Annotated in this window: 45 protein-coding genes, 7 pseudogenes and 7 riboswitches (2 of these 59 cut by a window edge); of the genes and pseudogenes, 25 read left to right on the forward strand and 27 right to left on the reverse strand. The window is 56.5% G+C overall.

Annotated elements, in window-relative coordinates:
• A pseudogene (locus NJLHNGOC_RS09615) lies at positions 1-855 on the forward strand (IS1182 family transposase); it begins 499 nt to the left of the window's first position.
• A gap of 67 nt (positions 856-922) precedes the next feature.
• Here the strand turns inward: NJLHNGOC_RS09615 and NJLHNGOC_RS09620 are convergent.
• Complete coding sequence (locus NJLHNGOC_RS09620; RefSeq protein WP_113596188.1) at positions 923-1414, reverse strand: SMI1/KNR4 family protein; 492 nt, start codon at positions 1412-1414, stop codon at positions 923-925.
• A gap of 487 nt (positions 1415-1901) precedes the next feature.
• Between NJLHNGOC_RS09620 and NJLHNGOC_RS09625 the strand changes: the two are divergent.
• Positions 1902-2254: pseudogene (locus NJLHNGOC_RS09625) on the forward strand (transposase); the annotation flags it as partial.
• A 208-nt stretch (positions 2255-2462) separates the two neighbouring features.
• Here NJLHNGOC_RS09625 and metE read toward each other — a convergent pair.
• Positions 2463-4757 carry a 5-methyltetrahydropteroyltriglutamate--homocysteine S-methyltransferase gene (gene metE, locus NJLHNGOC_RS09630; protein WP_113596189.1) on the reverse strand — a complete coding sequence of 765 codons (2295 nt, stop codon included), beginning with the start codon at positions 4755-4757 and terminating at the stop codon, positions 2463-2465.
• Between the two features lie 113 nt (positions 4758-4870).
• On the opposite strand from metE, the gene NJLHNGOC_RS09635 reads away from it, so the two are divergent.
• The 5 genes from NJLHNGOC_RS09635 to NJLHNGOC_RS09660 all read left to right on the forward strand — a co-directional run bounded on the left by NJLHNGOC_RS09635 (position 4871) and on the right by NJLHNGOC_RS09660 (position 9604).
• On the forward strand, positions 4871-5761 hold the full coding sequence (locus tag NJLHNGOC_RS09635) for a LysR family transcriptional regulator (RefSeq protein ID WP_026018853.1): 891 nt from the start codon (positions 4871-4873) through the stop codon (positions 5759-5761).
• A gap of 726 nt (positions 5762-6487) precedes the next feature.
• A riboswitch (cobalamin riboswitch) is annotated at positions 6488-6728 on the reverse strand.
• 126 nt (positions 6729-6854) lie between these two features.
• A riboswitch (cobalamin riboswitch) is annotated at positions 6855-7099 on the forward strand.
• Between the two features lie 235 nt (positions 7100-7334).
• Positions 7335-7850 carry a hypothetical protein gene (locus NJLHNGOC_RS09645; RefSeq protein ID WP_193713745.1) on the forward strand — a complete coding sequence of 172 codons (516 nt, stop codon included), beginning with the start codon at positions 7335-7337 and terminating at the stop codon, positions 7848-7850.
• Positions 7831-8316 (forward strand): hypothetical protein, encoded by a 486-nt coding sequence (locus NJLHNGOC_RS09650; protein ID WP_014106877.1) that lies wholly within the window; start codon positions 7831-7833, stop codon positions 8314-8316. The genes NJLHNGOC_RS09645 and NJLHNGOC_RS09650 overlap by 20 nt, the downstream gene beginning before the upstream one ends.
• 193 nt (positions 8317-8509) lie before the next feature.
• Positions 8510-8744, forward strand: a riboswitch (cobalamin riboswitch).
• A complete protein-coding gene (locus NJLHNGOC_RS09655; RefSeq protein WP_227000946.1) occupies positions 8709-9077 on the forward strand; it encodes a hypothetical protein in 369 nt (122 codons plus the stop codon). Its footprint overlaps the riboswitch before it by 36 nt.
• 53 nt (positions 9078-9130) lie before the next feature.
• Positions 9131-9604: a DUF2147 domain-containing protein gene (locus tag NJLHNGOC_RS09660; protein WP_237701063.1), complete on the forward strand. Its 474-nt coding sequence runs from the start codon at positions 9131-9133 to the stop codon at positions 9602-9604.
• 70 nt (positions 9605-9674) lie between these two features.
• Here NJLHNGOC_RS09660 and NJLHNGOC_RS09665 read toward each other — a convergent pair whose 3' ends face one another.
• The 6 genes from NJLHNGOC_RS09665 to NJLHNGOC_RS09690 form a co-directional block, all read right to left on the reverse strand.
• Positions 9675-10763, reverse strand: coding sequence for an aromatic ring-hydroxylating oxygenase subunit alpha (locus NJLHNGOC_RS09665; RefSeq protein WP_102325944.1), 1089 nt, complete (start codon positions 10761-10763; stop codon positions 9675-9677).
• Between the two features lie 7 nt (positions 10764-10770).
• The gene (locus NJLHNGOC_RS09670; protein WP_039998451.1) at positions 10771-11853 is read right to left on the reverse strand and encodes a uroporphyrinogen decarboxylase/cobalamine-independent methonine synthase family protein; all 1083 of its coding nucleotides are present in this window, start codon (positions 11851-11853) and stop codon (positions 10771-10773) included.
• Positions 11854-11889: 36 nt separating this feature from the next.
• Positions 11890-12127, reverse strand: a riboswitch (cobalamin riboswitch).
• Between the two features lie 68 nt (positions 12128-12195).
• A complete protein-coding gene (locus NJLHNGOC_RS09675) occupies positions 12196-12954 on the reverse strand; it encodes an ABC transporter ATP-binding protein (RefSeq protein ID WP_007396782.1) in 759 nt (252 codons plus the stop codon).
• Entirely contained in the window at positions 12951-13937 is a 987-nt protein-coding gene (locus NJLHNGOC_RS09680) for a FecCD family ABC transporter permease (RefSeq protein WP_372380121.1), read from the reverse strand. Before NJLHNGOC_RS09680 ends, NJLHNGOC_RS09675 begins: the two co-directional genes overlap by 4 nt.
• 17 nt (positions 13938-13954) lie before the next feature.
• Positions 13955-14794: an ABC transporter substrate-binding protein gene (locus NJLHNGOC_RS09685; RefSeq protein ID WP_113596191.1), complete on the reverse strand. Its 840-nt coding sequence runs from the start codon at positions 14792-14794 to the stop codon at positions 13955-13957.
• Between the two features lies 1 nt (position 14795).
• The gene (locus NJLHNGOC_RS09690; RefSeq protein ID WP_010516556.1) at positions 14796-16895 is read right to left on the reverse strand and encodes a TonB-dependent receptor plug domain-containing protein; all 2100 of its coding nucleotides are present in this window, start codon (positions 16893-16895) and stop codon (positions 14796-14798) included.
• Between the two features lie 119 nt (positions 16896-17014).
• Positions 17015-17233: riboswitch (cobalamin riboswitch) on the reverse strand.
• 97 nt (positions 17234-17330) lie between these two features.
• On the opposite strand from NJLHNGOC_RS09690, the gene NJLHNGOC_RS16360 reads away from it, so the two are divergent.
• Together NJLHNGOC_RS16360 and NJLHNGOC_RS09710 are read left to right on the forward strand one after the other, a co-directional pair.
• Positions 17331-18302, forward strand: coding sequence for a DUF6925 family protein (locus tag NJLHNGOC_RS16360; RefSeq protein WP_239021452.1), 972 nt, complete (start codon positions 17331-17333; stop codon positions 18300-18302).
• Between the two features lie 4 nt (positions 18303-18306).
• Positions 18307-19761 carry a cobyric acid synthase gene (locus NJLHNGOC_RS09710; RefSeq protein WP_113596192.1) on the forward strand — a complete coding sequence of 485 codons (1455 nt, stop codon included), beginning with the start codon at positions 18307-18309 and terminating at the stop codon, positions 19759-19761.
• 202 nt (positions 19762-19963) lie between these two features.
• Here the strand turns inward: NJLHNGOC_RS09710 and NJLHNGOC_RS09720 are convergent, their stop codons facing one another.
• From NJLHNGOC_RS09720 to NJLHNGOC_RS09735, 4 genes and pseudogenes are all read right to left on the reverse strand, one after another.
• Positions 19964-20740: an aspartyl/asparaginyl beta-hydroxylase domain-containing protein gene (locus tag NJLHNGOC_RS09720; RefSeq protein ID WP_113596194.1), complete on the reverse strand. Its 777-nt coding sequence runs from the start codon at positions 20738-20740 to the stop codon at positions 19964-19966.
• A 5-nt stretch (positions 20741-20745) separates the two neighbouring features.
• The gene (locus NJLHNGOC_RS09725) at positions 20746-21735 is read right to left on the reverse strand and encodes a Rieske (2Fe-2S) protein (RefSeq protein WP_239021453.1); all 990 of its coding nucleotides are present in this window, start codon (positions 21733-21735) and stop codon (positions 20746-20748) included.
• A gap of 21 nt (positions 21736-21756) precedes the next feature.
• A complete protein-coding gene (locus NJLHNGOC_RS09730; RefSeq protein ID WP_239021454.1) occupies positions 21757-22485 on the reverse strand; it encodes a uroporphyrinogen decarboxylase/cobalamine-independent methonine synthase family protein in 729 nt (242 codons plus the stop codon).
• Between the two features lie 311 nt (positions 22486-22796).
• Positions 22797-23030: riboswitch (cobalamin riboswitch) on the reverse strand.
• A gap of 148 nt (positions 23031-23178) precedes the next feature.
• Positions 23179-24817, reverse strand: a pseudogene (locus NJLHNGOC_RS09735) (carbohydrate porin).
• 156 nt (positions 24818-24973) lie between these two features.
• A riboswitch (cobalamin riboswitch) is annotated at positions 24974-25205 on the reverse strand.
• 329 nt (positions 25206-25534) lie between these two features.
• Between NJLHNGOC_RS09735 and NJLHNGOC_RS09740 the strand changes: the two are divergent.
• Both NJLHNGOC_RS09740 and NJLHNGOC_RS09745 read left to right on the forward strand, forming a co-directional pair.
• Positions 25535-25747 carry a CbtB domain-containing protein gene (locus NJLHNGOC_RS09740; RefSeq protein ID WP_010518378.1) on the forward strand — a complete coding sequence of 71 codons (213 nt, stop codon included), beginning with the start codon at positions 25535-25537 and terminating at the stop codon, positions 25745-25747.
• A 13-nt stretch (positions 25748-25760) separates the two neighbouring features.
• Complete coding sequence (locus tag NJLHNGOC_RS09745; protein WP_113596218.1) at positions 25761-26543, forward strand: CbtA family protein; 783 nt, start codon at positions 25761-25763, stop codon at positions 26541-26543.
• Positions 26544-27057: 514 nt separating this feature from the next.
• Here the strand turns inward: NJLHNGOC_RS09745 and NJLHNGOC_RS09750 are convergent.
• On the reverse strand, positions 27058-27726 hold the full coding sequence (locus tag NJLHNGOC_RS09750; RefSeq protein WP_239021455.1) for a DUF1826 domain-containing protein: 669 nt from the start codon (positions 27724-27726) through the stop codon (positions 27058-27060).
• Between NJLHNGOC_RS09750 and NJLHNGOC_RS09755 the strand changes: the two genes are divergently transcribed.
• Together NJLHNGOC_RS09755 and NJLHNGOC_RS09760 are read left to right on the forward strand one after the other, a co-directional pair.
• Positions 27713-28945, forward strand: a complete 1233-nt coding sequence (locus NJLHNGOC_RS09755; RefSeq protein ID WP_113596196.1) for a GTP-binding protein — start codon at positions 27713-27715, stop codon at positions 28943-28945. The two genes, NJLHNGOC_RS09750 and NJLHNGOC_RS09755, sit on opposite strands and share 14 nt — an antisense overlap.
• On the forward strand, positions 28938-29270 hold the full coding sequence (locus NJLHNGOC_RS09760) for a DUF6525 family protein (protein ID WP_113596197.1): 333 nt from the start codon (positions 28938-28940) through the stop codon (positions 29268-29270). The genes NJLHNGOC_RS09755 and NJLHNGOC_RS09760 overlap by 8 nt, the downstream gene beginning before the upstream one ends.
• 114 nt (positions 29271-29384) lie before the next feature.
• Here NJLHNGOC_RS09760 and NJLHNGOC_RS09765 read toward each other — a convergent pair whose 3' ends face one another.
• The 3 genes from NJLHNGOC_RS09765 to NJLHNGOC_RS09775 are packed head-to-tail and all read right to left on the reverse strand — an operon-like array spanning position 29385 to position 34763.
• The gene (locus NJLHNGOC_RS09765; RefSeq protein ID WP_113596198.1) at positions 29385-32552 is read right to left on the reverse strand and encodes an error-prone DNA polymerase; all 3168 of its coding nucleotides are present in this window, start codon (positions 32550-32552) and stop codon (positions 29385-29387) included.
• On the reverse strand, positions 32549-34087 hold the full coding sequence (locus NJLHNGOC_RS09770; RefSeq protein ID WP_275399420.1) for a Y-family DNA polymerase: 1539 nt from the start codon (positions 34085-34087) through the stop codon (positions 32549-32551). The genes NJLHNGOC_RS09765 and NJLHNGOC_RS09770 overlap by 4 nt, the downstream gene beginning before the upstream one ends.
• Positions 33987-34763 (reverse strand): ImuA family protein, encoded by a 777-nt coding sequence (locus NJLHNGOC_RS09775; RefSeq protein WP_113596199.1) that lies wholly within the window; start codon positions 34761-34763, stop codon positions 33987-33989. The genes NJLHNGOC_RS09770 and NJLHNGOC_RS09775 overlap by 101 nt, the downstream gene beginning before the upstream one ends.
• Positions 34764-35026: 263 nt before the next feature.
• Here NJLHNGOC_RS09775 and NJLHNGOC_RS09780 point away from each other — a divergent pair, with 263 nt between their 5' ends.
• The 4 genes from NJLHNGOC_RS09780 to NJLHNGOC_RS09795 all read left to right on the forward strand — a co-directional run bounded on the left by NJLHNGOC_RS09780 (position 35027) and on the right by NJLHNGOC_RS09795 (position 39870).
• Positions 35027-35677, forward strand: a complete 651-nt coding sequence (locus NJLHNGOC_RS09780) for an SOS response-associated peptidase (RefSeq protein ID WP_113596200.1) — start codon at positions 35027-35029, stop codon at positions 35675-35677.
• 77 nt (positions 35678-35754) lie between these two features.
• Positions 35755-36318, forward strand: coding sequence for a hypothetical protein (locus NJLHNGOC_RS09785; RefSeq protein WP_113596201.1), 564 nt, complete (start codon positions 35755-35757; stop codon positions 36316-36318).
• A 340-nt stretch (positions 36319-36658) separates the two neighbouring features.
• Entirely contained in the window at positions 36659-38974 is a 2316-nt protein-coding gene (locus NJLHNGOC_RS09790) for an AAA family ATPase (protein ID WP_113596202.1), read from the forward strand.
• Positions 38975-39042: 68 nt separating this feature from the next.
• Positions 39043-39870: a hypothetical protein gene (locus tag NJLHNGOC_RS09795; protein WP_113596203.1), complete on the forward strand. Its 828-nt coding sequence runs from the start codon at positions 39043-39045 to the stop codon at positions 39868-39870.
• Positions 39871-40384: 514 nt separating this feature from the next.
• Here NJLHNGOC_RS09795 and NJLHNGOC_RS09800 read toward each other — a convergent pair.
• The 3 genes from NJLHNGOC_RS09800 to NJLHNGOC_RS09810 form a co-directional block, all read right to left on the reverse strand.
• Positions 40385-40651 carry a hypothetical protein gene (locus NJLHNGOC_RS09800; protein WP_133258723.1) on the reverse strand — a complete coding sequence of 89 codons (267 nt, stop codon included), beginning with the start codon at positions 40649-40651 and terminating at the stop codon, positions 40385-40387.
• 29 nt (positions 40652-40680) lie between these two features.
• Positions 40681-41487 (reverse strand): IS5 family transposase, encoded by an 807-nt coding sequence (locus tag NJLHNGOC_RS09805; protein WP_113596220.1) that lies wholly within the window; start codon positions 41485-41487, stop codon positions 40681-40683.
• A gap of 103 nt (positions 41488-41590) precedes the next feature.
• Positions 41591-42934 (reverse strand): IS1182 family transposase, encoded by a 1344-nt coding sequence (locus NJLHNGOC_RS09810; protein ID WP_113596205.1) that lies wholly within the window; start codon positions 42932-42934, stop codon positions 41591-41593.
• Positions 42935-43209: 275 nt separating this feature from the next.
• Here NJLHNGOC_RS09810 and NJLHNGOC_RS09815 point away from each other — a divergent pair, with 275 nt between their 5' ends.
• The 3 genes and pseudogenes from NJLHNGOC_RS09815 (at position 43210) to NJLHNGOC_RS09825 (ending at position 45347) form a co-directional block, all read left to right on the forward strand.
• Positions 43210-43413, forward strand: a complete 204-nt coding sequence (locus NJLHNGOC_RS09815; protein ID WP_113596206.1) for a CopG family transcriptional regulator — start codon at positions 43210-43212, stop codon at positions 43411-43413.
• Positions 43400-44557 (forward strand): DNA cytosine methyltransferase, encoded by a 1158-nt coding sequence (locus NJLHNGOC_RS09820; protein WP_113596207.1) that lies wholly within the window; start codon positions 43400-43402, stop codon positions 44555-44557. Before NJLHNGOC_RS09815 ends, NJLHNGOC_RS09820 begins: the two co-directional genes overlap by 14 nt.
• 112 nt (positions 44558-44669) lie before the next feature.
• A pseudogene (locus tag NJLHNGOC_RS09825) lies at positions 44670-45347 on the forward strand (transposase).
• A 75-nt stretch (positions 45348-45422) separates the two neighbouring features.
• Here the strand turns inward: NJLHNGOC_RS09825 and NJLHNGOC_RS09830 are convergent.
• Together NJLHNGOC_RS09830 and NJLHNGOC_RS09835 are read right to left on the reverse strand one after the other, a co-directional pair.
• Positions 45423-46049: an Eco29kI family restriction endonuclease gene (locus tag NJLHNGOC_RS09830; RefSeq protein WP_165837910.1), complete on the reverse strand. Its 627-nt coding sequence runs from the start codon at positions 46047-46049 to the stop codon at positions 45423-45425.
• A 48-nt stretch (positions 46050-46097) separates the two neighbouring features.
• Positions 46098-46529: a very short patch repair endonuclease gene (locus NJLHNGOC_RS09835; protein WP_010512073.1), complete on the reverse strand. Its 432-nt coding sequence runs from the start codon at positions 46527-46529 to the stop codon at positions 46098-46100.
• 228 nt (positions 46530-46757) lie between these two features.
• On the opposite strand from NJLHNGOC_RS09835, the gene istA reads away from it, so the two are divergent.
• Both istA and istB read left to right on the forward strand, forming a co-directional pair.
• Entirely contained in the window at positions 46758-48278 is a 1521-nt protein-coding gene (gene istA / locus NJLHNGOC_RS09840) for an IS21 family transposase (RefSeq protein WP_239021456.1), read from the forward strand.
• Positions 48193-48750, forward strand: coding sequence for an IS21-like element helper ATPase IstB (istB, locus tag NJLHNGOC_RS09845; RefSeq protein WP_239021458.1), 558 nt, complete (start codon positions 48193-48195; stop codon positions 48748-48750). Before istA ends, istB begins: the two co-directional genes overlap by 86 nt.
• A gap of 86 nt (positions 48751-48836) precedes the next feature.
• Here the strand turns inward: istB and NJLHNGOC_RS09850 are convergent.
• Positions 48837-49646 (reverse strand): annotated as a pseudogene (locus NJLHNGOC_RS09850) (IS256 family transposase); the annotation flags it as partial.
• A 244-nt stretch (positions 49647-49890) separates the two neighbouring features.
• Here NJLHNGOC_RS09850 and NJLHNGOC_RS09860 point away from each other — a divergent pair.
• Positions 49891-50733 carry a sulfotransferase gene (locus tag NJLHNGOC_RS09860; RefSeq protein ID WP_113596210.1) on the forward strand — a complete coding sequence of 281 codons (843 nt, stop codon included), beginning with the start codon at positions 49891-49893 and terminating at the stop codon, positions 50731-50733.
• Here NJLHNGOC_RS09860 and NJLHNGOC_RS09865 read toward each other — a convergent pair.
• The 4 genes and pseudogenes from NJLHNGOC_RS09865 to NJLHNGOC_RS09880 all read right to left on the reverse strand — a co-directional run bounded on the left by NJLHNGOC_RS09865 (position 50717) and on the right by NJLHNGOC_RS09880 (position 54766).
• Positions 50717-51670 (reverse strand): helix-turn-helix transcriptional regulator, encoded by a 954-nt coding sequence (locus tag NJLHNGOC_RS09865; RefSeq protein WP_133258724.1) that lies wholly within the window; start codon positions 51668-51670, stop codon positions 50717-50719. The genes NJLHNGOC_RS09860 and NJLHNGOC_RS09865 overlap by 17 nt on opposite strands.
• Before the next feature lie 158 nt (positions 51671-51828).
• A pseudogene (locus NJLHNGOC_RS09870) lies at positions 51829-52324 on the reverse strand (hypothetical protein); the annotation flags it as partial.
• Between the two features lie 338 nt (positions 52325-52662).
• Complete coding sequence (locus NJLHNGOC_RS09875) at positions 52663-53439, reverse strand: segregation and condensation protein A (protein ID WP_113596212.1); 777 nt, start codon at positions 53437-53439, stop codon at positions 52663-52665.
• Entirely contained in the window at positions 53429-54766 is a 1338-nt protein-coding gene (locus tag NJLHNGOC_RS09880; RefSeq protein WP_206059761.1) for a site-specific integrase, read from the reverse strand. Before NJLHNGOC_RS09880 ends, NJLHNGOC_RS09875 begins: the two co-directional genes overlap by 11 nt.
• A gap of 433 nt (positions 54767-55199) precedes the next feature.
• Here NJLHNGOC_RS09880 and NJLHNGOC_RS09885 point away from each other — a divergent pair.
• Positions 55200-56658, forward strand: a pseudogene (locus NJLHNGOC_RS09885) (tyrosine-type recombinase/integrase).
• A gap of 327 nt (positions 56659-56985) precedes the next feature.
• Here NJLHNGOC_RS09885 and NJLHNGOC_RS09890 read toward each other — a convergent pair.
• A complete protein-coding gene (locus NJLHNGOC_RS09890) occupies positions 56986-57384 on the reverse strand; it encodes a MerR family transcriptional regulator (RefSeq protein WP_014106908.1) in 399 nt (132 codons plus the stop codon).
• Positions 57385-57457: 73 nt separating this feature from the next.
• On the opposite strand from NJLHNGOC_RS09890, the gene NJLHNGOC_RS09895 reads away from it, so the two are divergent.
• Positions 57458-57469: the start of a cation transporter gene (locus tag NJLHNGOC_RS09895; RefSeq protein ID WP_014106909.1), read on the forward strand. The gene runs 639 nt beyond the window's last position; the window shows 12 of its 651 coding nt (coding positions 1-12); the start codon lies at positions 57458-57460; its stop codon lies beyond the right edge, outside the window.

Genomic DNA, 57469 nt, shown 5'->3' on the forward strand with positions numbered 1-57469 from the left:
GCTGACGGTGGATATCGCGAAACTGATGGACCAGGCGGAGCACGCGGATGCCACAGACAGCGATCCGCAGGCATTGCCGGAAGAGCTTGCCCGACGGGAAACACNTGAAAGCGAAGCTGGACGAAGCCTGCGCCCGGCTGGAAGCTGATGCCAGGAAGCAGGCTGAAACGGCGCGTCCGGCCTACGAGAAGAAGAAAGCCGCTTATGATGCGAAAACAGGGCGTCGTGGCCGGGCGCCGAAANTCGCCTGATGAGGAACCGCCATCCGACCGGCAGATCAGCCTGACTGATCCCGACAGCCGCCTCATGCGGCGCTTGGACGCCCATGAATTCCGGCAGGCTTACAATGCTCAGGCCGTAGTCTGCGCCGAAGGCAGCCAGTTGATCGTGACAACCGGCGTTGTCGCCACGTCAGCGGACGCGCCCTCCTTTGCGGACACGGTGCTGTCGATGGAAGACACAATCGGCCTCCCGGAGAAGGTGCTTGCCGATACCGGTTACGCCAGCGGACAGGCGGTCCGGAAACTGCGGGAAAAAGGCATTGATCCGCTGGTCGCCATTGGGCGGCCTCGTGCCCGCAGGGCTTACGACTTCCGACCCCGGCCCGCAGAAAGGGAGCCACGCCGGATAACCGAACCCTGGCGGCTTGCCATGAAGGCCAGGCTGGAAACTACAGAAGCCGGAGATCTTTACAGACGACGCAAGCAGACCGTGGAGCCGGTCTTTGGAATTATCAAAAGTATCATGGGCTTCAGAAGGTTCAGTCTGCGTGGTCTTGCAAAAGTCACGACCGAATGGACCCTCGTTGCGCTCGCATACAACTGCAAGAGAATGGCACGACTTCAAACAGCATAAGCCAGGTTACCCTCGGCGTTATCAGCCGCAAAATGCCCAACCCGACGGGCTGCTAGAACGTACACGACTATTCTTCTTCGAATTTCGGCACAAATGTCGGATCCGACCATATGCGCTTTACTTGCCCTGGTTTCAATACCACATCTAAAGTAGAACGTTTCCGTAACATATTTAAAAAAATATCGAAGGAGGAAGCTACATGGATTAAAGCTTCCTTTCCCATAAATTCATGATCATAAAAATATACATCTGGCTCACCATTCTTTTTCATCATAAAATAATTAGATGACTCTCCATCTGCAAATGGAAAAAAATCATTAGACACTTCTCTGTCTTGTAAAGTTTCTATACTCTTCTGAATGTTGTCTATATCTATAAATCTATCTACACCACAAGAACAATTATTTGACACCTTGCATATATTATATTCTGGGCGCGATCCGTTATGATTTTCTATAAAATATTTATATTCAGGTGTAAATTTTGCACCTATATTTTTTTCCACCTCTAATATATCTTCATTTTTTATTTCCCTTGATGCGTTACCTAAATCAATCATGTTAGCTCCTAGTTTCTATACCTAAAAATAGATGATCCCCCCGGTATGGCGGACTGCTTGATGTATGTCCGTTGGGTTTCATCGTCTTCAACATGATGCCACGTGTATCCAAAAGGGGTTCTAATATAGCCTAAATTTTTATTAGTCGGACTAGCATCATGACTATAATCGCCATTCATACCATCGATAGTTATCGACTTCCTAGCATGCGGCGAGAAATTTGAACATCCATTTTTATTAAATTTAACATTCTCTGGATACTTCTTCTGTAACTCAGTGGGTAGTTTCTCGAGCGGATATACTGTTCCTGCATGTCGACTGTTTATTGGAAGTGGTCAATTTACTTTTTTAATGATAACAGTGCTTGTATTGCCAGTTCCAGCACCATCACTTAAATATTTTAAAAACTCCTGACCACCAGCGTGCCCGTGGACAGCTGGTTGAGCGCGGCCGCTGCCGCTGCCGTGCTTTCGATCCCCCCGTTCAGGGGCGTCGTGCCGCCGCCATTCAGGATGCGACGGACGAGAGCGTTGAACTGGCCTATGTCGATCAGGGATATACCGGCGAGAAACCTACCGGGACAGTACGGGCCCAGGGGATATCCCTTGAGGTCGTCAGGTTGCTCGAATCCACACGTGGCTTTGTCCTGCTGCCGCGCCGATGGTTGTCGAGCGATCTTTCGCATGGGCAACACGTTGTCGTAGGCTCGTTAAAGATTACGAGCGTTACGCTTCAACAACCGCAAGTCTTCCTGTCATCGCATTTGCATGTTTCATGTTCAGAAATAAAGCTATGCTCGTCAATGTGCATAATACCCCTTGGACACAATATGCCTCATAAGTTTTGTTATGCCAACAATGGCTTTGTACCGATAAGTACGAATGGACGAAAGCTATGCCGGGCGTCTTCCCGGTCCCTGATAGCGAGAGCCGGTCAGACGCATTGCTTTCCGGTGACGTGCGACCAGTCTCTCATGTTATCGTCAGGGAATGGTCACAGCTTTGATACAATCACCCGACTGCAGCGTCCGCCACGTGTAGTCTGCGGTTCAGGCCGACTTCTCCCGCAGCGTGCGGGCCGCGCGTACCATATTGACGAGTGCCGGGATGACCTCGTTCCACTGGCGCGTCTTGAGCCCGCAATCCGGATTCACCCACAGACGTTGTGCTGGAATGCGCTCATTCGCTTTCTCGATCAAAGTAACCATCTGCGCTTCGGTGGGGATGTTGGGTGAGTGGATGTCGTAGACCCCCGGTCCAATCTGGTTCGGGTAGTTGAACGTCTCGAAGACATCAAGCAACTCCATGTCGGAGCGCGAGGTTTCAATGGTGATAACGTCTGCGTCCATGGCAGCAATGGCGGCGATAATGTCGTTGAACTCTGAATAACACATATGTGTGTGGATCTGGGTTTCATCAGCGACACCATTGGCTGCAATGCAGAAGGCCTCCACCGCCCACGTCAGATAGTCCCGCCATTGCGATTTGCGCAGCGGCAGGCCCTCACGCAAGGCAGCCTCGTCGATCTGGATGATGCGAATGCCAGCCTTTTCCAGATCCAGGACCTCATCCCGGATGGCGAGCGCAAGCTGAAAGCATGAGGCCGAGCGGGGCTGGTCATCTCGGACAAAGGACCAGTTAAGAATCGTGACGGGCCCAGTCAGCATGCCTTTCATTGGTTTATCGGTAAGGGATGCTGCGTAGCTGATCCACTCTACCGTCATTGCCTTGGGGCGGCTGATATCTCCGAACAGGATCGGCGGTTTCACACAGCGCGAACCGTAGGACTGAACCCATCCATTCTGGCTGAACACATACCCCTCAAGCTGCTCACCGAAATATTCGACCATGTCGTTGCGTTCCGCCTCGCCGTGGACCAGCACGTCCAGACCCAGCTTTTCCTGCTCGCGCACCGCATGTTCGATTTCACGACGCATGGTTGCCTTATATGTTCCTTCGTCAATTTTTCCGGATTTGAACTGACTGCGCGCGAGACGGATTTCTCTGGTTTGGGGAAAAGAGCCGATGGTGGTGGTCGGGTAAAGCGGCAGTTGCAGCAGTGCGGCCTGTTTTGCTGCGCGAGCCCCAAATTCACTCATCCGACGGCCAAGCGATTCAGTGATGGCCGCAATGGCTTTTTTTACATTCGGATTGTTTACGCGGGGCGAACTGTGGCGTGAGTCCAGCGCAGCCCGATTGGTAACCAGTTCTGACGTCACAGCAGAACGCCCCCGGTCAAGAGCAAGGGCCAGCACGCGGATTTCGTCCAGCTTCTGCACGGCAAAAGCCAGCCACGAGCTGATCTCGGCGTCCATCTTCTCTTCGGCCGCCAGATCCACAGGCACGTGCAGCAGGGAACAGGACGGCGCGATCCAGAGCCGGTCTCCCAGCAGCTTTGCCACAGGTTCCAGCCAGTCCAGCGTCGCTTCCAGGTCCGTCTTCCAGATATTTCGGCCATTGACGATCCCGAGGGAAATTATCCGATCTGGCGGGCTCGTCTTGACCAGTTCAGCGACCTCCTCCCGCGCATTAATGGTATCGAGATGCACGCCCTGCACGGGGAGCCTGCTCACCAGGGCCAGATTTTCGCGCAGCTGACCGAAGTACGTGGCCAGCAGCAGTTTGACCCGGCGGGTATCAAGCGCCTGATAGGTCTGCACGAAAGCGTTCTGCCACGATGCATCCAGTTCCGTTACCAGAACCGGCTCATCGATCTGCACCCATCCGGCACCCGCCTGAGCAAGCGCATCGAGCAGTCTGGCATATACGGGCAACAGTCGCGGCAGCAGATCCAGCTTGTCCGAACCATCTTTGGCCTTACCGAGTGCAAGATAGGTTATCGGGCCGATAATGACCGGCTTCGTCCGGATACCCTGCTTCCGCGCTTCGTCCAACTGGCTCAGCAACCGCGAAGCATCAAGGGTAAACGTCGTCTCGGCATCAAATTCCGGAACGATATAATGATAGTTTGTATCGAACCATTTAGTCATTTCACCGGCGGCGACACCGCCGCAGCATCCGGGCTTTTCTTCAACAACCGTTGCCGAGCGACCGCGGGCAACCCGGAAATAATTATCGAGTTGGTCACCATGGAAGTCACGCACACGGGTGGGCAGGTTTCCAAGCATGAAGCTCGTGTCCAGCACCTGATCGTAAAAGGAAAAATCACCGACCGGTGCGAAATCCAGACCAGCCTGATCCCGCCAGTGGCGTGAGCGTAGTTCCGTGCCAACCTGCTCCAGCATGGCGAGGGAAGACTGGCCTTTCCAGTAAGCTTCAAGGGCGAACTTGAGTTCACGTTTGAAGCCGATGCGAGGGAAGCCGAGATTATGGGTCGTAACCATGAAGATTTATCCAGATGATGTATGGCTTCTGGAAGATAGGGTTTCGGATATATGAAGAAAAATGATATGTTTTCATAGATGTATAAACGGCAATCATATATGGTGCGTAGAACATGAGTATTCTTGAGCGCAGCCATTTGGCGATCATTCAGGAAGTTGCGCGCGAAGGCTCATTGACGGCTGCAGGAGCGCGCCTCAATCTGACCCAGCCTGCGCTTAGTCATTCCATCCGCAAGCTGGAAAGCCAGCTTGGCGTGAAGATATGGCAACGTGAAGGACGCTCTCTCGTGCTCACTCAGGCGGGAGAGTGGCTCCTGTCTCTTGCCAACCGTCTCCTTCCACAATTCACGCTGGCAGAAGATCGGCTTGAACAGTTCGCCCTTGGCGAGCGCGGAACGCTTCGCATCGGGATGGAGTGTCATCCCTGCTATCAATGGCTTTTGAAAGTAGTGTCGCCCTATCTGGAAAGATGGCCCAAGGTAGATGTAGATGTGCGCCAGAAATTTCAGTTTGGCGGAATAGGTGCGCTATTCAGCAACGAGATCGATATTCTTGTGACCCCGGATCCGCTCTACAAGCCAGGCCTTAAATTTACGCCGGTTTTTGACTATGAACTGGTACTAGTTGTAGGCCCCGAACATCCTTTGCGAAATTCACAGTATGTTTTGCCAGATCAGCTCATTGGCGAAATACTGATTACATACCCCGTACCGTCAGAGCGCCTCGATATCTATACTCAGTTTTTGCAACCCGCAGGCATAGCCCCGCGACAGCAGAAGCAGATAGAAACGACCGATATCATGCTTGTCATGGTATCACATGGCCGCGGTGTTGCAGCACTTCCACGATGGCTTGTCGAAGAATATGCCTCTCGCTTTGAGCTTTATCCTGTTAAACTTGGTATAAACGGTATTGCGAAACAGATCTTTCTTGGTCATCGCGAGACGGATGAAGACATTCAATATTTACGCGATTTTATAGAACTCGCGGGTATGAATCAGTGAGTCAAGACATGCCTGACTGTACGGGGTCATAAAGAATAGAAAATGATAAGCACTGCTGGACCTGGCGACAGATGGATAGCGTGATCCGTGCCTGACGCAGTCACTTTTTTAGCGCCGGCAGGTGAGTCGATGCGTCTTTCTCCTGTCCCGGAGTTCACGACGGAGACACGAAATAAAGTCATGGTGAACGCTGAAAATTTGTCCGTGGACCAACCGGTCGGCGATCTCTGTATCGTAGAAATTCTCTGTTCCTATCTCACAACGCATACTGCCGACAGGATTTTAAGATCCGCAGCCTTCGAGTTTGTGTCGCAGTTCCCGACCGCGTGCGGTAAGGCGGGAACGCCCCATCCCCCATCGCGCAGAACATCCACCTGCAATAAAGCCCATCAGTACGAGAGATGATCTGATGCTTCCTCCATCCAGCAAGGTTCCATACCCCCCGTCTTTCGGCAGGGACAGAATGGCCCGTTTCTGTGCGGGAGTCAGGCTCTCCGATCCGAAATAAGATCGACCTGTGCCATTTCGCTGGTTGCCGCCAAAATATGTACGCATTTCTCATGTTCCCCTTGTAGCGTTTGACGGGATTAGACCCGCGACACGCCATTGGCCAATGGATGTAATTTTTTAGAACAGGTCTGGAAAGAACACGCTGGATGGGAAACGCAGCAGATAAAACAAAAGACATGATCGCCACTCCGTCTGTCGGGCGCCCCGCCCGATAGAACTGGTTACGTCACAAAGGCAGGTCTCCTGGCTTACGGGTCCTTGATATCGGTTCTGTCTTCCCGGCCTGTTGATCATAGCCAGTGACGGGTCCTGTTAAGAGGACATACGATCCGGTATCTCTCCGCTTACAGTTGCGGGGGCAGCCACCGACTTGTTCCCGGACCCTGATAAGTCCTGCCAGAACGCACGGCGTTCCCTATTAACCCGTTCGCACGGGGCCTTTGATGTAGAGGTAGTGTGACGCACGCCCGCGAGCAGTGCAAGTCTGCCAGCTTCCCGTCTGTGTGAAGGATACCATGCTCTTTCATCGCAGGTTTTTAGAAAATCCATATTGCGTAGATCACGAAATCTGACGCATATTGCGACCAGCTTTTATGTCGGTAGTGCCGCGCAAGCGGATGAATAGGGAATACCGTAAGCTCTGGCGGGATCTGCGATGATCCGGGAGCCAGTCGGTAGCTGCGCCCGCAACTGTAGGCGGTATGTAGCCGGATCCGATCATCTGATGTCCGCTCAGATGGGTCACTGCTTCCAGTAAGGGAGTGGGAAGACAGGACCGAGCTGCCATGATCCGTGAGCCAGGAAACCTGCTACCGTCGCAAACCGTGCTACCGGGCGGGACCGACCGGTGACAGGAGATCAGCTATGACGCGTTCTTTTGCGTATCGATATATCTATCAAGCCTCCATATGTATGCGGATCGTTAGCCTGTGCTTGAATGAATCCCGGCTTCGTAAGGCAACCTTAGCAACAGACCTCGCGGCCTGCGGCTTATAATTCGCATGTACTTTCCTGACCCCAGGACACAGGTACCTACGTTTTATTCTGATAAAAAGAAATATCCATGAACACAGATATGAGCATGGTACCCCCTTCCATTGCGTCGCGCCTAATGGCGACCATTACGGAGCCAGAGCCGGTTGTTGCAATTCGGATGCTTATTGCGGCCTGTCTGGATCAATCCTCGTCCCTTCGCCTGCGGCTGCCAGAGGTAAAACAGCTTTTCGCCCGCTTTATAGCCGCCATTATGCGTGAAAGGACAGATGCTCTGGAGGCTATTGCCAGCTCGGTGGAAAAACAGATCACCGCGCTGTCTTTTCGTCCGTTTACGCCGCGACAGGTTCGACGGATTCTGGGGATCACCAACCAGGAGCGTCTTTTCTGGACACGAGACGGGCGCCTGCACCAGACAGGAACAATCCTGAACAATCAGCGCGGCCAGAAATTCAGAGTTCCTGTATATTGTGCCGAGAGAATTGGATGGCTCAGTCAGAACCCAGACATGATCGCGGCATGGCGTGACGAGGATGCTCGCATCCTGACTCAAGAAGGCCTGTCCGATGCAGATCTTTCCAGTTAATCCGCTCCGATTCCCGGTGAAACGAAAAATGGCCTCTCCCGTCCCTTCGCCTGATTTTATTCTCATACAACAGCGGCGACGTCAGCGTTCTGTCTCGGTATCCCGCCTTATGGAATCCGCACCTCTGCGGGAAGATGTAATTCAGGCAATAGCCAAGACTGAACTCCCTGCCCCCAATCCGGAAGACCGCATTCGTGCGGATGGATTTGAAACATTCCTACGTCTGGTACCTTCCGCTGGCCGATTACCCGCTGCGCCGAAGGCGCGGGGCGACTATCTTGAGGAACTGTTTTCGCCCCTGCTATTAGAAGCTCTCGCCTATGTGGATACAGCCCGCGATTTATCGGACACGCACGGGGTCGAGGCGCTCATGGCCTTGCTTCAGGCCTATATTTCCGCGCAATGGACAATTGGCGCGCGTGACGCCGCCATGCACTTGTATAGCGCATCAAGCCCGAACGCCTGATTGATAACATAGTGGCTAACGCGCGGGCGCGTATCCCCGCCCGCGTGTTTCGAAGATGAAGACACTGAGTGACCTACACTTATTGGATCGGAGCGACAAGTTTGATTGGCATCAACAAGCTCTTCGTTCCATGCAGGCCGGCATCGCGTTTCGAGGAATTGGGCGTTCCTCTCACTTCGCGCATAATGGAATGAGACCCTTGATTGATGATGGCCCCGCGCGAGCGGGTTAAAAGGGAACGCTGTAACGCTCTGGCTGGACAATTCTGTTCCGGGAGCCAGTCAGCGGCTGCTCCCGCAACTGTATGCGGTATGCCACCAGTTCGTTCACCTGCGGGTGAGCCACTGTTTCCCTTGGGGAATGGGAAGGCATGAACTGGCTGGCCATGATCCGTGAGCCAGGAGACCTGCCATCGTCTGCAAACCACGTCGTCGGGCGGGATGCACCGAAGGCAGGAGATTTCCCATGCGTCATGGGAAGACCAATGCGGCCGATCAATGCCCCCCATGTTTCCTGTTTCTGGCGGAAACATCGTGATGCAGCATCGCGGGACCGGCGCGTTTCTGACAACCGGCCTGAAACGCCCGCATGTTGCTGAAGACCCTTACTGGGCCCTTCAAGCCGGTGCAGCAATGGGCAGCAGGCGCGACAAGGCTATCATGGAAAACGTCCATGGCGTAGATAGCACCCTCGCCGCTCATTCCCATGGCGCGCATCTCGGGGCATCAATCATGCGCTTTTCGATCCGAATTCTCCGATAGATCCGCCGATGTTCCATAATTTTAGTCATGTACGAAGCGACGAAAGACACATCATGAATATTGCGCAAAAAGCAACCTGTGTCTCGCTAATACTCAGTATCATGATTGGAGGGGCTGCTGTTCACGCACAAGTTCCTCCAGCGACAACAGTTCCGCCCGCCGTTCTGGGGCAATGGGTCACCAGAAATCACAAGGGTGTTTTCGAGATCACACGGTGTGGCGACCATCTGTGTGGAAAGCTGGTTGGCCTGAACTATAGTAATGACATCCCACGCGACCAGACGGGCCGTTCGGAATGTGGGTTGCCCATGCTGCGGGACTTCGTGCCGGATCCGGATCAACCAGACCGGTGGAACGGGTCCATTCTCGACCCCAATACCAATCATGTGTATCAAGCGCGCATGTGGGTTAACCAGTCCGGACAACTCAAGTTACGGGGCTATCTCGGGATTCCGATGTTCGGACAGACACAGACATGGCTTCCTTATAGCGGTCATATCGGCCCGAACTGCAAAATGAGCACCTGATCTGCGTGGTGCCTGGTCAGGAGAAGATGCCCATGCGCCTTGAGACGGGGCATGGGCATCTATCAGTTTATTATCCGATATCTTTCTGGGACGGCATACCATTCTGGATAAGCAGTTGGCGCAGCGCCATGATAACTGGAAAGACCTCCTGATTCCGGTCGCCGTCCTGCTCCCGCCAGGCCTGCTGCTCCAGTTCAACAATTTCGCGATCTTCTGTGAAAACACGCTCCGTAAAGGCGATCAGCAGCGGCCACGCCAGATCCAGTAAAAATGGTATTTTCAACCTGCGTATGGAGAGCAGGCCAAATACCCGGTTGATCAATTCTTCCCGGTCCTGTGGCACATATGCAATCCACAGTTCCATGACCGGTTCATCAATCCCCTCCGTCTCGATCCGCAATGTCTGATAGGGATACTGCGTGCGGATGGTCATGACATCCCGATAGGCAAAATCCCGGCCATCCTTGCGACGCTGCCCGTAAATCAGAGCCTCGCTCAGCGGCTGCCTGCCAGACGTGCGGGCAAAGGTATAGCGGGCCTCCACAAAATCCTCACCCCGATCCATGCCTAGAAACCGTGGCTTCATGCTTCCGACCAGTCGGCTGTGCAGAATCTGGTGGTTCATGTCCATCAGGTTTTCATGCATGAAGCTGTAGTGACATTGCACGACTTTTCCAAACCGGCGGGTACGGTAATGGGGGTCACGGACACGTGGAAAGTCCGGCAGCGCAATGCTATCGGATTTTTCCAGATCCCCCATGAACACAAAGATGAGACCATCCTTCTCGCGGCATGCCCATGTCCGCAGTCGTGGCGGTTCGTTTTCCAGCTTCATGCCGGGGGAAAAACACTGGCCACGCCGACTGTATTTCAGTCCATGGTATGCACAGCGAATGAAATCTCCACACACTTCTCCCTTGCTGAGTGGTAACTGCCGGTGGGGGCAAACATCATCCAGCGCAAAGATGGCCCCGGCCTCGGGCCTGACCACCACGATGGGTTGCCCCGCGTACCGTACGCCAATCGCCCTGCCCCGACGAAGCTCGCGAGACCATGCAACCGGATACCAGAAATCCGGATTGCTGCGGACACGACGGATGTCCTGTTGTGGCAAAGCAGCCCCATCCAGGGCGGCTGTTTCCGATGTATTTCCTGTCATGATATTTTCAATGTCTCACGCTGTTATCAGCGCATGGGACAAAACGGATATCATTTTCGCAAAAGTCGCGGATGGATGCGCTGCGACGTGCTATCGTGCGTCGGCTGGCTACGGCCACGATTTCGGACATTTTCTGCGGCAGGACGTTCGTAATGTCCGGATCGGTCAGGGCATTGCTGTCACTTAGCGCACCCGATGGCGCGATCATGAGACGATCCGGTCGATGCGAACGCAGCGTCTGTTCCACGATGCCGTGCGCCATGCCGATGTGGGTAGGCGCCGCGCTGCAGCTATCGACCAGCCCCAGCGAGAGCCAGTGATGCGCCGGGAAATGCTGCAGGACATACGGGAAATCGCGATAGCCATGCACAACGTCCACATGTAGGCCGCCAAAAGGTAGCTGCAGCACGAAAGGAAGATGTCGCCCGAAGCCCCCGCTCCCTCCGACCAGAACAAGTGAAGTGCCCCTTGATGCTTCACTGAGGACATGCCAGGCAACATCCATATGGGTCAGCGTGGCTGCGGGCAGGCCAGGATGGGCAAGGATTGGCTCATCAATCTGGATCCAGAAGCATCCCGCGTTGTTCAGTTGTTCGAAGCATTCAATATAGGCGGGTAGCAGGCGCATCAGTCCCTGGCCGACACTGTCTCCCTTTGTCATGCCGCATAACGCAAGGAAACTGACCGGCCCCAGCAGAACAGGCCGGGTGCTGATACCCAGTTGTTCCGCTGCAAGAAATGCGTCGCGGGGCCAGTTGCGCGCAAGATGGAACGCCTGCCCCGGTCTGAGGATGGGCTTTCTGTAATTGCCGTGCATCGGATCACAGGCTGTGACTGTATTGTCGGTGCCCACGCCAAACATGCGGGCAGTCTGCACAACTCTGTCCCGCCATGGGCTATTGGCCGTAGCGATATGGGAAATGCCTGCCGCGTGCTGGCATCGCACCCCACGCATCTCATCAGCATCGGGAAAACCAAGTGTCGCCGTAAGCAGTCTGGCGATATTCGGGAAGTGATCTATGGAATACTGGCGCGCAGGCACGCCTTCGGCCGTGCCATCATGGCACGCGGCTTTCTGCCATACCGGCATTAAGCTTCTCCCGCCTTCGGCACATCCCGTCCGACGGCTTGATATATGACGATGGCAGGTCTCCTGGCTTACGGATCATGGCCAGCCGGTTCTGCCTTCCCATTTCCTTTTCGGAAACAGTGACTCACCCCGTCCGGGTGAAATGAACCGGCGGCATACCGCCTACAGTTGCGGGAGCAGCCTCCGACTTGGCTCCCGGGTTCATGACCCGGCCGGAGCGTGACGGCGTTCCCTATTAACCCACTCGCGTGGGACCATCGACTTGATAAGACAACATTGTGCCCGAACCGAGCGGCCGGACGCAAGGTGTCATGGGCAGGATGTCCCAGCGGGCCGCACACGTTAGCGGCACAGGGACCACGGAAGGACCGCGTCCTCGACCCGCCGGACCGTTACGCCGTACACGACGCGCATGATATCATCATCCAGCACCTGCAGGGCCGGGCCATGGCGGATGACGGCGCCATCATCCATCAGCACCAGTTCATCGCAGAAACGGGTCGCCAGAACCAGATCATGCAGCACGACGACGATCCCCTTTCCCTGCCCTGCCTGCTGGCGGAACAGATGCATCATGGACAGGGCATGAGCGGGATCGAGCGCCGCAATCGGCTCGTCCGCCAGTATGACCGGCGTATCGGTCGCCAGCGCACGCGCCAGATTCATGCGAGCCCGCTCCCCGCCTGACAGGTGGCTGGCCGGACGGGCGCACAGGTCCTGCAAGCCGGTGACATCAAGGGCGTGGCCCACCGCCGGGTGACGGACGGCATGGTCGCCCGCCTGCCCATGCGGCAGGCGTCCGAGTGCGACCAGCGCACGCACCGGCATGGGTGGCGGCGTCCCCCCGTCCTGGGGGATGAAGGCAAGTTGCCGGGCGCGCAGCGCGGAAGAGATCTGGCCCATGCTGCGATCAAGAATCCGGACATCCCCATGATCGGGTGCCTCCAGCCCCGCCAGCAGGCGCATGAAGGTACTTTTCCCCGCGCCATTCGGCCCGATCAGGCCAATGACCCGTCCCTGCGCAAGGGTCAGGGACGCGGCCGAGACGACAGCCCGATCCCCGCGCCGGAGCGACACGTCGCGTGCCTGCAGCAGGATCATGACACGGTTCTTTTCAGCATGATGACGCGGGCGAAGAAAACCGGTGCGCCCACCAGTGCCGTTAGCACACCCAGTTGCAGTTCAGGCCCGACCGCCACCACACGCACCACCATATCCGCCAGCAGCAGCAGCAGGCCTCCCCCCAGAAATGACGGCAGGAGCAGACGCGATGGCTGATATCCCACAAGCGGCCGCAACAGATGCGGCACCACCAGCCCCACAAAGCCGATCGCTCCTGAAACCGCCACGCATGAGCCGACGGCTAGCGCCGCGCCCAGCACGATACGCGTCTGGACGCCGCGCGGGCCATGCAGCTGGAAGCCAAGGCTTGCGGCCACATCCTCCCCCAATGTCAGCGCATCCAGCGCACGCCCCGCGGACAGCATGAGCAGCGTGCCACACACCACACCCGGCAGGCAGATCCAGACATGGGTAAAGGTCCGGTCCGTCAATGACCCCATGAGCCAGTGCATGATCTCGAATGACGCATAGGGGCTGGGCACAAGGTTCAGCACCAGTGCTGTCAGGGCTGCGGCAAAACTGCTGAGTGCAGCCCCCGCCAGCAGCAGCACCAGCGTGCCACCACGTCCCACCAGTCCCATCAGCACGGCCGCCGCACACAGTGCCCCCGTCAGCCCACCCAGCGGCAGGGCCGCGATGGACACCTGCATGAGGCCGGTATAGAACACGCTGACCGCCCCAAGTGCCGCTCCACCTGATACCCCCAGGATGCCGGGATCGGCCAGCGGATTGCGTAGATAGCCCTGCAGAACCGCCCCCGACAGGCCAAGCGTCCCGCCCACCAGGATGGCCAGCAGGGTACGCGGCAGGCGCAGGCGCTCCACAATGATCGCGCCTGCGGTATGCCGCCCGGCCAGCAGGTCCGCCAGTGCATGTGAAAACATGATGCGGGTTTCTCCCCACATGAGCGAGGTAACAAACAGCCCCATGACACCAGCCAGAAGCATGACGTTCAGCAGCATGGTTTGATGGGCAGGTTTCATGGGGCGGACATTTCAAGGTTGTGCCGTGCGTTACGCAGCATGACGACACTATCCAGTGTCTGTGGCAGGCCACACAACCAAAGCCGTGCGGGCAGATCCAGATGATGCGGCCCGGCAAAGGCCTGCTTCAACGCCGGGTGATCCAGCATGGACTGTGCAAGGGACGTTCCCTTCCCCGAACGGTCAAGGATCAGGAGATCGGGTGGCCGTGCAATCAGCAGTTCCATGGAAAAACGGGAAGATGACTGGTGCCCCATGATCGTTGCGTAATTACGAAAGCCGGCATGGGCAAGGACATCATCCGGAAGCGAGCCCTTATGGGTGACAAAGCCGTTGGCCGCATAGACGGCTGCTGTGGGATCGGTGGAACCAGGCTCGACCGAAAGGGAGGCCAGGCGCGTGGCAAAGGCCATAGCCAGTTGCTGCCCACGCTCAGGAACGCCGATGGCGTTGGCGACCGTCATGATCTGGACCGGAATATCCGTCAGGGATTTGGCGGGTGGCAGGGCTACAACCTGTGCGCCCCCTTCCCGCCCCGCCTGCATCGCGACGGCCGCGGTATAGATGCCACCCAGCACGACATCGGGATGGGATGCCACGATGCTTTCCGCCGTGGGTCGCAATACGGGAGCCTGTCGTGCCTGTTCGCACAGCACCGCGCTCCAGCAATCCCGGGCGAGCGGCGTAATACCGACGATCTGGCCCGGTTCGGCCAGCAGCAGCAACAACTGGTCGGTGCAGAGATTAAGCGAAGCCACGCGCGGGAGAGCCCTTGCCGGTGCCAACGGGACACAGGCAAGGAAACCGGCCATCATCCCTGCGACCACGCTTTTCATGTCAATAATTCAGCATGAAGCCGCCATAACCGGCGCGACCAGGCTGCAGATAGCCGATGGGGTCCTCGAACTGGCGGTTCAGCAGGTTGTCGGCGCGGGCATAGACGGAAACGTAGCGGTTGATTTTGTAATTGGCAGCCACGTCGATGGTGAAATAACCATGCCCCTTGGCGCATGTGCTGCAGGACTCGCTGCCAATAACCGGCAGATCACGCCAGCCACTGGTATACAGGATATTGCCCGAAAAGGTCAGGTCGCGAATGGGGGTCCATGTCGTATTGAAATTAAACTTGTGCTGGGGACGGCGTTGCAACTGGACGTCGTTCGTCTCATCCCGGGCGTGGGTCCAGGTATAGCTCAGGTTAAATTCCAGATTGCTCAGCGCCTTCCAGTTCAGGAAGGCTTCCACACCATACATCCGCGCCTTCGCCACATTGGCGTAGGAGTAGTTGTAGTCATATGATGAATCAATCGAAAGCGAGGACTGGATCAGGTTCCTGACCCGGTTGTCATACCAGGTTGCGCCGAAATTCAGACGGTCATGCAGCAGTTTCTGCTCAACACCCGCGTCATAGCCGATCAACTGTTCCGCCTTCAGGTTGGGATTGCCCTTTTCCGAATAACCCACACCCACCTGATTTGCGAATAACTGATACAGCGAAGGACCATGAAAACCGGAACCGGCGCTGGCCTTGATGATGGTTCCGGTGCCCGGCACATGGATTGCCGGGGCCACGCGCCATGTCACGTGGTTGCCGTAGCGCGAATTGGCATCATAGCGAATATTGGCCGCACCATACAGAATATGGTTCCAGTTCCCCTGATACTGCCCGTAACCTGCGGTCGTATCCATGCTGGCGGATGTATCGTATCCGCTGTCCCACATGCTTGAGGCCGTATGGCTGGTATTGAACGTATCATGGAAATGTTCGGCACCGATCAGAAGCTGGCCATACTGCTTGAAATTGAACGTGCCGTGCCAGTCCACCTTAAGTCGGCTGGAACGGTAATAATCCGGGTCTGGATTGACCGGGCTGCCGTAACTCGTGCCCGTCTCCGTCCAGCGGTTGCGGTTGGTCATGTAGCCAAGGCCAAGCACCTGATCAAAAAGCCCGTGAAAGGAAACCAGATGGGCCGTCCCGCGCACGATGGCCTCGTTCTGGTTGTTCTGTTCCCGCACACCCTTATCACCATACAGATTTTCACTTTGCAGGTCATACAGAGAGTAGGAATGATAATTGCTCTGTATCAGCCGTGCGGTCAGGCCAAGATCGAAATTATGGGTGACGTCATAACCCAGCCTGATATTGACGCCACGGTTGTCATTCCGGTTGCCTTCATGCCGCTGCTGCCGGTTGGCCCCATAATAACGCTCGATATAGGAAGGGATATTGTTGAACCCATCCATCCGGTAATGGGAGAATTCTACATTATAATGAAAACGTCCCTTGCTGCCGCGTGCGCCAAAGGTCTGATTGAAGGTACCATACCCACCGCCTTCGATACGGACAAACGGCTTGAAACGGCCCTGCCCCTGTGCCGTGGTAATGTCGATAACCCCCGCCATGGCGTCGGCGCCGTACAGGCCGCTCTGAGGCCCACGCAGTATCTCGATCCGGCCCATGCCGTCGGTTACAAACTGACCGGCATCGAACATGCCATTGGTGGAACTTCCGTCATTGATGTCCATGCCATCCAGGCGGACCTTGACCTCGTTGGAATTATTACCACGCATGAAAATGGATGACGTGCCCCCTGGGCCGCCTGTCTGGACCACGTTCAGGCCCGGTTGGCGTGCCAGAATATCCGTCAGGCTGCGCCGCTGCTGGGTCTGGATCTGCTTTTCCGTGATGATGGTCATGCTGGTGCCGATATCATCGGTGGAGGTCGGCCGACGGGCTGCACTGACGCTGATCAGTTCGGGAAGACCCGTATCCCCCAACGAAACAACGGCTTTCGATTTTTTATTCTCGATGACGTACTGATTGGCGGACTGTTTTTGCGGCGCGTGCTGTCTGACTGAATCATCGGCACGCGCCACTACAACCCCCATGGTCATCAACGTGGTGGAAGCAATCAGCAGATTACGGAATAGGATCATCTGGTTCAGGTCTCGCGGTCACATCATCGTTGCCACGAGAGCGCGCTGCCACAGGATTTCCGATCTGCACGGAATCCTGTAACACCACACCGTCAGGACACCCCGCCCGACAGTTCCCGGTCGCAACCATCATGACGGCAGGTCTCCTGGCTCACGGCGTAGCGTCCTGCACAACCTTCCCGGAAAACCGCGGTTTCCAGTGGCCCGGACCATGACATCCGGTAATGCAAGGACAGACCGTTTACAGTTGCGGGGGCAGCCGGAGCATTGGATCGCAATCCGCACTCTGTTCCCTTTTCATCCCCCCGAAAGGGGACACCGTCGGAACGGTTCTGATCGGATGGGGTGTTCTTGTCAACCCGCATTCAATCTTTCAGTATCCTGTCAGGATTGCTGTTATTTTCAGCCTGATTGATGAATCACAGGATATTTCCGATGAAACGTATCACGCCTTCCATGCTGACTTCACTGGCGCTGGATCTCCGTAACGGCTGGAGCATTGGAACATTTGGTGCGATCGGCGAATTCCATCATGTTCCGGATGATAGGGTCTGCCTCACCCCATGTCCTGACGGGCTGGAGATCGTCACCCAACGCGGTGCCATACGCATTAGTCCCAGCGAACCCTTGCATGCCCTTGCGTGGGACTCTCTCGTCGGAAAAGGCAGACGCTGGCGGCATAGCATGGCGTTATGCGGCCCGTTACAACTGACTGCGAAGCATACCCTGAAGGTTCTGGGAAAGGATGCGGACGCTGTCCGACCAGAGGATCGTGATGCGTGGCTGATTGATCTTGGAATTGGCGTGGGTCAGGTCCGGATGTGTGTAAGGACAGAAAATGCCCGCCTGGTTGAAGCCCTTGCTGTTGATACGGATGACCCATTGGCCGTCGTCACGGCTGCATTTGCGCTTCTGATGGAAGCCCAGCCCCACAGGGTCATGCTTTCGCCTGCTGGCAGGCTGGAGGTCTACCGACCCATTCCCGCGCCTGATGGAGACTCTCCACTCGGTGCCCATACCCACCTGCTGCCAAAACTGGTGAAGTTGAAACGGTCCTGCTCTGCTCTCGATCCCATTCCGGAAGGCTGGCAGCCTTTCCTGACACTTCATCCGGCGGCACCGTTCCGACCGTCCGATGATGATTCCCATGATTATGACCGGCTTGCCGATCTATCCTTTCTGCCGTTGCTTGAGGAATTCGGCATGGAGGAAGACTTGCAGGTTTCAGGCACATTCCAGGCCCATGTTCGTCAACATGGAACACCGGAAAATCTGAAAATACCCGCTACAAGACGTGGTCGCGCGCGCATGCATATCGAACTGCTTCGCATGGCAGCGCGGGCTCACGAGGGCATGGAGCGATTTGTGCCTGCCGACACGATCAAGAGCGCTACGGACTGCGGCTGATTCCATGACAGCGATCATGTTGCAGGGCACGGGATCCGATGTCGGAAAGTCCGTTTTGACGGCAGGTTTATGCCGGGTTTTCGCTAACCGTGGCCTGACGGTCCGGCCTTTCAAACCCCAGAATATGTCGAACAATGCCGCCGTGACGGTAGATGGAGGTGAAATCGGTCGGGCGCAGGCACTTCAGGCGCAGGCCTGCCGTATTGCCCCTTCCACCCTTATGAATCCGGTCCTTCTGAAACCGGAAAGTGATCATACAGCGCAGGTTATCGTCCGTGGACGCGCAAAAGGACACCTGCACGCTTCGAATTTTATCGGTGGCCGGGCCGCATTCCTGCCCGAGGTTCTGACCGCCTTCAGGACATTATGTAGCCAATCCGATCTCGTGATTGTCGAGGGCGCGGGCAGCCCGGCGGAAATCAATCTACGTCAGGGCGACATCGCCAATATGGGCTTTGCCAGAGCCGCGAATGTTCCGGTCGTCATGATCGGCGATATAGACCGGGGCGGCGTTATCGCGTCACTCGCCGGTACCCATGCTGTTCTTGATCCAGATGACCGTGAGTTGATCAAGGGATTCATCGTTAATCGCCTCCGGGGAGACGCCAGCATTTTCCAATCTGGGTATGACTTCATAGAAAAGTTTACCGGCTGGAAGGGGCTTGGCGTTCTTCCTTGGATAGACAGTATACGTGAACTGCCTTCTGAAGACAGTATTCCTGAAGATGTTGACTGTTCCGCGGCCTCACGGATCGAGATAGCCGTCCCCCTTATGCCCCGCATTGCCAATTTCGATGATCTTGATGCGCTGGAAGGTGAAACGCATGTAAAGATCACACGGATCCGGCCCGGGCAGCCCCTTCCCGCGTCCGCGCATGTCGTGTTCCTTCCTGGTAGCAAGGCGACAATAGCAGACCTGCAATTTTTCAGGCGGCAGGGATGGGATATTGATCTGGCGGGACACGTCAGGCGGGGTGGATATGTATTCGGTCTCTGCGGTGGCTATCAGATGCTGGGACAGACCATAAATGATCCCGACGGAATAGAAGGGAACCCGACCACGATACCAGGACTTGGACTTCTGGAGGTTGATACCGTTCTGACCCGTGACAAGCAGATCAACCAGACTTCAGGCATGACGCTTTCCGATAGCGCGCGATTCAGTGGCTACGAAATTCATTGTGGGGAAACAGTTCGATCACATCACCGGGTCATGCCCCTAATCAGATGCGACGACGGACGGTTGGACGGAGCAATAAGCCCGGACGGTCGTATTGCAGGCTGCTATGTGCACCGTCTGTTTGACATGACTGGCCAACGCGCGGCATGGCTGGACAGATGGGGCGCACGCTCCGATGGACTGGATTACACAGCGCGGGTGGAACGCGCCCTTGAAACCGTTGCTTCCATCATGGAAAGCAGTCTGGATATTGGAGGGTTACTGGCTATTGCCAGATGATCTTCTTTCGGTTTCAGGGCCTTGGTTCGTCAGGGCATCCAGACAGACAGGACAGAGACACCCTGTCTGATCATCCGTCGGAACCGGCAGGCCACGGGGCTTTTCCATGCACCAGCACGCACCTTCAGGCTGACATGAAAAATCAGCACCGCACTTTTTACACTTTATCATTCTGCGCCTTCTCGTTGTTACTATGACTGGATCAAACAGTCAGTCCGCTGGTTTGGCGTTCTGTCCGGGCCATCTCATGGTGGAGGGCATGCCAGTGTGCGAGATTGTTTTTGGCTTCTTGCACGAATGCCGAACGACGAACGGCCTTGAGAAACATACCCTGAACCAGACGGCCAACTCCGTATGTGGGCCGTTCAAACTGGATAAGCAACACTGCCCGATGATCCGATGTATTGTTCTGGACTTCATGAGGGTATGTGTCGTCAAACAGGATACATTTTCCATCCTGCCAGCATAACATTTGATCGTCTATCCGTATCCAGCAATCCCTGTAGTCCTGCGGCACCTGTAAACCCAGATGACAGGTTAACAGCCCTTTGGTCACTCCATTATGCAGCGGAATACGCGCACCAGGTTCAAGGAAAGAAACAAAGGCCGAGTTCAGTCCGGGAATGGCCGCAGCAAACCGTGCTGTGCAGGGCATCCGCCGGCAGTTCTCCAGAACGCAGTTCCCGTAGCCGTAAAGGAAAAATGACTTCCATCTTGTATCGGGTGCAATACGCGTATGGTCTGGCGAAATATCGCGCAGAGCGGGAAAACTGCTTACCCCTTGCGTCATAAGGATCCTGAATTCCTCTATAATCCGGAACGCCCGCTGTTCCATGTTGGAAATCCATGGGAAAAGACTGGTATCAAGAACTGGCGTATCGGGAACAAGGGAATTGTGTGCAATCAGCGTGTTTAATAGAGGCCGCACTTTTTTACCAACCCGAATGATAAATGGCCGACCAGCAACAGCATCCGACATGAAATCTATCCTTCTTTAGCCATCCTTTGGTTATTTTTAGTTACAAGATCCTGCATAGCTTGTGCTGGCGGAAAGAAATCACTGTGCCCCACTCGACCAGACTGTTGGATGGCAGACCACTCCGCTTCCGGGAGGCTCTGCTCCTTCCACAGCAGTTTCCATAATAATTTCGCCCAAAGAGAACCCGATACGCGACCTGGCAGACGCGTATGGTCCTGCCGTATGGATATTTTACCGCACACACGTGTTCGGCCGTCACGTCCGGTCGGCATGTAACCAAGCCATATCTCCGCGCATAGTGTGGCATCGTCTTCGGAAGAAAAATAAACGTTCTGGTCAACCAGGGTCGTATCGACCGTCGCCCGCCAGGGCCGTGCCATACCAGGCAGAACCGATAATGGTGTGGAAGCCACAACACGGTAATGACTGGAAATCTGCTGTTCGGTAATGTTCTGATCAAGATAGGTTACCGATCCTGATGTCGTCCTTCTCCCAAAGCGTTGTACATGATCCATCAGAAGCGGAACTGGCGCATTGATTTCGCGTATGAATGTTTCATGACACCAGTCTTTACCATCGTGATGCGTCATGGCGGGAATCAACGCTTCGTCTGCATCCTCGGCATTACCTGAATACAGGAATATCCAGCCTTCTTTCTCCCTACATCCCCAGCCTTCCGCGCGCGGCGGCATTTCTTCCAGAACCATATCAGGAGAATAGCAACGGCCACTGCGTGCAAACTTGATCCCATGCAACGGACATCTGATAAAGGTTCCGCTGACCACGCCACGACTGAGTGGTACCTGACGATGCGTACACCGGTCATCAAGTGCGAACACCAGCCCTGCCTCTGGACGGACAATGACAACCGGTCTGCTGCCGCAATAAACCCCGATTGCTTTTTGATGTCTCAGATCTGCACTGCGCAAAGCGGGATACCATTGTGCATTGTGGTCCGGATCAAAAGGTTGCAGTAGAGTATCTGTCATGCCCATGACAATTCCTCCAAAATCTTGTTAATGGACGAAGGTCGCCGCCACGCAAGCACGTTGAACCTTCGCCAGGTCTGAAAGTGTATTGTGAACCTCAGGCGGTAATTGCCTACCGTCCTTATTGGTGAAACGCATTGTCGTAGACGGTGTAATAATCACGCGCCTTCGTGGACATTCTGATCGGATCTTATCTATCCATCGCAGCGCGCTATAGACATCCGTTGGAATCCGATTCAGGCCGTCCACAACTCCCAGAAGAAGGTCACAGCGCGGATTAAGATTAGAGAGCACCGATGGAAGTTCTGCGCCGCCGCGCACCATATCAATATGAAGGCCATTCATCGGCAATGACATGACGTGGGGCAGGTTACGCCAGAAGCCCCCACCTCCCCCGACGAAGACGAGGGATAGTGCATGTCCGGATGCCACCTCTGCCATGCTCCGCCATGCCAGTTCCATCGCCGTCTGGCGTTCTTTCGACATCGGACCAGCCGTTGTGACAGGTTCCGTAATCTGAACCCAGAAACAGCCTGCCGTGGCGAGTTCGTGCAGAATCTCGATGTACACCGGAAGAAGCTTCAATAACAACAGGACAGGGTCCGTGCCGTCAGTCCGGTCACATGCGGCAAGAAAGCTCACTGGCCCTAGAAGCACAGGCACAGTCGCGATCCCGCGTTGCCATGCATCAACAAATGCATCGCGGACAGGATTGCAGCATAAGTGGAAGAACGTCTGATCTGTCAGTTCGGGCATGCGCTTCCTGCCGCACTGAGGAGCCTTCCCCACACCCACCATCTGTGCTGTCTGCCACACGCGATGCCAGTCATCCGGGCAGGAATTGGACGCTACATGCGAGACGCCTGTACGCCGCTGCAAAGCGGTCAATGCGGGGGTATCAAAACCCGAGAGACCAAGCGTCCCGGTCAGTAGCATGAGGGTTCACCGCAGGTCTGCGCATCATCATGCCAGTTTGTAATTGTGGAAGTGCCATGTCGTTCAGCGACAGGCAAGCCTATGCAGTGCTGCAAAGCCGTGCTCCTGCCTCCGGTTCATCCCGCCCGGCGGCCGTGAGATCGACAGTGGCAGGTCTCCTGGCTCACGGATTATCGCAGATCGTGTCTACCTTCCCGTTGCTGATACAACAGTGGCCCATTCCCCTCAGAAAATGGACGACACGACCCCATACCGCTTACAGTTGCGGGAGCAGCCACCGACTGGCTTCCGGGATGGACCCTGCCGAAGCGGAACGGTGTTCCCTTTTCATCCGTTTGCACGGAACCACTGACTATATAGAAGGCGAATATGCCACCACCTTCCACTTTTCAGCAATGTTTTCCTTTCAATGCTGATCAGACGGCCAAGTACACTCTACGTCTTATCATATTCATACGTTTTATATGATTTAACAATAATATAAATTATTACTTTCTGTTCGTGTATTTATACTTAAAAAGTAATGCTGCTGTGCAGGCCGAAAATCGCTTCGTCACCTACGCGGCGCAAACCGGTCCAATCCGGCGCGCCGCCCGAAGGGTGCCATACGTACTGGAAATCAGGCTGCATGACCATCCACGGCGTAACCTGCGCCTGATAGGTCAGTTCAAGATGGTTTTCATTGCCCTGCACAAGCGTCTGGCTGTCGCGGTCAAATTGCCGCAGGCCGGAACTGGCGCGACCAATGCCCCAGCCCAGACCGATCGTGTCGTTATCGCGCCCCTTGAACGGCGCCTTAAGATTCAGGCCGGCGTCAATGGCGAAGCTGATCTGGTTACGATCACCGCCATTACCCGTGGCGCGTACGAACACGCCCACCGAGCGGGCCGATGTGAGCGACGGCCGCCAGATCATCTGGTCGATGATACCATACACCATCCAGTTACCCCGGTCCCAGCGCGGGGTCAGGTCACTTTGTGGCGTGGCTGCAGTGGCGTTGGCCACTGCTGCTCCTAACGAACCGCCATTGCGGTTGTAACGATAGTCGGCGAACTTCGCGGTATCATAGAACCCGCCCAGCTTGTACACGCCCGGCAGGCCAGGATTCTTGGTCACGTTCGACATGTCGGCCGGCTGCGGGTTAAGCGCGTATTGCAGTTCGGTCATCAGCAGGGCGCCGGTGCCCATGTTGAAATTGGTGCCGTTGGCGCCATCATAGGTCTGGCTGGTGGGATCGGAATTATAGCCACTGATGGAGCCGGTAGCCTGCTGGATGGGGGTAGAATTATAGCGGTTACCCGGCGGATTGTCGTCCGCTGCGGCAAACATGAAGGTGAACTTCTCGCTCGGCCGGTAGCGGATCCGGATGGCGGGAGACGACAGCGGCCAGGATGGCCCGCCGCCATACAGGTTGACCGAGGGCGCCATGGGCCAGCCGAAATTGGCGTTGAGGTAAAGCGAGGCGTAATCGCTGATCAGGAACTCGGTATCAAGATCCTGCTGGCCGATCTTTACGTCCAGTTTGCCGCCAAGGAAAGACTGCTGGTACCATAGTTCGAACAGGCGGGTGGAACGGTCAGCCTCAAATCCGCTGACAGGGTTGAAATTGGCCAGATGGTCCTGCGAGATCGAGCGTCCGCGTGTCTGCAGTGCGCTGACATTGAACAGCCCCCCCCTTCAGCCCGAACAGTTTCTCGGTATCGACGGTCAGCGTGGGCATGGTTACACCGTCGTAGGACGGGCCGGTGCCTGATCCGCCTGCACCATCATTACCAGAAGCCGAACCGCCAGTCCCGTTGCCCCAGAGTTCATCGACTTCCTGGATGTCGAAGCTGATGCCGTGCTTGTACATCCATGACCGCGCGCCCCACATATTGCCTAGCAGGTTACCACTGGTGTCGAGTTTATCGTCACCAGCCGCCTTCTCCGCAGCATCGGCTTGCGCGCGCTCCGAATCACGTATGGTTGCTGGGTCGATCTGCTCAACCAGCGGAGTGGAGTTGCCAAGGCGCGCCCGATCTTCCTCGATCTGGGTCTGAGGAGCCTGAGCATAAGCGGCTGAGTATGCGAAGAGACTTCCTACCAGAGTGGAATTGATAAAAAGCACACGAGCCGAGCGTCGCGTAACGCCCGGAGAGTCAAGAAATGTCATGGAGGGAGCCTGTCGGGGAAGCGTCGGTAAAAGGAGCAACAATTCCGAATGCAGTCATTTCCCGACTGGGAAACAAACACGCATGCCATCGCGACAGAGCGTCAAAGAAGAAAATGCATCACGCCTTGACCCGCCTCCGGCTCCACCCGCCCGGCGACATATCTGAACTCGACGGTAGGTCTCCTGACTCACGGGTCACCACGTTGCATCCGCCTTCCCAACCGAAGTCAGTGGCTGCTACCCAATCTGGTAGCTGAGGACACAATGCTCGCCGTCTACAGTTGCGGGGGCAGCTGTCGACTGAACTCCCGGGGAAATTACCCCAGCCAGAGTTATACGACATTCCCTTTTCACCCGTTCGCACGGGACCGTCGACTTGATAGACAGTGTTATAAAATTCTTATCCCCAAAAAGGCAAGACAGGATAATTAGAGAAATCCCTTCCTGATGGATATTGACCGCCTGCGCTTCGGCGTTTCACCTGCAGCCGTGGTAGTTCATGTCAAATTATGTCAGGCTATGCTCTTTTAGGAGTTTTAGATTAAGGGAGAGTAGATTATACCCCTGCAGGCCATAAACGCGGAAGCCGGTGAAATCCCGGCACGGTTGCGCCACTGTAAGCAGGTGTAGAACACAATTTTCTACCCGAAAGTCAGACCCGCGCATGGCTCCGTTCCGAGCGAAACAGGACGCATTTTTCTTGAGGAGTCGTATAAAATGTCTGATACTGCAATAGGTTCCCACGCTATCCCCTCTCCCGCGCCTATTCCCGTCAGAGAGATAGCGCCGTGGTTGGTTTTCGGCTTGCTGATGCTGCTGGCCCTTTATTTTGTCGGCGCAGAGGAAGGGGCGACATCAATTATTCCTGGCATGTATGTGCACGAGTGGGTGCATGACAGTCGCCATCTTCTGGGTTTCCCCTGCCACTGACATGGAAAACAGAATGATGGTCCGCACCCTACTTATTCGCGGAATGCTCGTCGGTTTTCTGGCCGGCATTCTGGTATTCAGTTTCGCAAAAGTTTTTGGAGAACCTCAGGTCGATCATGCCATTGCATTTGAATCTGCCATGGACGAGGCTAAAGCCAAGGCAGATCTGGAGCGAGGCATCCATGATGTTGAAGAGCCGGAACTTGTAAGCCGGAAACTTCAAGCCAGTTACGGATTGCTCACAGGTGTAATGGTTTACTCGACGGCGTTTGGCGGGCTTTTCGCTCTTGTATTTTCTTATGCAAATGGGCGCATGAAAAGCACAGACCCTCGTGTTGTGTCTGTTCTGTTGGCGATAACCGGGATTATTGCAGTATATGTGGTGCCAAGCATCAAGTATCCTGCCAAGCCGCCATCCGTAGGAAACCCGGATACAATCGGCATGCGGACAGAATTGTATTTTATAATGATGCTGGTCTCCCTACTGGGGATGATCGCAGCCACAATGCTTCAGGGACGCTTACGTCAGCAATATAATGCATGGACATCAACTTATCTTGCAGGCGCGTGTTATATTCTGATTGTCTTTACAACAGGCGAGTTACTTCCTGCGGTTAATGAAGTCCCCTCTAATTTCCCTGCTGATTTGCTCTGGAATTTCAGGATTGATTCCTTAGGCATGCAGATCATCATGTGGACCACACTGGGTCTAGGTTTCGGTGCCTTTACTGAATATGCAAATCGAAACCGGTTTGGATATCGTAATGGCGCTAACATTCAGCTTAATGCCCATTAAAATGGCTTGAAATTAAAAACGTGAGAACTGGCGTTGACTTGAAGTCACGCCAGATACTCAATGACAATTACGAGATTTTTCCGCGATATTTATGGGGAACTCGCCAATATCCATCACAACGTACTGTTTTCGGTTGCCGATTTCCCCATGCGCCAACAGGCGTAGGAAAGGGCGACAATCTCGCGACCAGATGGCGCCCTTCCCTTTTCTTTGCGCAAGCAGTCCAAAACCCGGCATCTGCCCTGACAGAACTACAGACTAATATTAAGCCCGACAATAATATCACGCGTCGCTGTTTCGTGCCCCAGTGTCATGGACACTATGCCCGCCACCTTCATATCGGCGCTACGCCACAATTCATCGTTCCAAACAAAGGAGCGATCAGCCCATGCTGATACGATTTAACCATGACTCGGGCTGTCCATCACGCCGACAGTTCGCCCTGCTGTCGGGCAAGAGCGTTGGCGATCATGGCCGAAAGCAACCTGAATGCTACGGCGTTAAGGCGTCATTGTCATCCCATGCCACACGCGTCCGGATGGTCAAGGGTCAGAAGCAGGCGCGTAACAGGAACCGGGAGATCCGAGATGGGCGGCGAACGGTGCAGTACTGCTCCTTTTGTCGACCAGCCGGGATATAACCGCCCTTTCAGAAGGGTGATCCAGCACGCTGGCGTATCATGGATGATCTCGCTGTCAGCATGTTTCCATTGAACCCCAGGGCCAGTGTAGGTGCACAGGAGGCGTAACGGAACATGGTCAACATGAAAGCGGCGGCAACTGTCGTGTCTGACCTTTTCCAGCCGGAAGCGGATTTCGGCCGTGCCCGACAGGCGCTGATAACGACAGGCAAGATTCAGGGCGTCGTCAGCAAGCGCCTGCGTGCCTGCCGGTAAGAAAGTTCGCAACTCGGTTTCAAGAATTTCAATGGTGCCCCGATGCAGAAACAGGTCCGGGCCGTGCGCATTCCACAAGGCCGCAGCCTGCATGATGTCCTGCCCGAGGTGACGTTCCTGCTGAACGATGAAACAGTCTTGCCTGTCAATGTTCTGGAACGGCATCGGGATAGCAGAAAGCGGACGGGTCGGACAGGACTGTCGCATGTCAGGGCCTTTAGGGATTGTTATATTATAACGTAACATATAGGTTCGGCGGATCGCAACCCAATGAATGGTGTCCGTCATGCGCGAAAGACTTCCGGTAACGGTTCTTTCCGGCTTTCTGGGAGCTGGAAAGACAACGCTTCTCAACCATGTGCTCAATAATCGCGAGGGCCGGAAGGTCGCGGTGATCGTCAATGACATGAGCGACGTGAACATTGACGCTGACCTGGTGCGCGACGGCAGTGACCTGTCCCGAACAAATGAAACGCTGGTCGAGATGAGCAATGGCTGCATCTGCTGCACGTTACGCGATGACCTGCTGCACGAAGTCCGGCGACTGGCGGAAGAAGGCCGCTTCGATTACCTCCTGATTGAATCGACAGGGATTGCGGAGCCGCTTCCGGTTGCAGCGACATTCGAGTTTCGTGACGAGGCGGGCGAGAGCCTGTCCGACATTGCACGGCTCGATACGATGGTCACGGTGGTGGATGCCGTCAACCTGCTGAAGGATTACGCCTCAACGGACTTCCTGCGCGACCGGGGCGAGACGGCAGGCGATAGGGATGACAGGGCACTGGTTGACCTGCTGGTCGAACAGATCGAGTTTGCCGATGTGGTGGTGCTGAACAAGATCTCGACCGCCACAGCGGCGCAGCGCGAGGCCGCGCGGCAGGTCATTCAAGCCCTGAATGCCGATGCGGATATTATCGAAACCGATCAGGGCATCGTGCCCTGCGCACGCATTCTGGATACGCACCGCTTCGATTATGACCGGGCGCACAAACACCCGCTCTGGTACAAGGAACTGTTCGAATTCCACGACCATGTTCCCGAGACCGAGGAATATGGCATCCACACTTTCGTCTGGCGTGCCCGCCGCCCGCTGGTGCCCGAACGCTTCAAGGCCTTTATCGACTCTTCCTGGCCGAGCGTGATCCGGGCGAAGGGCCATTTCTGGCTAGCAACCCGCCCGGACTGGGTGGGCGAACTGGGACAGGCGGGCGCACTGGTGCGCACCCAGGCCATGGGGCGCTGGTGGGTGACGATACCCAAAAACCAGTGGCCGGACAGTGATGAATGGCGCGACCTGATCCTGTCGAAATGGGACCCGGTTTATGGTGACCGTCGGCAGGAGATCGTATTTATCGGCACGGCAGAAATGGATGATGCCGCCATTGCCGCAGTGCTGGATGCCTGCCTTGTGCCCGACTTTGATGGGCAGCAGTTCGATCCGTTGCTGTTTGCCCATCTGCCTGACCCATTCCCCGCCTGGGGGCAGGGAGAAATGGCGGATGCGTAAGGTGACGGAAGATAACGAACGGACATTACGCCACGAGATGTGGCGGCGGTATGCAGGCAATGACTGGGCCGCCTTTGACGCGCTGCCCCCAGCAATCCGCCAGCGGGTAACAGCGCATGCCTATGATGCCTGGTCGGTCAATGTGATGATGCTGTGGCAACATTACAAACGGCTTTATGGACGCACGATGCGCGCCGAGCGCGCGCTGATCCGGTATCTTGATTATTGCGAACGGCTGGAGCGCGAAGCTTTCGCGTCACGCTACAGCGCAGCCTACGGCATGGTCCTGCCGCATGACGCCGCCTGCGTGTCAGTGCTGAGGTAAAATCAGTATTTTACTATCATGGCACTCGTATTTTCAGAGAGCATCCTCATTGGGATCGCCAGCCTGAAAAATAATCCGATGCTGCCCGTTGGGACGATTATGCCTGTAGAGCGTTCAATGGAAATTTCGTGCCTTAACCACGATATTTTCTCGCAAGCGACCCTGCTCAGGGTCGGAGAAATCGTGCAACGACCGATTTCCCACATCGGCCAGCAGGAAGGAGAGATCCACAATCTCACGCGTCACGAGATGCACCACCTCCCCTTCCTTCTGCAACCGTCCGACAACCCCCAGCATCTGGCCTGACAGGACCATCCGGCGGAAACGCTCGAACATATCGGGCCAGATGATCACGTTGATCGCCGCCGTTTCGTCCTCCAACGTCATGAACACCACGCCCTCGGCTGAACCGGGCCGCTGACGAACCAGCACCAGCCCAGCCACCGACAGGCTGCTCCTGTCCCGGGCCTCCAGGGCCTGCCGGCACGTCACCATCCCGCGCTCGATAAGATCGGCACGCAGGAAGGCCAGAGGATGATCCCGCAGGGTCAGGCCCGTGCGGTTGTAATCGCGTGCGACCTCGGCCCCGTCGCGCATGGGCTGGAGCAGCACGTCGGGTTCTTCTGCTTCACGCACGACGGCGGCTGCGGCAAACAGCGGCAGGGGTTCGTCACGTAATGCCTTGATCGCCCACAGCGCCTCACGCCGGGCCAGGCCCAGCCCTGGCCGGAAGGCGTCCGCCTCGGCCAGATGGGTCAGGGCCGTCCCCTTCACCCCTGCCCTGCGCCACAGATCGTCGACCGAGGCAAAGGGCCGGTCGCCCCGCGCGGCTACGATCCGGGCGGCCTCCTCATTGGCCAGCCCTTTTACCAGGTTCATGCCCAGACGGACGGCAAACAGCCCGTCATCCCGCTCCGGGCCTTCGAGCGTGCTGTCCCAGCGCGAGGCGTTGACGCAGACCGGCCGGATCTTGACCCCATGCTCGCGGGCGTCGCGCACAAGCTGGGCCGGAGCGTAGAAGCCCATGGGCTGGCTGTTCAGGAGTGCTGCCAGAAACACATCCGGATGGGTGCATTTCATCCACGATGACGAATAGGCCAGAATGGCGAAGCTGGCCGCATGGCTTTCGGGAAAGCCGTAACTGCCAAACCCCTCCAGTTGCTGGAAGATGCGTTCGGCAAAGGTCTCGGGATAACCCCGCGCCGTCATCCCCTCGATCAGGCGCGTGCGGAAGCGCGAGACCGTGCCGGCGTTCTTGAAGGTGGCCATGGCGCGGCGCAGCTGGTCGGCCTCGGATGCCGAAAACCCGGCACACACCATGGCCACCTGCATCACCTGTTCCTGGAACAGCGGAATGCCCAAGGTCTTCCTGAGCACCTTTTCGAGTTCCGGCGTCGGGTAGATTTCCTTTTCCTGTCCGGCCCGCCGGCGCAGATAGGGATGCACCATGTCGCCCTGGATGGGACCGGGCCGGACGATGGCGACCTCGATCACCAGATCATAGAACACCCGGGGCCTGAGACGCGGCAGCATGGACATCTGCGCCCGGCTCTCGATCTGGAACACCCCGATCGTATCGGCCTTCCGGATCATGGCGTAGGTGCGCGGGTCCTCGGCCGGGATGGTCTGCAGCGTGTAATGCTGTCCCTTGTGTTCGCCCAGAAGGTCCAGCCCCTTCTTCATGCAGGTCAGCATGCCCAGCGCCAGCACATCGACCTTCATGAATTTCAGGACGTCGATATCGTCCTTGTCCCATTCGATGATCTGGCGAGCGTCCATGGCCGCCGGTTCGATCGGCACCAACTCATCCAGTCGATCATGGGTCAGGACAAACCCGCCGGGATGCTGCGACAGGTGACGCGGCACGCCGATCAGGCAGCGGGCCAGATCCAGCGTCAGCCGGATGCGCCGGTCGGACAGGTCGATCCCCGTTTCATCCAGCGCGTCCTCATCCAGCTTGCGCCCCCAGCCCCAGATCTGGCCGGACAGGGTGCGGATCAGGTCTTCGGGCAGGCCCATGACCTTGCCGACATCGCGCAGCGCCCCCTTGGCACGGTAGCGCGTGACCACCGCGGTGAGGGCCGCATGGTTGCGACCATAATGGCCGTAAATCCACTGGATCACCTGCTCCCGGCGCGCATGCTCGAAATCCACGTCGATATCGGGCGGCTCGCGGCGCTCTTCGGAGACGAACCGTTCGAAGAGCAGCGACGTCCGTGCCGGATCGATGGCGGTAATGCCCAGCACGTAGCAGACAGCGGAATTGGCTGCCGATCCCCGCCCCTGGCACAGGATGCCCTGCGATCGGGCGTAACGGACGATGCTGTGGACGGTCAGGAAATACGGTGCATAGTCCATGCGCCCGATCAGGGCGAGTTCATGGCTGAGGGTTTTCCTGACCTCGGGCGGAATCCCTTCGGGATAGGCCGCTGCCGCCCCTTCCCAGGTCAGGGCTTCGAGCGCCTGCTGCGGCGACTGGCCCGGGACGGAGACTTCATCAGGATACTGGTAGGCCAGGTCATCAAGGCTGAACCGGCAACGGGCCACGATCTCACGGGTCCGGTCGATCGCTTCGGGATAGCGACTGAACAGTCGGGCCATTTCTGCGGGCGGCTTGAGGTAGCGGTCCGCATGGCGCTCACGGGCAAACCCGGCCTCGTCGATGGTGGTATGGTTGCGGATGCAGGTTACCACATCCTGCAGGATGCGCCGGTCGTGGGTGTGGAACAGCACGTCATTGGTCACGATCGCTGGCACCCGTGCCTGATAGGCGAGGTTCGCCAGTTCATACAGCCGCATCTGGTCATTGGGCCGGCGCCGCAGGGTCAGTGTCATATAGGCCCGGTCGGCAAAGGTGTCCTTCAGCTTGCGCAGATGCAGGGCGCAGGCATCATCCGCCGTATCCGGGAGCAGGATGACAAGAAGGCCTTCACCCCATGTGACCAGATCCTCCCAGAGCAGATGACACTTCCCCTTCCCGGCCCGGGCCTTGCCAAGGCTCAGCAGTCGGCACAGGCGACCATAGGCGGCCCGGTCCGTCGGGTAGACCAGCACAGGCGCAAAATCAGCGAGGTCGAGACGGCAGCCCACGACCAGGCGGATGCCCGTCTCTTTCGCGGCCACATGGGCCTGCACCATGCCTGCCAGGGAATTGCGGTCGCAGATGCCCAGCGCTTCAATGCCAAGGGCCTTCGCCTGCTCGAACAGTTCAATCGGTGAGGACGCGCCGCGCAGGAAGGAGAAATAACTCGTCACCTGCAGTTCGGCGTATGGCACGCTCATTCAAAGAGACCGTGCAGGAACCAGCCCTGCGAACCGGTCTCGCCATGTTCGCCATCCCCGGTCCGGTAAACCCAGAATGTCTCGCCGCTGGTATCTTCCACCCGGAAATAGTCCCGCACGGTGGTCAGTTCGGCATCCCCTTTCCACCATTCGCCAAACATGCGCTCAGGGCCATCGGCGCATCTGATCCGGCGGCGGATGCCACGCCAGATGAAAAAGACCGGCGGATGGTCGGGCAGCACCGCCATGGTCTGGATCGGCTCGGGACGAGGCAGCAGGCGCGTGGGGCGCGGCCAGTGATCCGGCCACTCCCGTGCTTCCTCGGGTGCAAGGGCGGGCACGCGGCAGACAGCCCGTTCCGGCACATCGCTTTCCACCGGGGCGAAGCGATACAGGGCCTGCGTGCCGACACGATTGGCCAGGGTATCGATCAGGTCGGAGACGTCGGCCTCTTCTTCCTCGATCAGGGCGGATACACCCTGGCGGTGCAGGATCGGCTCGGCCAGCGACGCGGTCAGCACCATGCGCTCGATCCCGAAGCCCGGATCGATGGTCTCGATCCTGTCACAGAGCAGACGGGTCAGGCGTCTGACATCCCGTACCGGCATGGCCGTGGCCACGCGGACGGCCTCGGTGCGGCTGTCCACCCGGTGCAGCAGCAGGTCGAGGCGGCGCACGCCCTGCTCGCGTTCCTCCAGCCCGGCGCACAGGGGCGGCACGAGTTTGGTGATGTAGCGGGCTATGGTCTCGGCCGCGCTGATCGGTTCGGCAAAGTTCCGGCTGACCTGCACCGGCGCCTGCAGCCGGACCGGGACAATGGCTTCCGCCTGTCGTCCAAAAGCCTGGTCCAGCCTGCGGGCGACATCCGGGCCGAAGCGCAGGGCCAGCGGCGCGCGCGGCATGCCGGCCAGCGGGCCGATGCGTGACACGCCCAGCCCATGGAGGCCATCGATGATATCCACCGGCAGGCGCAGGGCTTCGATCGGCAGGTCGGCAATCACTGCTGCCATCTCACCCGGCGGCACGATGGTGATGCGTCCCCGGTCATAGCGCGCCAGCGCATGGGCCGCACCCCATGTATCGGCAATCGCGGCCCGGGCCGTGATCCCGGACTCCTTCAGGCGTGTGATCATGTTCTCCAGCATGATGGCCTCGCCCCCATGCAGGTGATCTGCACCCGTCGTATCCAGCACGATGCCGTCTGGCGGATCGGGGGCCACGATGGGGGCGATGCGGTGCTGGAACCATAGCGCCAGCCGCTCCAGCCCAGCCCGGTCACCGTCCGGGTCGGCATCCATGATGACCAGATCGGGATGGAGCGCCTGCGCTTTCGCGACAGGCGTGCCGGGACGCAGGCCCAGCCTGCGGGCGGCGAGATCGACCGACAGGATGACCCGTCGCGTCCCTTCCCGCCCGGCCAGCACCAGCGGGCGGTCAGGCGCGGGCGCGTCGGTTCCCAGCCGCTTCCTGAGCCGCTCTGTCGGCCAGAGCGGCAGGTAGAGCGAGACGACACGGTGCCAGTCTCCCTTTGGCATCACAGGCCTCCACTTCAAAATCGGCGCATTCGCCCGCGCGGACACGGATGAGTTCCAGCAGCCAGCGGGACCGGCCGACGCCGGGGACCGGCAACGACACGGATGGCAGGACCGAGACCCGCCACCGGGTGACCGACGCCGTGGGTTGGCCGAAATCGGCCGCATCCGTCTGCCGCCGCCAGCGTCGTATGGCAATGCCCAGCGCGCCGGATGTCTCGGCCGCCAGCTGCAGGCGGCGTGAGGCGGTCATGGACAGGCGGGCCACCTCGGCCACGACTGCACCCAGCCCCTGATGGCGCAATGCCTCCTCGAAACAGGCCAGGACATCGACGTCCGAACTGGCCGCGACATAAATGGTCCGTCGTGCCGACAGCCCGACCTGCTGCAGTGCCGGGGCATACAGGTCCTGACGGGTGGCGATCCACAGCACCTTGCCCCGTGTCCGCGCTGCGATTCCGGCAGAAAACAGCCCGGATGCCGCCGCATTGAGGGCATCATGACCGCCGCCTGCCACCTCATGCAGCGCGCCCAGCGCCAAGCCGCCATCCGGCAGGCGACCGTCGATCTCGGGCATGCCGAAGGGCAGCACGCCCCGCCTCCGCCGGCCCTGGCCTTCGAGGCGGCTGACCTGTGCTCTCAGCGCCTCCAGCGCGGGACGGGGTTTGGGTGCGGGCATGGGGTCGGACAGTCCATTCGGATGTTTCTGGCACGGAATCAGTGATTATGTTCGTTATTTGTTCTGTCACGGTGACGAATGTCAACCCATTCTGGAAAAGCGGCTGTGATCCGGACGCGGGCACAAGCCCGCCACACGGCCAGGCTTGATGAAAACTGTCTGGATTGCAGGGGTTTATCAGGAACAGTCCAGCCGTCCCCGTCCTGCAGGGTGGATACCGTCCGGCAGGATACCCATTATTGGACTCGCGAAAGGATGGCGTGATGTGCAACCTCTATGCGATGACCAGCAGCCAGCAGGCGATCCGGGAGGCGGCCCGGGTCATGACCGACCGCACCGGCAATCTCCAACCCCTGCCCGAGATCTGGCCCAACACTCTGGCGCCCATCGTGCGGAACGCGCAGGACGGGCGTGAACTGGTCATGGCGCGCTGGGGCATGCCCACGCCGCCGGGCTACCTGAAAGGCCACAGGGTCGATCGGGGTGTGACCAATATCCGCAATCCCACCTCGACCTGGTGGAAGCGCTGGGAAGGTATCGCGCATCGCTGCCTGGTGCCGCTCACGGCCTTTTCCGAACCGGAGCGCCTGCCGGATGGTACCAGCAGGCCCGTCTGGTTTGCCCGCAGCGATGGGGAGCCGCTGGCTTTCTTTGCGGGAATCTGGTGCCAGTGGACGTCAGTACGAAAACTGGCGGATGGCGAGACGACGGATGACCTGTTCGGCTTCCTGACCACCACGGCCAACCGGGAAGTTGGCGCCATTCATCCGAAAGCCATGCCGGTCATCCTGACCCGGCCGGAAGAACTGGACCTGTGGATGAATGCGCCCTTGGACGATGCGCTACAACTGCAACGTCCTCTGCCCGACAACGCCCTAAAGATGGTACATGCTCCCCCGGTAGGCAGTTATTAAATGTCGCCTTTGCGGGAAAAGCAGAATGACCGCTCTGGAGCCGCAACAGGTGGCAAGCTGCCGTCCTTGTGGCAGTAATGACCTATGACCGATGCTGTAGAATCTGGACGAGCGATGTCGCAGGGCCCATTGATGAGTGGTCGGAAGCCGTCTACGCGGCCCTTCACACTTGGGATATTGCCCGCGACGGTGAATGGACGCGCTGGGAGCCTGGCTATCTTTTGCTCACGATCAAGCGCGTAGATGGCCGCGAGATAGAACCTGTCGTGCTTTACACTGCTGACGAAGAATTGACAGTCAGTTTCGGATACTGGGTGACACACGACCCAGCCCCATACGAGCTTTGGGACGCTGAAGCAGATGTTATCGCAGAATATGCCAAGTTGCTCGTCGCGCAATGGCTGAATGGAGAGATACGCACAGCCGTTGTTACCGACGCGAACGGCAAATGGTGTGGGACCACTACGATCAAGCAGGGAGAACTTGGGCCTCAGTTGGAGGCCACTGCGCGATGGGTGCGTGGTTCCCATCCGGAGCAGGTGGAAGTTCGCACACCAGCAAAAAGCGACTGGAAGATTTACCCTGTGGATCCAAATTGGCTAAAACTGCCTGTGCTCTCGTCCGATCCGCTTCCGGGATAGAAATACGTCATAGTCTACTTGGAGGCGACTGCCGCTTGTCTGCCCCTGCATCACTGTGCCGTCTGTCTGCCGTGGGAGGGGCAGCGGTCTGTCTTCTTCGAGGCAAAAACAGTGAAAGCGGACGTCTCCGCCAATACCGGCGGGGTTCATTCAAAAGCCCGGACTGCTTCGTTGTCCAGAAAACCTGATGACGCGGGCAGTCCGAAGGGTAAAGGAACGTGCCTCTGTTTCCGCTCGATTTGCGAACGAACTCGGGTTAATGCCATAGTAGACTGCCGCTTCGGGTCCATCACTGAAACGATGAACGCGCAACCGGCCGAACCATGTGCCGGATTACGCGATGCTCAGCAAGATATTGGAAGTTCAAAAGGTCGGTCGGTTTGAACGCCTTGAGGCGTCGCGGATTACGTTCACGAAGGCCCTGCTTGTTTTCGGCGAAAACGGCTGGGGAAAGTCTACACTGGCGGATCTCCTGCGGTCCGCCGCGACCGGGTCTGCCGCGATCGTAGAAGGCCGGGAGACGCTTGCAAGCGCCGGCACTCAGAAGGTCCGTCTTCTTTTCGAAAGGCTGCCAGCAGAATATTCTTTAGGAGTATGGACAGGTCACAGGCCGATGATAGCGGTGTATGACCAATGTTTCATTAACGATAACGTCTATTCCGGCGATGCCGTGTCCTTGGATCATCTCAAGCGACAATATGGTATCGTGATTGGATCGACCGGAGTTTTGCTGGTTCGAGCTATCGACCAATTGACCGATCAGGTCAATGAATTCGATAAAGCTTTCCGAGATGCCGAGGCGATCATAAATGCGGCTTTGCGAACGCACAACGTTCAGTTGAAGCTCCCAGCCTTTGTTGCTCTCGAAACCGACGATGCAATCATTCGCTTAATCGACGAGAAGACAACCGAAATCGGGATCGTTGAGAAATCGGCAGAGATCGCCCGACTAACGCTTCCTGACGCCTTGGACGTGCCGACTGAGGCCGCTATCTTTCAGAATGTCCTTGATCGTGGAATTGACGACATGGCCACTGGCGCTCATCAGGCGCTTCATGATCACATTGCAAAGCATAGCAGGCAGCTTGCAAAGGGTGATGAACTTGTCTTGCCCCAAGAGGCATGGCTTGAAGCTGGGCTACAATATCAGAACTCGGATAAATGCGCCTTTTGCGGCCAGTTTTTGGCAGATCGTACGCTTATAGATATCTATACTGTATTCTTTAGCAATCAATACAAACTCCTCTCAGCTGAGGTTCGCAAGCGGCGCGCTACGCTTCAGCGTTATATTAATGGAGATTTTAAAAAACAGGTGCTGGGTAAGCTGGCAGAGAACGCGAGCCGTTGGCAGGCTTGGTGTACCCTCACAGGGGTACTGGCGCCAGAAGACAACAGCGATACAGTCAAAGAGTTGATAGGAGAGCTGGAGGAGTGCGCACGCGCCCTCAACCGTTTTTTTGAATTGAAACAAGAAGATCTAGCTGAGCCAGTAGCTCATCCAGATTTGCAAAATACACTTGCGATCTGGAGCGAGCGAAGGAAAGGTATTCTCACGCTAAACGAAGAAATTGAGGCCCATCGTACAACGCTCAATGCTTTGCGTGCAAAATACGCGGCGGGTAATCTTGGCAACCTGAAAGCCCAGCTTGCACTCTTGAACGCGCGGCGCCTCCGGGCCGACGCGACAATTCAAACGGCCGTTCTTAGCAGACAGAAGGCGGATGAGAATAAGACCCGTTACACAAACGAGCGTGCCAGACGTCGAGCCGAGTTAACTACATATTCTAATACTGTAGCGACGACCTTAGGTGGAAATATTAACACCTATCTACATAGACTGGGAGCTGGGTTTGAAATCGACTACCAGAAGCCAAATTTCCGGAGCAAAGAACCGGCTGCAGAATATCACATTTTGATAAAGAATGTACGTGTTCCTCCACGAAGCGGTGACGACAATATTGCTCAACCAAGTTTCCGGAACACTCTGTCAACGGGTGACAAATCGGTTTTGGCTCTCGCGTTTTTCTTGGCATCACTAGCATCGGACTCACGTCTTGCGGAAACGATTGTCGTTTTGGACGACCCGTTTACAAGCCTTGATGAATTCCGCCGAACATTCACGGCAAACGAAATCAAGAAATTGGTTTCTAAATCCAAACAGGTCATTGTCCTCTCCCACGACAAGGCCTTTCTTAGGCTCCTATGGGAACGCATCGATCACGCTCTTATTACATGTGTTGCCGTTCAGACCGGCGCACCGGGCATCTCAACGCTGACGCGCTTCGATATAGGGACTTCGACCCTGCCGCGGCACGAAACCGAGCGTACAAAAATGCTCGACTTTCTCGACGACACTGTTGGCGATCCGTCCGAAATCCGCGCGTTGCTCCGCAAGGTATTGGAGTATTTCTATAGACAGGCAGACCCGCAGAGCTTTACTCAGAGCGAAACGCTGGACGGCATCATCCGAATCATGAAGAGTGCTCCGGCAGATTATGTTTATAAGGCAGCTTTAGAAACACTAGAAGAAATCAATTTTTATACCAGGAATTTCCATCATGCCCCGGTATCTGGAAGCGTGAACGAGGAAACGAACGTCGAGGAGCTTAAAATCTACTGCCGAATGGTCCGTGATCTTACGCGCGGTGCCGTATGATATTGTGCAACAGATCATTAGATACTTTGTTGTACGTCACTATATGACATCGTCTTGAGAGGCACAGTTTGACCACACTCCTTTCCTGGGTGTCTTTCAGCGACACCGGAGAATCCCCCGACAAGCCCCGCGCTGTCTATCTCGCGTCTGACAGTAGGATCACTTGGAACACCGCCGACCGTCGCTGGGACAGCGGTCGCAAGGTATTCGCGGTAACAACCGCGCCACATCTCTTCGGATTTTGTGGCGATGTCGTCCTTCCGAGTCTTATCCTAGGCCAGGTGTCGGCGGCGATCGAGGCGGGCATCTTGATCGATCCACTTGCGACGGCGGACGAACAGCACCAAGCGGTGCTCGGCGCGGTTCGGCGCTGCGTAGCGACGACTGTTGCGACACCATCCCTCGACTTCACCATCCACCACCTGACGCGCTCGGCTGATTGGCCGAATACGGAGTTTCGTGCATGGAGAATTGATTACAATGTCACCGAACGGCAGTGCACGTCGTCGCCTATCGCCATTCCCGCGACTACCGGGCTTATTGAGTCTTTCGGCACAGGTCAGGATGCAGCAAGAGTGCATCGGACCAAATGGTTGGTCTCCGATATCGGCAACCGCAGTCGGGCAATCCTTTCCGCATTCCAAGATGCTATCATCTCGGGCGACGATCCCCTGTCTGGAGGCGCGCCCCAATTGGCGGCGCTTTACACCCGTGGTCCGCCCGAACAAATCGGCCTCGTCATCGGAGAACGTCGGTTCCTCAATGGGCTGGAGGTAGAGGTGTCGCCAATGCTAAATGCGGTCGAATGGCGAGACCAGCTTGGGCAGAGGGTTGATCCGGTAACGGGCCTCTTGAGGTCGGGTGCGCGGCGCTTTGTTCGCCCAGGTCGAATTTAGTCTTACGCCCGCCGAGCACTGCACCGCGCCGGGATCGGCATAGACCAACGTTCGTACTTCGTGCGTTCATGTCCGCTTTCTGGAATCGAAGATTTAGCCGGCAAGGTCTGCGAAGAGGCGCAGCCTGCCTGTCTGTATCCTTGATGCGGATAAGCAGTTGAGCGGGAAACGGAATAGCCGGTTTTAAGCTCGCTTAGCATAGCTCTATATCTTGATGCGTCGTGGTTGAGACGTGTATTGAAAAACGGCATTAGCTTTTGCCAGAGCACCCTCCAGAAGGTCGACAGCAACTGCTTTGCCGCCGTGTATGTTCGCTTGAGACGCGGATTGACTGCAAAAGGCGTCTCAAAAAGGGAACACACAGGCCAAGACCACAATTTCCGAAAAAAATGCCGAATAGCCCCATAACCAGCGAGAAGGGCACTATCGTCTATGCAGCAAAGATAGCATTCCGTGCCTCGCCAAATGCGCGTCAGATTTTCCGGGGTGAGAAGTTTGACCTGGTCGCCGCGACTTAATCAAGGATCGCACGCCCTTCCTCGTCCTCGCTCACCCGCTGGCGCGGCGGAACCGCTTCTCCATGCAGTTGGGAGCGCAGATCCTCCCAACATTCCTGAAAGACGTTCCAATTGTACTCGTCGTAGGTTCCTTTGAAGATAATCGGGCAGATTTCAATACGGGGGAGATCAGACCCATTTCTCCCAGCATCAATCGCCCGCCGCAGCATCTTTGCCCACATGGAATTCACGCAGTCGACGCAGCCGATTTGCTGCTCGACCAAGGGAGACACAAATAAGCGGCTAGAGGGTGTTATGCACATTGGGCGAGCATAGCTGCATTTCTAAGCATGAAACATGCGAATGCGATGACATGGAGACTTGCGAGGGGTGAGGCATAACGCTCGTAATCTTTGACGAGCCTACGACAGCGTGTTGCCCATGCGAAAGATCGCTCGACAACCCATCGGCGCGGCAGCAGGACAAAGCCACGTTTGGCTTCGAGCAACCTGACAAACTCAAGGGAGATCCCTTGGGCCCGTACTGTCCCGGTAGTTTTCTCGCCGGTATATCCCTGATCGACATAGGCCAGTTCAACGCTCTTGTCCGTTGCATCCTGAATGGCGGCGGCAAGACGTCCGACCTCGGCGCGATCATCCCGACTGGGTGGTGTGACATGCAGGGCTAGTAGGTGCCCAAGCGTGTCCATGGCCATGTGCAGCTTTGATCCCTTTTTGCGCCTGGCTCCATCATATCCGGCGCGGGAACCGCTTTCCGGCGTCGAACGTAATGTCCGGCTGTCGAGAATGGCTGCCGTTGGCTCCGCCCTGCGGCCAGAAGCGATACGCAGCACGGCACGCAGATCAGACACCAACGCATCAAAACAGCCTGCCTCCATCCAACGACGGGATTGCTGGTAGACCGCTGACCACGGCGGAAGGTCGTTCGGCATGGCCCGCCAGGCTATCCCGTAGCGGATCACGTAACGCAATCCATTGAACAGTTCGCGCAATGCGTGATGTCGTTGTTGCGCATCCTCGCGCATCAGGACCAGATACGGGACAACCAGAGACCATTCTTCGTCCGATACATCAGAGGGATACGGTTTGCGTGCAGGCATCATCCCTTATTATTGCACCACGCAGGCACGAAAGTACATAACACCCTCTAGCAGCCTGTCGGGTTGGGCATTTTGCGGCTGATAACGCCGAGGCAGACCCGGCTTATGCTGCGTGAAGCCGAGCCATTCTTTTGCAGTTGTATGCGAGAGCGACGAGTGTCCATTCGGTCGTAACTTTTGCAAGGCTGCGCAGACTGAATCTTCTGAACCCCATGATGCTTTTGATAATTCCAAAGACCGGTTCAACGGTCTGTTTTCGTAGTCTGTAAACATCTCCGGCTTCTGTGGTTTCCAGCCTGTCCTTCATGGCTAGCCGCCAGGGTTCGGTTATCCGGCGTGGCTCCTTGTTTTCAGGAGGTGGCCGGAAATCATATGGCCTGCGGGCGCGAAGCCGTCCGATGGCGACCAGCGGATCGATGCCTTTTTTCCGCAGGTCCCGGACTGCCTGCCCGTTGGCGTAACCGGTGTCGGCGAGCACTGTCTTTGGGAGACCGATCGTGTTTTCCATCGACAGCACCGTGCTGGTAAAGGACGGCGCGTCCGCTGACGTGGCGACAACGCCGGTTGTCACGATCAGCTGGCTGCCTTCAGCGCAGACCACAGCCTGAGCATTGTAAGCCTGCCGGAACTCATGGGCGTCCGAACGCCGCATGAGGCGGCTGTCCGGATCAGTCAGGCTGATCTGTCTCTCGGGTGGTGGTTCATCATCGGGCGGTTTCGGCGCCCGGCCGCGACGCCCTGTTTTTGCGTCATAGACGGCTTTCTTTTTCTCGTATGCCGGTCGCGCCGCCTCGGCCTGAGCCTTCGCGTCAGCTTCCAGCCGGGCGCAGGCTTCATCCAGCTTCGCTTTCAGCGTTTCCCGGCGGGCAAGTTCTTCCGGCAATGCCTGCGGATCACTGTCTGTGGCGTCCGCGTGCTCCGCCTGTTCCATCAGTTTCGCGATATCCACCCCCAACTGTTCACGCAGGGCCCTGATCCGGTCGTAGCGCAGGGAGCGGTATTTCGAGGCGTCGGCATCAATCTTCGTGCCGTCGATCGACACCACACCCAGACGCAGCAGGCCCGTCTCGCGCGCCAGAAGCAGGACCTGCGCAAATGCAGCTTCAATGGCCGTCCGGTTCGTTCGGCGAAAGGCGGCAATCGTGTCGTGATCCGGATGCAGGTTCGCCGCCACGAAGCGCACCCCGATGTCACGATATGTCGCCCGCTCGATCCGCCGTGAGGAAAAAATCCCGTTCGCGTAACTGAAAATCAGAAGAGCCAGCATCAGCCGCGGATGATACTGCGCCTTGCCACCCGTGCGCACCGGCACGCAGAACGCGGTCATCGGAACCCGCTCAACAGCGGCAACAATGAAATGCGCCATATCGTCAGCCGGAAGCCACGACTTCAAATCAGGCGGCAGAAGATACGGCTGAGACCGGTCAAACGGGATAAAGCTGCTCATCTCATAACCTTACAACCGCCCCCCTTCACAGGGTACCCCAACCCGACAGGCTGCTAGGAGGCAGGCCGCCTCAACCGGACTGCCTGTCAAATCCAACTCTAAAAAAAACCACGACGTTTCACGAATGAGGCAACAAAATGTGATAGATCGGAGTTCGTTTTTTTGAACTTTCGTTCGTTATATGTTCTATTATTAAGAGAGTGATTCTGCGGTTGCCTTACTTTCTCTGAAAATGCAAAATATGCAGCGGATAGCCGCGGATTGATTCGGAGTGAATGATGGGTAAGGATGGCAAGGACGCTCATCGGGTGACTGCCACCCTAACAAAACAGCAGCATGCTGAGATGACGCGTCTGGCGCGTAAATATGGCATGACAACTGCATGGCTTGTGCGCAGAGCCTGCGAACGCCTGATTGAACAAGAAAATGGCGGCCCGCTACTACCTTTGGGTCTGGGGAACCTTAATGCTGAGCGCTGAGCTTTTTTGCGGTTGCGGAGGATTGGCACTCGGCATGTCGAGGGCTGGCTTTGAGCATGTGGTACTCGCGGAATGGAACAACGACGCTGTCACGACCCTCCTTCACAACAAAAAGCGCCGCATTAAGCACATTGCTCAGTGGCCCGTTACCGGCGTGACAGATGTAAGGGATGTGTCTTGGACATCCCATGCTGGCAAAATTCGTGTCGTTTCCGGTGGCCCTCCATGTCAGCCATTTGGAATTGGTGGAAAAAAACGCGGCCACGAAGACGATCGTGACATGTGGCCGGAAGCAATAAGAGCAGTTCGAGAGGCTCGCCCGGACGCTTTCTTGTTTGAGAATGTCAGGAATCTTGCTGGCCCTAGATTTCAATCCTATCTTGAATGGATTGCTTTACATCTTCGCCATCCGGACGTAGTGCGTCGTGGCAATGAAACTTATGCCGGCCATCTAGAACGACTGTCGCATATAGGGCGCGAGGGAGATTATCGTGTTCATATTCAGGTCGTGAACGCAGCGGATTACGGTGCTCCTCAAATCCGTCATCGTGTTCTAATCTTTGGCATTGCGTCTGATCTGAACATTATCCCCGATACGATGAAGCCCACGCATTCCCGAGATCGCCTACTTTGGGATCAATATGTAACAGGAACTTATTGGGATCGTCACGGTATGCCTTGCAAACAGCCCCCGAAAACCGGGCCTAACGCATCTCGTATCGCAAAATTGAAAGCCCGTAAGAATGAGCCGGAGGGACGTCCTTGGGTTACCGTACGGGATGCTTTGATGGGACTGGGAGAACCAGACGGGGTAAATAATCACGTCATGCAATCGGGTGCCCGCGTGTATCCCGGACACACTGGAAGTCCCATGGATTTACCCGCCAAAGCCCTCAAGGCAGGGGATCATGGTGTACCCGGTGGGGAAAACATGGCTGTAAGAGACGATGGTAGCGTCCGATATTTTACCACACGAGAAGCGGCACGGTTGGTCGGTTTACCTGATAACTATGTCTTTCCAAGATCTTGGACGGAAAGCATGAGGCAATTAGGTAATGCCGTCCCTACTCAATTAGGAGAAGCAGCAGGGCTCTGGATAAGACATTTTTTGATGCAAGCAGATAAACTTCAACACGCGGCTTGAAAAAATAGGCCTATGAATCATGGCTCCCAAGGATGAAAATTTCTTGGAGATTTTCCAGGATCTGTTGGGAATTATGCCTTTTTCAAGCATCTGAATGTGATTCAGAATCCATATGGATCGCTTCGTACCGACAGACGCCCAATGGGTAAAAATAGAACCGCTGTGCCTTGGCAAGAAACAAGAAAACAGATCGCGGGCGCAGCGGGCAGGACAACCGTCTTTTCATCGATGCTATATTGTGGATAGCCCGGACAGGAAGTCCGTTGCGGGATCTGCCGATGTATTTCGAGCACTGGAACTCGGTTTACTCACGCTACAGCGACTGGACGAAAACCGGGGTTTTCCAGAAGATTTTCGAAGCCGTCTCTGATGACCTCGACATGGAATATGCGATGATCGACGCCACGGTGGTACGGGTTCACCGCCATGACCAGAGCGCAAAAGGAGAACCCGAAGTCAGGCGATCGGGGTGGCGCCCCTTCTTGAACCGGCAGATCTTGGGGCGCTTTTTGCCTACAAGGCATTCGACGTCCACTGGATCGTAGACGCCATACGCGCGCAAGGTGCCTGCGTGGTCATTCCCCAGCGCAGGAACCGTATCGACAGATGCCCGTTCGATGGAGTCCTGTTCAAGACGCGCCATCTCGTCGAGAACTTCTTCTGCAAATTCAAGAAGTTCAAGCGTATCGCAATGCGAAGCGACAAGATAGACAGATCATTTGCAACGATGTTTCATCTCCGCTGCAATCATCAATTTACGTTAATTCCCAACAGGCCCCAGAAAAAATAAAATTTATCTCAAATATGGATAGGATGCCTTAAGAGAAATTTTTATTCAATAATAATTATCAGATATCCATAAATTTTACATCCCCCTTGGACAATGTTCCGACAGGTATTTAGAAAGAGCATTTTCAATATCCTCTTTCGTTTCGGAACGCTCTCTGCAGCGTTGCGCCCATCCCCGTCCTGGATGAAAATGATCCCATAAGGGCCTTAAACCTTGATAACGTCCGCGACCAGGATCATGGTTACCGAAACCGTCTAGGATCCGGTTCCATACGGGTAGAAAATGTTCGATCAACAGGCTTTCCCCTAAGGGAATCCAAATATCATCGACCGATAGATAGCGAACTAAAAAATCCGAGACCTTTAAAGTTCCAGAGTCTTTTTCAACATCGCGTATACTTTCGCGATGTTCAATAATCCTCTTATATAACGCCTTACCCCGAGCACTGACAGTCAAACTGGCGCCCTTGCGTCCTCCGGAGGGAATTGCCTTGCCGATATAAATAGGCCACTTTGCTTCAGTGACATTTGCGTCAGCCATGGGTTGGTAAATGGGAAGATCTCCTTGATAATAGATAACATAGATACCAGCACCTTCGAACTCACGGATATGATCAAGTCTATGCGTAGGTTGGTTTAATAACGCATCAGCTACTGACTTACCAAGATTGCGCTTATCTAACGGATTATAAACTTCAGTCATCAAATACTCCAGAAATCGAATGTTTTTTTCCGTACATATATCCTCAACTCAGATGACTACATCATCTTTTTCAAGAAATCTGTGGAGCAAATTTTTTATATGGGTTTCATCGCTGAGCTGGCATTCCCATATAATCAGGGTTTGCCATCCCTCCGCGCTAAGCTTTTCCATGTGCTCAAGATCACGTTGTCGATTCCTTTCAAGTTTAGGCAACCAAAAATCCAATCGACTTTTTGGTAACCTTGCGTAACGGCATGTAGGATCGGGGTGACGATGCCAGAAGCAACCATGAATGAAGATAGCCTTACGGCGTTTTCGAAATACTATATCCGGCTTCCCGGGAAGATCCTTGGCATGAAGACGGTATCGATAACCCATCGCATAAAGCATACGGCGGACCAGCATTTCTGGTTTCGTATCTCGCCCTTGTATACACGCCATGCGTGCGCTACGGGCCGCAGGAGATAAAGTATCAGCCATATGGGTTTATAACAGTCTTTGCCCAATATCATATAACCTTGCGTTCATATCCGAACTTCGATAAGCGCCTTATCATGATGATTGCCGAACGCCCCATTAGCAAATAGAGCACTGGCTGTTGATTTTCACTGAGAACTGACCCGGGTAGGGCGGAAATTTTCATCGAGATTTGACCCATGCCTTCACACTCCCCGGCAGCATCTGCTGGGGGTTTGAGGAGTGATTGACATGGAGCTTCTGAGTGTGATCCGTCGGTGGCACTGCCGGGATCATCTTCCGATCCGCGAGATCGAACGCCGGACGGGACTGTCACGCAATACGATCCGGAAATATCTCCGGGCACAGAGTATTGAACCGCGGTTCCAGGTCCCCGAACGTCCCAGCCGACTGGACCCGTTTGCTGACAGGCTGAGGGGATGGCTGGTCCTGGAAGCCGCCCGCCCCCGCAAGAACCGGCGCACGGCGCGACGACTGCATGAAGACCTGGTGGCACTGGGTTATGATGGATCTTACGGACGGGTGGCTGCTTTCATCCGGCAATGGAAACACGAACAGCACCAGGCACGCCAGACAACGGGTCGGGGTGTTTTCGTGCCCCTGAGCTTCCAGCCCGGAGAAGCCTTCCAGTTCGACTGGGGCGAGGACTGGGCGGTCATTGCCGGCCGTCGCGTCAGGCTGCAGGTTGCCCACACCAAACTGTCCTTCAGCCGGGCCTTCATACTCAGGGCCTATCCCCTGCAGACCCACGAGATGCTTTTTGATGCGCTTACCGAGGCCTTCCGCGTGCTCGGTGGCGTGCCACGGCGGGGTATTTTTGACAACATGAAGACCGCCGTGGACCGGATTGGCTCTGGCAAGGCACGTCAGGTCAACCTGCGCTTCATGGCCCTGGCCAGCCATTATCTGTTCGAGGCGACCTTCTGCAATCCGGCAGCGGGATGGGAGAAAGGGCAGATCGAGAAGACCGTGCAGGATGCCCGACGCCATATCTGGCAGGATCTGCCTGCCTTTCCTGATCTGGGGGCGCTGAATGCCTGGCTGGAAGCCCGCTGCCTGGACTGCTGGGAACGGCTGCAGCATATCGAACTGGCCCGGAGCATCGCCGAGGTCCATGCCAGCGAGCGTCCTCACCTCATGGTGCCGGGGCGTCCCTTTGACGGGTTTGTCGAACAGACCAAGCGCGTCTCGCCAACCTGCCTGGTCCAGTTCGAAGGCAACCGCTACAGCGTGCCGGCCTCCTTTGCCAATCGTCCGGTCAGCCTGCGGGTTTATCCCGACAGGCTGCGCATTGTCGCCGAAGGGCAGGTTCTGTGCGTGCATGACCGGATCATCACGCGTTCGCATGGTGTGCCAGGCCGCACGGTGTATGACTGGCGGCATTATCTGGCGGTCATCCAGCGCAAACCGGGCGCCCTACGCAATGGCGCGCCGTTTACCGAATTGCCAGCTGCCTTCCGGACCCTGCAGGATCAGCTGCTCAGGCGGCCTGGAGGCGACCGGGAAATGGCTGAAATCCTGGCCCTTGTGCTGCAGCATGATGAGCAGGCTGTCCTCTGCGCGGTTGAACTGGTACTTGAAGACGGCGTGGCGACCAAGACCCATGTTCTCAATACGCTTCATCGCCTACCAGACAAAGACCGCCCGGTTCCCTGCCTACAAGGATCTGTCCGGGTTCTCCTTTGCCGATACGCAGGTCAACGAGCCCCTGGTCCGCCAACTCCATGGAGGGGACTTCATCGAGCGTGCTGAAAATGTCGTGCTGATCGGTGGCCCAGGAACCGGGAAAACCCACCTAGCGACCGCGCTGGCCATCCAGGCGATCACCCATCACAGGAAGAAGGCGCGCTTCTGGTCAACGGTCGACCTGGTCAATGCGCTCGAACAGGAAAAGACCGCCAACCGGGCCGGGCAGATTGCCGACAGACTGCTCCGCCTGGATCTCGTGATCCTTGATGAACTCGGTTATCTCCCCTTCAGCGCGTCTGGGGGCGCCCTGCTGTTCCATCTGCTCAGCCGCCTCTACGAGCGCACCAGTGTCATCATCACAACCAATCTGAGCTTCAGTGAATGGGGAGACGTCTTTGGTGACCCGAAGATGACAACGGCGCTCCTCGATCGGCTGACCCATCACTGTCATATCCTCGAGACAGGAAATGACAGCTACAGGTTCCGCGCCAGCACCGCCGCGTCAAAAAACAGAAAGGACAGATCCTCTTCTTGACCGCCCGCCCGACTATGCCTGAAATAGCATCTGGCTGGGTCAATTCCTGATGAAAAACCCGGGTCAGTTCTCAGTGAAAATCAACAGCTCAAGGCCAGAAAGAGGAGCTTAACCGCCGCGTCGTCATTGGGGGGAATGCTCTCTGGCCCGGACGGCCCGCCTGAGCCTGGCGTTCAGCGCTTCTATGGCATTGGCCGTATAGACCAGTTTCCGGACGTCGGCAGGGAAGACGTAGAAAGGAATGACCTCCCCCCATGCCCCCTCCCAGGACTGGACGATCGCTGCATATTTCCGGCCCCAGGGGCTTTCGGCAAAGGCAGCCAGAGCGGTTTTTCCTGTCTCGGCATCCACCGCCCGGTAGATATCCTTCAAAGCCGTGATCACGGATTTGCGGTCTTTCCAGGCAACGAAATCCAGCGAATGGCCCAGCAGATGAACGATGCAGATCTGCGCTAGGGTTTTGGGGAAAACGGTGCGGATGGCGCGGGGAAAGCCCTTGAGTTTGTCAACCACGGCCAGTAGGACACCCTCGACGCCACGATGGCGTAGCTCGTTCATGACACGGAGCCAGAATTTGGCGCCCTCTTTCTGCTCGATCCGCAGGCCGAGGACCTCCTTCGTGCCGTCGGCGCGTACCTCCAGGGCGATATGCACCGCCTTGTTGTGCACCATGCCTTCATCGCGGATCTTCACCCGCAGTGCATCGAAGAACACCACCGGATAGACCGCCTCCAGCGGCGCTGTCACTTCGTCCAGAACGGCGTCGGTGATGACGCTGATCAGGTCCGGCAAAGCTTCCATCCCATAGATTTCAAGCGGATGCTCTGGATCTCACATATGTTCATCCCACGCGCATACATCGAGATGATCCGACCGTCGAAGCCGGGAAACCGCCTTGTCGCAAAGGGAAAAGACGCCAGGATCGCTATTACCGCAATCATGCGAAAGCTCGTCATCCTCGCAAACGCCCTGCTCCACAAAGATCACTTCTGGATGCCAAAAGCTGCCTGACCACAACGGATACTCTCAGGACGATAAAAAATGACCGAATTTGGTTACTAAATGACCAGAATTGGGCAGACGCAAGCATATACTCGATATTAGGTAACACCCTTTGGCACGGCTGAAACGGGGTGTAAAATGTCATCACAGTTCATTTTCCATTGCATGTCGGGACTACCGCGCTCGGGATCCACGCTTCTGGCCGCCATTTTAAGACAAAATCCATCTGTTCAGCATGCCGGAATCACCTCACCTGTCTTACCCATGATAGTAAAAATATCTTCCATCATGGTGGAGGGAGAACTAACAACAGAATTTAACGAAACGCAGCGTAAAAAATTAATTTCTGGAATTATAAATAATTACTACTCAAATAAAAAAGCGCCGCTTATTGGAAATATTGTTTTTGACAATCACCGCATGTGGTGCACCCGTCTAAATCTATTAGATTATATTCATCCACATTCGAGGGTAATTTGTTGCGTTCGAGACCCTGTGTGGATTATCAATTCCTTTGAAAGAATTATTCAATCCGATCCATTGCTTGGTTCTCGTTTGATTCCAATTGAACATCGCGGCACCCTGCATGAACGAGTTGAAGCTCTTCTTTCAAGTGGGGGGGCTTTCGGGTATTGCTGGAAAGCTATCAGGGAAGCATTCTATAGCAAATTTGCTAAAAAACTAATCATTGTTGACTATGATACTCTAACAAAAAGACCAAAAGAAACCTTAATGAGGTTAGAATCTATTCTAGGTATTAAACATCACATATATGATCTTAATAATATAAAATTCAATGATGCGAATAAATTTGATGAAAATTTAAACACTATTGGACTTCACTCTGTTGGAAAACATATCCACTCTCCTTCAAGATGCCTTACATTGCCCCCGGATATCGTATCTCGATTGGCGGGCTGCATGTTCTGGAGAGACCCTTCCGAAAATCGGGAAAATGCAGACATTATCTGCGATACCTGACTCTACCTCCTCTTAATAATGAGGGAGAAAATCCAAAAACTTTACGAAAATCCGAAGAAAAATGACTAGGATTACTGTAACCAAAATCTGATGCGATCATCACTATTGATGCTTCATCCTGACTCAACCTACGATATGCAGCATGCATACGCTCTTCGTGAAAAATCATGTAGGGACTCTTTCCAAAAAGCCGGCGGAATCCACGTTGAAGACTGGAGACACTCATTCCACCATATTTAGCAATCTGTTCCAACCGAGGTGGCTGACTAAGATCTGAAAGAATCATATCTCGTGCGTATAGAAGACGCTGATCACACCCAGACAACTGCGCTCTTGTCTCGCGCATCCCAAGAGTTGGAGCTTCTAAAATATATCCTGCTAATGCAAGCGCCTTACCCAGAAATATTATTGAATTATTTTCTTTAATTGATAAGCCAGAGAGAGTTTCCAGTATCCAGTTTGCGCCCTTATTAATCTCAATATTATTCGTGTTTTCTAAAAAATAATGACCACTCGCAATATTTTTGGAGAGCGCAGAACTTTCCTCTCCCATCCATTCAATCGCTTTTTTAGAAGGAAGAGATAGAGTTAACCCAATAACGTGACCTCGAGTTTTATAATCTATCACCGTTCCAGGACGATAACTGACATAATTCACTCCTTTTATCTGAAATCGTTCATAGCGCATGAAACCATCGCGACATGTCATACCTGTTGCTCCTCTTCCCGTCAGTTGAAGAGCAAAGTGTAATTTATCGTCATCATGAAATATGCTATAATCTAAACTCCCTTCATGATTCCGCCATATATAAACTTCTACGCCTTCCGGAAGTGAAGCAAGGCTAACATTTTGGTTCAAATTATATTTTTTTATTTCATCCATGCTGCCATTTAAGAAATTATTCGCCGATATCACGTTTTCTTCACAATCATTCACTGTGATCACTCCTTATTTTAAATCTTAGCATTCACAATTATGGTAGGATATACCGTCACATTCCGAATATGACTCATTTATTGGATTACGCCGACTGGCGGATGTCAATAACATGAAAAATCGCAGTAATTTAGCGGCCTAAAAATAGACGCCAGAGATCATGCACAAGCCTCCTTGTAGAACCTCCAGACCGAGATACCCATCTGCTTCGTCTTGTCGGCTAGGTTATCCTAAATGCCCGATCCAGAGAACAACCATGACGCCGATAGGCAGGGCTTTCAGCAGGGCGTCGTTGCGCCGGAACGGGGCAGCCTTGCCATGGCGGTTCCGGTCGGGTTTGAACGCGATCTTGGAGCCAGTCGGCACCAACAGGTTGGTTTCGGCCTCGCGCCGGGCATTGAAGAAATCGCGACTGTCAATCATCGACGCCGTCAGGGTGCTGCAACTGACCAGAGAGCCGGAGCGTGGCCGCCATGGCGAGAGGGTCAGGCCCCCGGCGACGAGGCGCTCCAGTTCCACCGAGCAGATCTCTCTGCCATCCTGTTCTTTCTGACTGCGCTGCCGGACCATGCGGTGAAAGACGTGGACCGTGGACCAGAGCAGCGGTTCGAGATCGGGCTCCAGCCACGTGTCGGTCAGCGTGGCTGATAGGGCATGGCGACGGGAGCCTTGCCCTTTCCATTCGGTGCCAGCTAGGTACGGCTGGACGCCGGTAGCATGACCTCCAAGGTCGGCCATGCCGGTGATCAGAGCGGACCAGGTCACGATGCAGCAGTCAGGTTTCCACCATTGTCCCTGCAATCGAGCGGGACATGGCCCATAGTCGTCTCGCAGCACCACCAATTTCTGATTCCTGCGGGGGCCCACGCAGTCTTTCATGGGCAATATGCAGTGTAGCATAAAATCAGCCGCGCATTCCCATCCTTGCGCACGCGAAAGCAGATCTAATGGCGAGATCCCGATAATTCCAGAGAATCTGCAACCACAATACATCATGCTGTGGGAAATTTAACCATATCGATCGACGCATCTCCCTGGCGCACCAATTCCAGCCCAGCCACAAATGTCGCAGCCACAGCCGTTCGACGACCAATGGTTCCTTCAGGTTCGGTAGATGCCATCGCGGGAACACAGTCCCATATGCTTCGAAAGGTTCCGTTCCTTATTTTCTGACGCATAAGGACCAATGCATCGGTCACACGCCAGTAAGAGGGCACATCGATCCGATAGATCGGAACGGATGTCTCGGCCCGTGCCAATTCCCGTTCCAGCGCACCGAGACAGGCTTCCATCAGACTGAAATACGTCCCCTGCCGTACAGAAACGCTGCCATCCGCATCTGTCCCGCCCCGCGTAAAAACCGACACACCAAGCTGCGGTCGCGCCTCCAGCCAGTCCGCCGCCGCACGCATCTGCAACAGCCCCTCGATCTGGCCGACCGTCCGGCGCGCCTCTTTTTCGGCAAGCTGTTTTTCCGCCTGCGTGGCAAACAGCAGCCGCGAGCGCAGGAATACCAGCCGGGCGATCCAGATCACCCAGTCCGCGCGCTGCATGAGCGGTGTTGTGCGGGCCAGCCGCTCCGCCTCAGCGACAAACTGGGCCGCCAGATCCGCGATGGACAGCACACCTAGGTCCAGACGCTGCCGTTCCGCCAGGTCCAGCAGCAAGTCCAGCGGCCCGTCAAACCCCTCGACATGAAATTCCGGCACTGCTGGACGCGGCAACCGACGCGGCGGATCACCCCAGTCTTCGTCCTCGTCAGGCGGCATCGGCGGTCTTCCCGGCATCAGCGCGCGTGTACTGCGGCCGGATGTCGAACACCAGCTCAGGCCAGTCCGTCCGCACCCGGTCCAGCGCCTGCCATGGCGTCCATTCCGCCGACCAGAAGTTGTAGACCAGCCGGGCACTGCGGCGGGCGCGCTGATCGCGCACGACTTCGACCTCGACCCGGCGCAACGGTAGCAGCGTGCCCCAATGCGCCTGCAGCCAGGCTGCCGCCGTGCGGGAGTCCGACCCGGCTTCCAGAATGGGACCCGGCACCGGCACCAGCCGGTGCAGATCAAAGGCACAAGCAGGGGTGCCTGCCGCCTGATGCTGCAGGGCAATCCGATGCATGCGCTCTGATGCCTGCCGCAGCAGCCGGGCCAGCGTCACCGCCTGCGCCCCCTTTCCCGCCATCGGCGCCAGCAGGCGCGCCTGTTCGTAGTCAAAATCCACCTGCCAGGGGATGATCCCCGGTCCCCGGGCCGCCACCCGGAACCGGGCCACTTCGTCTACCGGACCGCTTACCGTCAGCGTCGTCCGGACCCAGTCTGGGACGGCTCGCGTCGTGCATCGGCGTGCAGCCGCCCGAACTGAGGACTCTGGCGGAGACCCGGATTTTGTCCGCCGCGCGCGGTGGGCCGGGCGATCGGAACGTCCCAGCGCCCGGTCCAGCACAAACCGGATCCCCGGCACCGACAATGGATCCCCGACCGTGCCGTGCGCATCGATCCCCCGGAAGGCTGCTCCCCAGCGCAGTTGCGCGGCATCGCGCCAGGCCGCCCAGGACCGCACCGGACAGACGGCCGGTTCCCGGCGGCGCCGCAGGCGACGCTGCTGGTGGCGCCCGGACCGGGGCCGCAGCAGGGCGACGGTCATCCCGTCTGTCGTGTCGCTGATGTCTTCCACCGTCAGTCGGGCCAGCGCCTCGGCACCGATGTCCAGCGTGGCCGCCAGCAGCAGCAAAGCCCGGTCGCGCAGCCCGGGCAGGTCGGGGCCGCAGCGCCGCGCGGCGGCCAGCAGGGAAGCCACATCGATCCCGCCCCCGGTCCGGCGCACCCGCGTAGCGGGCAGGGCGACATCAAGCCTCTCTCCATTAGTGGCACACCACGCCGTCAGCGCCGCGCGATCCACCACCAGGCTCTGCCTTGGCCGTCCGGCCTTGGCCCGGGCCTCCAGCCACGCTGCCACCGCCACAGGGCCGACCGGAAAGCCGCTATCGGCGGGCAGGGTGCCGACAAAGGCGCGCCAGGAGGCCGCATAGGCCCGCGCCGTAGCGGGCGACAGCCCGACCGGCGACCGCGCTGCCTGCAGCGGTCGGTCGGTCTCAGCCATTCTGATCGGATCCCCGGTTTTCCGCCCTAAACTCGCTGCAGGCCGACGTCGGACGGACGGCGAAAGCGGACAGCCTGCCCACCCTCCGCAGGCAACTGCGCCGCCTGACCCTGACAATATTAAGGCGTTCGCGCGTCATATAATACGTCGTATCATGTTAACGGGTTTTGGAGAACAAAAAAGCGGCCGGTCTGTCCAGAATATTGCGGTTTTCCGGTCTTTCTGGTCTCTCCCCTGCGCGCCTGGCAAAATCTGACCAATTAAAAACCTACTTCCGATAAGTTATCTTGTCGGAAGTAGATGAAAAATTCCAAAATGCCTGCTAGAATCCCGAAATGCGCCTGCTCCAGAGCCTTTTCCCCAAGCCTGTCTGCGTACCCCTCCCCTGCTGCCCAGGTGACGGCCAGGGAGCATACGCGCGGGCAAGCCTGCCATGCTGAGCGATGTCCGGATCCTTGGCGCCAGCGGGCAGGCGCAGGCCGCGCTGCATACCCGCGTTGACCCCCTGACACGGCAGCGTCTGGCCGAGACACAGGACCCGGCGCGCTGGCGCGAAATCCTCTCGACCGCGCGGTTCACCCCGCCCCTGCCCCTGCTTCTGGCGGGCATCGAACAGCCGGACGGTAGCTATTCTCCGGATACCCCCCTCGCCCAGAACGTGCCGTATGCGTCGGCGGCCCAGCAGATGGCTCAGGACCATGTAGCCGATATCCCATCGGGGTTCGAACTGGTCGTCGGACTGGAAATCGATGATGGCACCCCCTGTTTCCTGGCCTGGTTCCGGCCGCTCCAGCCCGTAGGAACCTGTCCCGGGACGGCAGACACAGCGCCTCCTGCGCCCGTCGGCCAGCCAGCTGCTGCCGTCGCGCAATGGTTTTCTGTCGTCTCGGCCCAGCCCGTACCCGAACATGATGGCCGCCTGGCTACGGCCCGTCAGGCGGCCGATGCCTATATGCATCGCAGCAAGGCCGAGAACACACTACGCACCTATCGCGCCGCCGTGCGGTCCTGGTGTCGCTGGGCTGCCGGTCATGCCCTGCCCGCCCTGCCGGCCCGTAGCGAGGACGTTGCCGCCTATCTGGCCGACATGGCGCTGCAGGGCCGCAGGACCAGCACCATCGACCTGCATCGGGCCGCCCTGCGTTACCTGCACCACCTGGCGCAGATTGCCGTACCCACCGCCCACCCGATGGTGACCGCAACGCTTGCCGGCATCCGGCGGGAGGCAAAGGAGACCCTGCCCCGCCAGAAAACCGCGCTCACCTGGGACAGGCTGGTCCGGGTCGTCGAGGCCATCAGTCCCCATGATCTGGTCGGTGCGCGGGACCGGGCCATTCTCCTGCTCGGTTTTGCCGGCGCGTTCCGACGCTCCGAGCTTGCGGCACTGAAGGTGGACGACATCACGGTGGACGAGGATGGCATGCAGATCCGGCTGGGCCGGTCCAAGGGCGATCCCCAGCGCAAGGGTACTCTGATCGGCATCCCGCGGGGCCTGACCCGGAACTGCCCGGTTCTGGCATACGAGACCTGGCTCCGGCAGGCCGGGATCACGGAAGGTCCGGTCTTCCGGCGCATCTGGTCCGCGCGGGGCTACAGGGCAGGCGCCACGCCCGTCGGAACCCCGCCCAGGATCGGGCCGCACGCCCTGTCGGACCGGGCGGTCACGGACATCATCCGTAAACGCTGCGGCGACACTCACCTTGAGGGGGACTTTGGCGGACACAGCCTGCGCCGCGGCGCCATCACCACGGGCGCAAAGGACGGGTATGATCTCCTGGAACTGAAGCGCTTCTCGCGGCACAAAAGCCTTCANGGTCGTCGAGACCTATATCGACGAAGCCAGCATCAAGGCCCGGCATCCGGGAAGNGTCAAGATTCTGAGCCTGTCTTGACCCCATTTTCCAGAACGCCTCCACTCGCCTTCACATGTGAAGACGCACCAGTAGACATATCTGCTTCATAGATCATGCCAGCCTTATTCGAAGATAATTTCTCCCCGCATGAACCGCCGGACTGGAACGTCTGACTTGGGGGGGCAGCAGAATGTCTGCTTCAGAACTGGCCTGATCATAAACTGCCACCATGGGAGCACGTATAGTCCTTGAATTTCCCATGAGGATTTTTCAGATTCTGACACGTGAGGATGAGGCCGTATAATTATTTCGGGTAATCTTCCCATCAAATACAGAATCGACTAGCTGCGAAAAAAGTCAGGAGAACTAATTATCAAACGGAGAAAGTGCTTCAATAATTCGGCATTCTGAAATATTACCTCCCCGGCATGATTTTATTATCGTAGAAAGTTCATGACGCAATGCCTTGAGATCCGCAATTTTGTGCTCAATCTCTGCCATATGGTCACGAGCAATTCTATCAACTGTCTTACAATCCTGGGTTCCCTGATCCGTTAGGGATAATAGAACTCTTACCTGATCTAATGAAAAACCCAGATCACGGGATCGACGAATAAAAGACAGTCTCGCGAGCGCCGCATCATCATAAACGCGATAATTGCCATCGGTCCGCTGTGGCGGAGCCAGCAGTCCGATCCGTTCATAATAGCGGATCGTCTCGACTTTGGTATTCGTTGCCTTTCCCAAGGCGCCAATCGATCGCATTCCCTGCCTCTTGACCCTGTAGTTGCTACAGGCAGCATACATTAAAACAGATGATTCGTCAGGGAGGCGCTGGATGGCAGGAGGA

The sequence above is a fragment of the Novacetimonas cocois genome, assembly GCF_003311635.1.
Lineage (GTDB): Bacteria > Pseudomonadota > Alphaproteobacteria > Acetobacterales > Acetobacteraceae > Novacetimonas > Novacetimonas cocois.

What these genes read in the sequence shown, in the direction of transcription:
- NJLHNGOC_RS09620 (WP_113596188.1), bottom strand. Translation starts at nt 1,414, where the DNA reads ATGATTGATTTAGGTAACGCATCAAGGGAAATAAAAAATGAAGATATA.
- metE (WP_113596189.1), bottom strand. Translation starts at nt 4,757, where the DNA reads ATGGTTACGACCCATAATCTCGGCTTCCCTCGCATCGGCTTCAAACGT.
- NJLHNGOC_RS09635 (WP_026018853.1), top strand. Translation starts at nt 4,871, where the DNA reads ATGAGTATTCTTGAGCGCAGCCATTTGGCGATCATTCAGGAAGTTGCG.
- NJLHNGOC_RS09645 (WP_193713745.1), top strand. Translation starts at nt 7,335, where the DNA reads ATGAACACAGATATGAGCATGGTACCCCCTTCCATTGCGTCGCGCCTA.
- NJLHNGOC_RS09650 (WP_014106877.1), top strand. Translation starts at nt 7,831, where the DNA reads ATGCAGATCTTTCCAGTTAATCCGCTCCGATTCCCGGTGAAACGAAAA.
- NJLHNGOC_RS09660 (WP_237701063.1), top strand. Translation starts at nt 9,131, where the DNA reads ATGAATATTGCGCAAAAAGCAACCTGTGTCTCGCTAATACTCAGTATC.
- NJLHNGOC_RS09665 (WP_102325944.1), bottom strand. Translation starts at nt 10,763, where the DNA reads ATGACAGGAAATACATCGGAAACAGCCGCCCTGGATGGGGCTGCTTTG.
- NJLHNGOC_RS09670 (WP_039998451.1), bottom strand. Translation starts at nt 11,853, where the DNA reads ATGCCGGTATGGCAGAAAGCCGCGTGCCATGATGGCACGGCCGAAGGC.
- NJLHNGOC_RS09675 (WP_007396782.1), bottom strand. Translation starts at nt 12,954, where the DNA reads ATGATCCTGCTGCAGGCACGCGACGTGTCGCTCCGGCGCGGGGATCGG.
- NJLHNGOC_RS09680 (WP_372380121.1), bottom strand. Translation starts at nt 13,937, where the DNA reads ATGCTGCTGAACGTCATGCTTCTGGCTGGTGTCATGGGGCTGTTTGTT.
- NJLHNGOC_RS09685 (WP_113596191.1), bottom strand. Translation starts at nt 14,794, where the DNA reads ATGAAAAGCGTGGTCGCAGGGATGATGGCCGGTTTCCTTGCCTGTGTC.
- NJLHNGOC_RS09690 (WP_010516556.1), bottom strand. Translation starts at nt 16,895, where the DNA reads ATGATCCTATTCCGTAATCTGCTGATTGCTTCCACCACGTTGATGACC.
- NJLHNGOC_RS16360 (WP_239021452.1), top strand. Translation starts at nt 17,331, where the DNA reads ATGAAACGTATCACGCCTTCCATGCTGACTTCACTGGCGCTGGATCTC.
- NJLHNGOC_RS09710 (WP_113596192.1), top strand. Translation starts at nt 18,307, where the DNA reads ATGACAGCGATCATGTTGCAGGGCACGGGATCCGATGTCGGAAAGTCC.
- NJLHNGOC_RS09720 (WP_113596194.1), bottom strand. Translation starts at nt 20,740, where the DNA reads ATGTCGGATGCTGTTGCTGGTCGGCCATTTATCATTCGGGTTGGTAAA.
- NJLHNGOC_RS09725 (WP_239021453.1), bottom strand. Translation starts at nt 21,735, where the DNA reads ATGGGCATGACAGATACTCTACTGCAACCTTTTGATCCGGACCACAAT.
- NJLHNGOC_RS09730 (WP_239021454.1), bottom strand. Translation starts at nt 22,485, where the DNA reads ATGCCCGAACTGACAGATCAGACGTTCTTCCACTTATGCTGCAATCCT.
- NJLHNGOC_RS09740 (WP_010518378.1), top strand. Translation starts at nt 25,535, where the DNA reads ATGTCTGATACTGCAATAGGTTCCCACGCTATCCCCTCTCCCGCGCCT.
- NJLHNGOC_RS09745 (WP_113596218.1), top strand. Translation starts at nt 25,761, where the DNA reads ATGATGGTCCGCACCCTACTTATTCGCGGAATGCTCGTCGGTTTTCTG.
- NJLHNGOC_RS09755 (WP_113596196.1), top strand. Translation starts at nt 27,713, where the DNA reads ATGGTGTCCGTCATGCGCGAAAGACTTCCGGTAACGGTTCTTTCCGGC.
- NJLHNGOC_RS09750 (WP_239021455.1), bottom strand. Translation starts at nt 27,726, where the DNA reads ATGACGGACACCATTCATTGGGTTGCGATCCGCCGAACCTATATGTTA.
- NJLHNGOC_RS09760 (WP_113596197.1), top strand. Translation starts at nt 28,938, where the DNA reads ATGCGTAAGGTGACGGAAGATAACGAACGGACATTACGCCACGAGATG.
- NJLHNGOC_RS09765 (WP_113596198.1), bottom strand. Translation starts at nt 32,552, where the DNA reads ATGAGCGTGCCATACGCCGAACTGCAGGTGACGAGTTATTTCTCCTTC.
- NJLHNGOC_RS09770 (WP_275399420.1), bottom strand. Translation starts at nt 34,087, where the DNA reads ATGCCAAAGGGAGACTGGCACCGTGTCGTCTCGCTCTACCTGCCGCTC.
- NJLHNGOC_RS09775 (WP_113596199.1), bottom strand. Translation starts at nt 34,763, where the DNA reads ATGCCCGCACCCAAACCCCGTCCCGCGCTGGAGGCGCTGAGAGCACAG.
- NJLHNGOC_RS09780 (WP_113596200.1), top strand. Translation starts at nt 35,027, where the DNA reads ATGTGCAACCTCTATGCGATGACCAGCAGCCAGCAGGCGATCCGGGAG.
- NJLHNGOC_RS09785 (WP_113596201.1), top strand. Translation starts at nt 35,755, where the DNA reads ATGACCTATGACCGATGCTGTAGAATCTGGACGAGCGATGTCGCAGGG.
- NJLHNGOC_RS09790 (WP_113596202.1), top strand. Translation starts at nt 36,659, where the DNA reads ATGCTCAGCAAGATATTGGAAGTTCAAAAGGTCGGTCGGTTTGAACGC.
- NJLHNGOC_RS09805 (WP_113596220.1), bottom strand. Translation starts at nt 41,487, where the DNA reads ATGCCTGCACGCAAACCGTATCCCTCTGATGTATCGGACGAAGAATGG.
- NJLHNGOC_RS09810 (WP_113596205.1), bottom strand. Translation starts at nt 42,934, where the DNA reads ATGAGCAGCTTTATCCCGTTTGACCGGTCTCAGCCGTATCTTCTGCCG.
- NJLHNGOC_RS09815 (WP_113596206.1), top strand. Translation starts at nt 43,210, where the DNA reads ATGATGGGTAAGGATGGCAAGGACGCTCATCGGGTGACTGCCACCCTA.
- NJLHNGOC_RS09820 (WP_113596207.1), top strand. Translation starts at nt 43,400, where the DNA reads ATGCTGAGCGCTGAGCTTTTTTGCGGTTGCGGAGGATTGGCACTCGGC.
- NJLHNGOC_RS09830 (WP_165837910.1), bottom strand. Translation starts at nt 46,049, where the DNA reads ATGACTGAAGTTTATAATCCGTTAGATAAGCGCAATCTTGGTAAGTCA.
- NJLHNGOC_RS09835 (WP_010512073.1), bottom strand. Translation starts at nt 46,529, where the DNA reads ATGGCTGATACTTTATCTCCTGCGGCCCGTAGCGCACGCATGGCGTGT.
- istA (WP_239021456.1), top strand. Translation starts at nt 46,758, where the DNA reads ATGGAGCTTCTGAGTGTGATCCGTCGGTGGCACTGCCGGGATCATCTT.
- NJLHNGOC_RS09860 (WP_113596210.1), top strand. Translation starts at nt 49,891, where the DNA reads ATGTCATCACAGTTCATTTTCCATTGCATGTCGGGACTACCGCGCTCG.
- NJLHNGOC_RS09875 (WP_113596212.1), bottom strand. Translation starts at nt 53,439, where the DNA reads ATGCCGCCTGACGAGGACGAAGACTGGGGTGATCCGCCGCGTCGGTTG.
- NJLHNGOC_RS09880 (WP_206059761.1), bottom strand. Translation starts at nt 54,766, where the DNA reads ATGGCTGAGACCGACCGACCGCTGCAGGCAGCGCGGTCGCCGGTCGGG.
- NJLHNGOC_RS09890 (WP_014106908.1), bottom strand. Translation starts at nt 57,384, where the DNA reads ATGCGATCGATTGGCGCCTTGGGAAAGGCAACGAATACCAAAGTCGAG.